Below are 53851 nucleotides of genomic sequence, written 5' to 3'. Positions count from 1 at the left end.
TCGAGGGCTTCGGCTTCGCTGGTCGCGGAGCCACCCTCCGGCTGGGCGATGCCGCGCTGGTCCATCAGGCGGTTGAACCGATCGCGGTCCTCCGCGAGGTCCATGGCGTCGACGCTCGTGCCCAGAATCTCGCAGTCGAGGTCACGGCGCTGCAGCTCCGCTTCGAGCGGGTGCCCGATGTTCACGGAGGTCTGGCCCCCGAACTGGACCATCACGCCGTCGGCGTCGGCGGCCTCGACGACGTCCGCCACCTCCTCGGCGGTGATCGGCTCGAAGAAGAGGCCGTCGGAGGTGTCGTAGTCCGTCGACACCGTCTCGGGGTTGTTGTTGACGACGTGGGCGTCGATGCCCTCCTCGCGGAGCGCCTGAATCGCGTGGACCGAGCAGTAGTCGAACTCGACGCCCTGTCCGATGCGGATGGGGCCGCCGCCGACGACGACGACGCTCTCCACGTCGCGGTCGACCCGCAGTTCGCCCGCCGCCGCGTCGCCCTCGAAGGGTCCGGTGACGAACTCGGGTTTCCGCGAGGAGTAGTAGTACGGCGTCTGCGCGGCGAACTCGCCGGCGCAGGTGTCGACCTGCTTGTACGTGCGGCCGGGCACCGCGGTTTCGACGGTGCCCACGTCGGCACCGGCGGCGGCGGCGATTTCGGCGTTGGTGACGCCCTTGACCGCCGCGTCGGTGAAGTCGCCCTCGGCGGCGTTGGCCACCGCCTCCGAGACGCGCGCGAACCGCTCGACGTACCACTCCTTGATGCCGGTCATCTCGACCACGTCGTCGACGCTGTAGCCGCGGTCGAACGCCTCGAAGATGGCGTAGGGGCGGTCGGGCGTCGGCGTCGCGAGGTACTCGTCTTCGAGCGTCCCGTCGTCCACGTCGACCCAGTCGACGGCGGGGTCGTACTCCGTCGACCGGAGCGCCTTCAACAGGGACTCCTCGAAGGTCCGGCCGATGGACATCGCCTCGCCCGTCGACTTCATCGCCGTGCCGAGCGTGAAGTCCACGTCGCCGAACTTGTCTTTCGGCCACCGCGGAATCTTCGTCACGACGTAGTCGATTGCCGGCTCGAAGGCGGCCGTCGTCTCGCCCGTGATCTCGTTTTCGATCTCGTGGAGGCGCTTGCCGAGGGCCACCTTCGCGGTGACGCGAGCGATGGGGTAGCCCGTCGCCTTCGAGGCGAGCGCGGAGGACCGCGAGACGCGAGGGTTCACCTCGACGACCCGGTACTCGCCGCCGGGCGTGCCGTCGTCGTGCCACGCGAACTGGATGTTACAGCCACCCTGGATGCCGAGTTCCCGGATGACCTCCAGCGCGGCGTCGCGCATCTCCTGGTGGCCGTCGTCGGGGATCACCTGCGACGGCGTGACGACCATCGACTCGCCCGTGTGGATGCCCATCGGGTCGAGGTTCTCCATGTTGCAGATGATGATGGTCGAGTCGTCGGCGTCGCGCATCACCTCGTACTCGAGTTCGACCCAGCCCGCGATGGACTCGGTGATCAGGACCTCGCTGTTGCGGGAGAGGCGGAGGCCCTTGCGCACGCGTTCGAGGAGTTCCGGCATGTTGTCGACGACGCCCGATCCCGACCCGCCGAGCGTGTAGGTCGTCCGGGCGATGACGGGCAGACCACCCACCTCCTCGACTGCGGCCTCGACGCGGTCACGGAGCGCGTCCTGATCGATGCTGCTCACTTCCTCGCCCTCGTCGAGCGAGATGGTCGTCGAGCCGGGGACCGGCTGGCCGATGTTCTCCATCCGCTTGCGGAAGAGGTCGCGGTCCTCCGTCGCGTAGATGGTGTCGAGCGGCGTCCCCATGATCTCCACGTCGTGTTCCTCGAGGACGCCCTCTTCGGCGAGTTCGGCGGTGACGTTCAGCCCGGTCTGGCCGCCGAGACCGGCGATCACGCCGTCCGGCTTCTCCTTTCGGATGATCTCGGCGATGGCCTCGGTCGTGATCGGCTCGATGTAGACCCGGTCGGCCATGTCCGGGTCGGTCATGATCGTCGCGGGGTTCGAGTTGACGAGGACGACTCGCGCACCCTCCTCCTGCAGGGCTCGGCAGGCCTGCGCGCCGGAGTAGTCGAACTCGGCGGCCTGGCCGATCTGAATCGGGCCGCTTCCGATCAACAGTATCGTCCGATCTTCGGAGTCGGTGGCGGTCTCTGTCTCCGCCACGGTGGCCTCGTCGGTCATCGTCCGATCCGAGTTCGCACATCGTAATAAGCCCCACGAAACGGTACGAGATGCGAAGCAAGATTACGGATTTCGAAACGAGAGTGAGTAACAAGGGGGCTGTCGTCGCCCTCGGTCTCTCCGGGCGTCGCGACTGCAGCCGCCGGATTGCGGTCGTGTGTCTCATAGGGAGTATGGTCACTGTCCAGCGATTCTCGCCGGACCGTGCCGGCGAGAGTCGCTGCTGACTTCCGATAATCCCTATCAGTTGTTCAGTCGGTAGCGGTAGGGACTCCCCTGCAGGACTTCCACGTCACCCTCCTCGGCCCAGCGGCCGAGGACCGTCGCGACACGGTGGGCGCTCTCGAACTCTTCCTGTTCTTCCAGGAGCGTCAAAATCTCGCGAGCGGTCAACGGCTCGTCGGCGTCGGAGAGCACGCCCCGGAGTCGCTCGTACTGCCGTCGTTGGGGGCGCATACGTCACACAACGCCCGGGATCGACTTAGTGTTCAGTGAGACGACCGTCCGACGACTGTCAGACGAGTCGTGGCGATGTCGGGAGCGTCCGCGTCTCAGGCGTAGACGTCGTCGGCGTCGAGATCGCGCTCGGCGCGGTACTGGTCGACGAACGCCGACACGTCGAACTCCAGCATCTGCTGCTCGAACTCCTGGATCGCGGCGTCGTCGTCGGCGTGGCTGACGGCGTGTTCCATCAGTTCGATCACGAGTTCGACGACGACCTCGTGGAGGCGCCGCGAGTCGAAGTCGCTCACCCACAGGAGCGCGTAGCCCACGTCGCCCTCGTCGCTCAGGTCCGCGACGGCCACCTGGTCGGGAAACTCCTCCAGGACGACGCCCAGGAGGTGCGGCGTGTCGAACTCAGGCATCTCCTCGCTGCTGGTCTCGACCGTCTCCCGGAGCAGGTCGACCAGGAATTCGGGCAGGAATCGCTCGGGTGGATGGACGTCCATCACGACGGCGTGGACGTCGCCGCAGACACAGTCGAACTCCCGCATCCCCAGATCGAGGTCGGTCGCGCGGACGGTCTCGCCGCAGGGTAGCTCGACCGTCCGCGCGTCGTCGCCGGGGACGCCCGGTTTCGTCATACTCCGACTTGCACCCTCGTCGGGTTAAACGTCGCGTTCTCGATTATCGCTCGGCCGTCACCCACAGCACCGGCCCCACGACCAGCAGGACGATACCGAGAAACAGGTAGTGCACCGGAGCGAGCGACTGCGGCGTCATGATGAACACGAGACCGAACACCGTCGCGTTGATGGCGATGATCCGCCGGGATTTCAGCGGCAGCGCTCCGACCGTCGCGAGGATGAAAACCAACAACAGCGCCTGCCCGACGTTGTAGTTGAGCAGGAAACTGTCGATGATCTGTAGCGGGAGCATTCGTGTTCACATCTCGCCCGGAATCGGGCATTAAAGTTCCGTTTACCGACGACGCTCTACTCCCGGCGGTGCGCCGCCCCCGATGGCGCCCTACCGCTCGCTCGGGCCGGTGATGTCGAGCGGCCGAAGCCACCCCCACCACAGCAGAAACACCATCGTTCCGTAGCCCGTCACGAACACGGCCGAGCCGAGGGCGTCGTATCCCTGTTCCGCCAGGAAGCCACGGGCCAGCCCCGACCCGCCGATGCCGAGGACCAGGAGGACGATGATCAACAGGGTATCGCGGGTCAGAAACGCGTCGGCGTCCATACGTGGCAGTACGGGCGCGTCGCTACTGAGGGTGACGGTTCGCGCCGGAAAAAATGGGCCGTCGCGTTACTGCGGTGCCGTCGCGCGAGCGATGGTGTTGGTGCTCCCGCCGTTGGGGTTGGTCCAGATGACACGGATGGTCTCGCCGGAGTTGACGTCGCTGTGGGAGATGCGGTCACCGGCGGAGACGACGCCGTCGTCGCCCCAGTTCGAGTCGCTGGGGACGTAGGTCAGCCCGCTATCGTCGCCGCTCACGCTGAGCGTCGAGTTCTCTATTGTCTCGCCACCCTCGTGGGTGATGTTGACGATGTCGTCGCTGGTTCCGTCGAACCCGTCGCCGCCGTCGTTGAAGTCGAAGCTGAAGCTAGCCTGCGGTGCGTTGTCGCTCACCTGGTCGCCCAGGCCGAGGACGAACGTGCCGATCACGGCGGCGAGGATGACGGTGATGGCCACCATCAGGATGACGCCGATGACCGGGCTCACTGCGCGGTCCTCCGTCAGTAGTTGTTTCAGTTGCATGGGTGTGTGACACGCCGGGCCGGAGCCGGGGGGATCGGTTCGGTGCTCCCGCGCGGACACGCGTCGACGTGTTGGATCGACGAATGGGGTAGCGATGCATAAATCTGCGTCATCAATTCTCGAAAGAGATAATTTGATTGCCACGACCTCGGAAGCGGATGTGGTCGTCACTTGTCGACTTGGGGTTCAAAAAACGGTATGGCGGTGTCGCAGTTCGGTTACTGCGGTGCGGTCGCGCGGGCGATAGTGTTCGTGCTCCCGCCGGCCGGGTTGGTCCAGACGACGCGGATGGTCTCGCCTTCGGCGACACTACCGTACTCGGCTGTGTCACCGGCCGCGATCGTGGACGGGAAGGCCGTGGTTTCGGTCACGCCGCCCTCGTCACCGCTGACGTTGATGTTGCTCTCCTCCAGCGTCTCACCACCCTCGTGAGTGATGTTCACGCCATTACTGCCGTTGAAGTCGAAGCTGAAGCTGGCTTGCGGTGCGCTCTCGCTGACTTGGTCGCCCAGGCCGAGGACGAACGTGCCGATCACGGCGGCCAGAATGACGGTGATAGCCACCATCAGAATGACGCCGATGACCGGGCTGACCGCACGATCCTCGGTTAGGAGTTGTTTCAGTTGCATGTTATGTGGCACGCCGGGCCGGAGCCGGGGGGATACGTGCTCCCGCACGGACACGCGTCGACGTGTTAGCCCGACGAACGTGGCGACGAGTGATAAATTTGCGCGGCTAATTATCAAAATAGATAATTATACGCCGCTTATCGACGAACGCCGAGTGAACGTCCGCCGAACGTGGCTCGAAAAAACGGTATGGCGGTGTCGCAGTTCGGTTACTGCGGTGCGGTCGCGCGGGCGATGGTGTTGGTCGCTCCGCCGGCTGGGTTGGTCCAGATGACGCGAACCGTCTCGCCGGGGTCGACGCCCGAATAAGGAGCCGTATCGCCGGCCGAGATGGTATTACCCGCCCAGTTGTTGCCGCTCGGATCGGCGCCATTGTCGCCGCTCACGTTGATGTTGTCCGCCTCCAGCGTCTCGCCACCCTCGTGGGTGATGTTCACGCCGGTATCGTTGAAGTCGAAGCTGAAGCTGGCTTGCGGTGCACTCTCGCTGACCTGGTCGCCCAGGCCGAGGACGAACGTGCCGATCACGGCGGCGAGGATGACGGTGATGGCCACCATCAGGATGACGCCGATGACCGGGCTCACTGCGCGGTCCTCTGTCAGTAGTTGTTTCAGTTGCATGGATTGATCGACACGCCGGGCCGGAGCCGGGGGGATCGGTTCGGTGCTCCCGCACGGACACGCGTCGGCGTGTTGGTGGCACGAATGTGGCGGTGAGTGATAAATTCGGGCGTTCGAATATCACGAGAGATAATTGGAACCGACTCGTCGACTCAGGGCGTCGTTGAACGTCGGCGTCCCCGAAGAAGGGGGACCCTTCAGCCCGTTGCAGTCGGGTGATTTGGCGTCTCGGTGTGCGACCGTCGCTCAGTAGCTCCGCTCTTTCGGTTCGTACGTCTTCTTCTCGCCTTCGAGGACCACCGGCTTGTACCAGAGTTCGGGCGACCCGTCCGACCACGACACCATCGTGTGTTTGAGCCACTCGTCGTCCTTGCGTTCCTGGTGTTCCTTGCGCCAGTGGGCGCCGCGGAACTCGTCGCGTGCGAGCGCGCCCACGGTGATCATCTCCGCGATGTCCAGCAGGTTCCGCGTCTCGATGGTCTGGATCAGGTCCGTGTTGTACGTGCTCGACGGGTCGGCGACGTAGACGTCGCGGTACCGCTCGCGCGCGGCGTGGATGTCGACCAGCGCCTCCTTCAGCGCCGCCTCCTCGCGGAAGACGTTGACGTTCTCCGTCATCGTGTGCTGGACCGCCGCCCGAATCTCGGCGTGTTGGGTCCCGTCGTCGCGTTCGAGCAGGCGTTCGACCCGCTCGCGCTCCCGTTCGAGCGACCGTTCGACGACGGCCTCGGCCGTCTCGGCGGCCGCACCGCCGTCCGCCACGGCGTCGCCCTCGCTGCCCCACGGTTCGCCCAGTTCGACCGGCGTCTCTACGTCGCCGGCCTCCGAATCGTCGCTCCGGCCGACCGTCACCCGCGGCGCTTCCGTCTCGCCGCCGGCGGCGTGCAGGCCGGCACGCTTGCCGAAGACGATGAGTTCCGGCAGGGCGTTGCCGCCGAGGCGGTTCGCGCCGTGGACGCTCGCGCAAGCACACTCGCCGACGGCGTACAGCCCGTCGACGCAGGTCTGTCCGTACTCGTCCGTCTCGATGCCACCCATCGCGTAGTGTTGGCCGGGCTTGACCGGCATCGGCTCCTCCAACCCGTCGACGCCCTCGAAGTCCTCCGCGAGGTGGAGGATGTTCTCCAGCCTGTCGACGATGCGCTCCTCGCCGAGGTGACGCATGTCGAGGTGGACGTACTCGTCTTCGATGCCCCGGCCCTCGTTCACCTCGGTCAACTCGGCGCGGGACACCACGTCACGGGAGGCGAGTTCGCCGTCGTTGTTCGCGTAGCCGTGTTCGAACATGAACCGCTCGCCCTCGTCGTTGTAGAGGATGCCGCCCTCGCCGCGCACCCCCTCCGAAATCAGGACGCCCGTGGAGGGGAGCGTCGTCGGGTGGAACTGGATCATCTCCATGTCCTCGGCGGGGACGCCGGCGCGGTAGGCCATCGCCACGCCGTCGCCCGTGTTCGCCACCGCGTTGGTGGTGTGATCGTACACCTGGCCCAGCCCGCCCGTGGCGAGGACGACGCCGTCGCGCGCGGTGAAGGCCTCGACGTTCCCAGTCGCCGTCTCGTAGGCGACGACGCCGTGGCAACTCCGCTCTGCTGGGTCGTCCTCGTCGGAAACGGCGAGGTTCAGGACGTACCACTCGTCGAACACCTCGATGCCCCGTTTGACGACCTGCTCGTACAGAGTGTGCAGGAGGTGGTGGCCCGTCTCGGCGCCCGCGTACGTCGTCCGCGGGAAGGAGAGCCCGCCGAACGGCCGCTGGGAGACGGTGCCGTCGTCCTCGCGGGAGAACGCCATCCCCCAGTGTTCGAGCTGGATCACTTCCTCCGGGCTCTCCTGGGTGAGCGCCTCGACGGCCGGGGCGTCGCCCAGGTAGTCCGACCCCTTCATCGTGTCGTAGGCGTGGAGCTCCCAGTCGTCGCCCTCACGGAGAGCGGCGTTGATGCCGCCCTCGGCCGCCCCAGTGTGACTCCTGACGGGGTGGAGTTTCGTGACCATCGCCACGTCCGCCCCCGCTTCCTGTGCCGCGATGGCCGCGCGCAGGCCCGCCCCGCCCGCGCCGACCACGATGACGTCGTATTCGTACATGGTTACCAGAACTTCAGGTTGCTCTTGACTGCCTCGCGTTTCAGCTCCTGGATGTGCTCGGTCAGGGGGATGTCCTTCGGACACACCTCGGTACACGAGAACTGCGTCTGGCACCGCCAGACGCCGTGTTCCTGCTCGATGATCTCCAGACGTCGCTGTTTCATGTCCTCGCCTTCCCGCTCGTCCATCGCGAACCGGTAGGCCTTGTTGATGGCCGCCGGCCCGAGATACTCGTTGTCGCCCGCCGCGATGTTACACGAGGACATGCACGCGCCACACCAGATACACCGGGTCGACTTCTTGATCTTCTCCCTGTTTTCCCGGCTCTGTCGCTGTTCTTCCAGCTCTCCCTCGGGCCGGTTCTCCGTCTGGAAGTACGGCTCGACCGACTCCATCTGGTCGTAGAAGTGTTCCATGTCGACGACCAGGTCCTTCACCACCTCCGAGTGGGGAAGGGGTTCGATCCGTACCGGCTGATCGAGGTCCGAAAGCTGGGTCTGACAGCCGAGCCGCTGGGAGCCGTTGACGAAGAGGGCGTCCGAGCCACAGATGGCCTGTCGACACGAGTGCCGGAAGGTGAGGCTGGCGTCGAACTGGTCGCGCGCGTAGATGAGTGCGTCCAGTACCGTCATCCCCGGTTCGTAGGGGACGTGGAAGTCGTCGAAGCGCGGCTCCTGTTTCCCCTCCACCTCGGGGTCGTAGCGGAACACCTTCAGGTGGTAGCGTTCCGCGTCCGCCGCGGCGCGTTCCTCGGCCTCGACGCGCTTGCGTTCGCGCTCCTCGGCCCGCCGACGTTTCTCGTCGAGGCGGCGCTCCTGGGCCGTCTCACCCTCGCTTTCCGTACTCTCCGTCTCGGTTTCGGTCTCGGGTTGTTGTCGTTGCGTACTCATAGGATTGGGAGGAGGTCGATGCCGGCCCACGCGTTCGCGGTTCTGAACCCCTGCACCAGCAGGAGGAGGCTCGCGACGCCGAGGACGACTTTGACGGCCTGTCGCTTGACACCGGTCAGGCCGGCGTTGATCAGGGCGTTGTAGACGCCGTTGACGCCGTGGAACGTCGCGGTCACCAGAAAGAGGATCATCAGCGAGTAGTAGCTCCACGTCTCCATCCGGCCGGCGCTCATCGCGAACGTCACCTCGTCGGCGTGGTGGACGAAATGGAGGAGGAAAAAGTGGAAGGCGAGCACGACGACGAGGAAGGCGGCGGTGATGCGCTGCCAGAGCCACAGCCGCCCGCCCGCTCGGAACGAGGAGTAGCGCTCGGCCATCAGAGCGACACCCCCGCGAGGAAGGTCGGGATGCTCGCGACGACGATGGCGCCCGTCAGTATCAGTGACGCGTAGAAGCTCCGGTCCTGCGTGCCGAGGCCGATTCCGAGGTCGACCAGCAGGAGGCGCGTCCCGTTCAGGATGTGGAACACGGCGACCGCGAGCAACCCGACTTCGAGGAGGCGGACCACCAGCAGACTCTCCAGCGCCTGGATCGTCTGCGTGTAGAGGTCCTGATTCGCCGCGACCGTCGCGGGATCGGCGCTCGCCGACGTGAGGGCCGTACTCAGCACGGCGATGTGGGTGAACAGATAGCCGATCAACACCCACCCGGTGAACTTATGAAAAATCCAGGCCCACATGCCGGCCGAGAATTCCCGCCACCGGCCGAAATCCTCGATGAGGCCTCGATCGTAGGACTGACTCATGCTCGTCCGGCTCTCGGGACCGTGATCGTATAGAAGTTACGTACCGCTCGCGGGCGCTCGCGGCGTCGCTGGCCGCCGATTCCGTCGATCATCGATCCGTCTGTCGGCGGTCGACGATCCGCGCCGTCTCCGCGTCGAGTTCCGCGAGATGACAGATCGGATTGCCCGGGTACACCACCGGATTCTCGAGGAGACCGATCAGGACGCCGGTGAAGGGTGCCTCGACCGGCACCCCGTCGGCCTTGAACGGATCGGTGATCGTACAGATGCGCTCGCCCTCGTGGACGAGGCTCCCCCGGTCGTAGTGCATGTCGACGATGCCGCCCGCGTCCGCCCGTATCCACGTCTTCTCCGTCACGACCGTTCGCCATCCCGGCCAGCGGACCGGCCCCGGCTGGAGGCCGTACTCCGCGAACACGCTCTCCACGCCGTCGAGGGCGTCGTCGATGAGGCGGCGTTCGAACCGGTGGGCCTGCCCCATCTCGACCGTGATGGTCGGGACGCCCGCGCGGGTCGCCTCCCCACGGAGCGTCCCGTCGCTCCCCGCGCCGTCGACGACGACGCTCGCCCCGAAGGCGAAAGCGAGCCGCGACACCGCGTCGTCTTCCGTGTCCGCGCGCACGTGTAACATGTTCGTCCGCCCTCGCGTCGAGGTGTGGAAGTCGATGCCGAGATCACAGGGCGCGATGAAGTTCCGAAAGATGGCGTGAGCCATCCGCTTCGCGCTCGTCGAGGACGGGTCGCCGGGAAAGGATCGATTGAGGTCGCGGTCGTAGATGGGGAGATACCGCTGCTGGGTGAGAAAGCCCTGGACGTTCAGGACGGGCAGACAGACGATGGTGCCCGCGAGGTCGTCCAGGTCCCACTCGAAGGCCACCTCCCGTACCACCTCGATGCCGTTGAGTTCGTCGCCGTGGGCGGCCGCCGACAGGAACACCGTCGGCCCGTCGCGCTCGCCGTTGACGATGGTCACCGGAATCCGCACCGGATCGCCGAGATACGTCTCGCTGATGCCGTACCGGAGGTTCTGCCGCTCGCCGGGGGCGACCTTCCCGCCGTTGTACGTGAAGGCCGCGTCCGAATCCATGTCGGTCCTTCCGCGAGGCGGCCACTTAAACCATTCAACCTCCGCCGCACGACAGATTTTACCTTCGACCGATCCACGAAGTGATCGATGGTCACGGTTTCGCTCGACCTCGGGCGCTACGTGGAGTACTACCTCGGCAACGCGCCCAGCCTCTCGATGCTCTTGGTCGCCAACGGCGCCGCCTTCCTCGTCGGCATCAGTTTCTACGTCCACGCCGATCCCTCCTTCGCCGACCTGCCGACCTTCCTCTACCCGCTCTTCGGCGACTCGCCTACCGCGCTCGCGCTGGCGACGCTCTCGCTCGCGACGCTTCTTCCCCTCCTCGGGAACGCCCGTCGCGTCCGCGACGCCCCGACCAACACCCCGCTGGCCTACCTCCATACGTTCGCGTTCGTCTGGCTCGTCAAGTACGGCCTCTGGACCGTCGTCGCCCTCAACCTCCACCCCGGTCAGTACGTCGGCGCCCCGGGCGCCCTCTGGAACTACTGGGGGATCATGCTCACTCACCTGTTGTTCGTCGTCGAGGCCTTCGCCATCCCCTACTACGGTCGGACGACCGACCGCGCGCTCAAGCTCGCGCTCGTCGCGCTCCTCGTCAACGACGTCTTCGACTACGCCTTCGGCTACCATCCGCCGCTTCGCTACGATCCCGGCATCCCCCTGATCCTCGCGACGCTACTCCTCTCGGTCGGGGCCGTCTACCTCGCGGACCGCGTCTTCGACCGCCCGGAGCGGTTCGATCCGCTGGCGCCCAGCGGGGAGTAGCGGCACGCGACGGTGAGAATCGTGTTCCCGGTTGCCACCGCACGGCGTCGTGGCGATCAATTCGTCCCGTCACCGGCGTCCATCAGGGACGAGACGACGAGTCGCTTGATGCCACGTCGAAGGAGACCGCTGGCTGCGGGTTGGGAGATGTCGAGCGCAGCGGCGACGTCGCCGAGCGTCGCGTTGCGTGGTTCTTCGAAGTACCCGGCTTCGACTGCGACGAGGAGGGCTTCTCGCTGGCTCTCGGTCAGTCCGGCGTCCGTCTCACCCAAGCCGTCGTATTCGTTCACGCGCAGTAGCTCGATGTCGATGTCGTTCCCCTGTGCGTAGTCCCAGAGCTGCACCAGATCCGTTCGCTCGGGCATCCACACCGTCAGAATCCAGGCGCGCCCGTCGTTTTCCATGTCGAGGATGACGCCGTTCGCGGCCGAAATCACCGGTGAGAGGATCTTCGCGTCGTCGGTGTACTCGATGCTGTAAATCGCCTTCTCCGCCCCGATTTCGATCACCCGTTCGAACTCGCCGACGGTACTATCCGTCCGTAATCCGTCCTCGAACTGACGGAAGTCGGCCGACTCGATGTGATAGAAGAACTTCCCCGACGTCGGGTCGGTTCCCGCCTCCGACACCGACTTGACTTCCGAACTTCGGTCGTGGGTAACCGCTCCCGTGAGCACTATGTCGGGGTGCTCGACTCGGACGACCGCTTTAACGTCGCTCATCTCGCTACCGACCGGTCGCCGCGTGGCGGCTTAATTGATACGGGTCGGTTGGTCGTGCTCGTCGCCGCCGCGAACACCGTTCTCGAACCTACCCCGACGTTTCGACGCCGTGGTTGAACAGCGCCGCCCAGACGGACGTCGCCCGGTCGGCGACGAACGACGTAGCCGGCCCGGCGGGAAGGTAGAATTTCGGTTCGGTTGCGTTGCTTCGACCGTCGGCGTGACTCCGCTGTACCATGACTGAATGGTGGGCGCCTATCGCCATCGGTCTGTAGCTTAATCCTATAACGCCCTTATGAGGGGGTGGAAGAGCACCCGCGTTCCCGGCCGATCCCTTATGCCCGTAGGCCGCTCACGGCCGACATGAACGACGCCGACGCCATCGCCGCGCTGCGGGCCGACCCCGACCTCCGGCCGCTGATCGAGCGCCACGGTCCCCTCGCCATCGAGCCCGCGGACGACTTCTTCGCCCGCTTCGTCGTCTCGGTTCTCCGCCAGCAGGTGTCGATGGCGTCCGCCGCAGCGACCCGTGAGCGACTCTTCGAAGCCGTCGACGTGACGCCTGCCGGCGTCTTGGCCGCGGACGACGCCACCCTCCGCGACGCGGGGCTCTCCCGGCAGAAGACGCGGTACGTCAACAACGTCGCCGAGGCCTTCCGTGACCGCGGCTACACGGTCGACTCGTTCGCGGGGGTGGACGACGACGCCGTGATCGACGAACTCACCTCGATCACCGGGGTCGGGGACTGGACCGCGCGGATGCAACTCCTGTTCTCGCTCGGCCGCCCCGACGTGTTCCCGGTCGGCGACCTCGGGATTCGGAAGGGGATGCGGGCGCTGTACGGCGACATCGACCGGGAGGCGATGGTCGACCGCGCGGAGCAGTGGGCGCCGTACCGGAGTTACGCCAGCCTCTACCTGTGGCGGATCGAGGAGGACGTCGCCGACTCGGTCGACGAGGTGCGGGAGCGTTAGCCGTACGCCCGGTCCAGCGGATCCTCTAGCTCGCCCATCACGGCCTCCAGCGCGTCCGTCGCGGTCAGGAGGCCGACGACGTCGCCGTCCTCGAGCACCAGCGCGAGCTCCTGATCCTGGGCCTGGAACTGGTCGAAGGCGTCGCTGACGTTCGTCTCCGCCGCGAGCGTCATCGGCGCCGCCGCGATGTCCTCGAAGCTCCGCTCGCCCCGCTCCAGCGCCTCCAGATGCGTCAGCACCGACGGCGTGTAGACGACGCCCCGGAAGTCCCCGAGGTCCTCGCCGACGAGCGGGAAGCGGGTGTGCGGGGTCGCCCGCATCGTCGCCAGATTCTCCTCGACCGACGCCCCGACCGACAGCGCCACGATGTCGTCGGGGTCGGTCACGAGCTCCGCGACCGCCATCTCGCCGACGGCGAGGGCGTTGAGCACCTCCTCCTGGCGCTCCTCGGGTACGTCCCCCTCGTCGAGCAGGGAGTCGAGGCGGTTCCGGAGGTCCGCGCGCGACTCGATGACCTGCTCTTCGGTCTCCAGCCACGCGCCGGTCATCTCGATGCCGAACAGTTTCAGCGTCGCCTTCGCGACGGTGTCGCCGACGTGCATGATCGGCGAGATGAGCCACGCGAACCAGTAGAGCGGGCGCGCGCCGTACCGACAGACGAACTTCGAGCGCTCGACGCCGAGATACGTCGGTGTCTGCTCGCCGTGGGTGAGATGCAGGAGGTTGATGATCGCGTACGCGATGAGGGCGCCAGCGCCGACCGACGCCAGCGCACTCCCGGCGAAGTAGGGCTCGAACAGCGCCGCGAGCGCCGGCTCGGCGACGATACCGACCGCGATGCTGGAGGCGGTGATGCCGACCTGACAGCTCGTGAGGTAGATTTCGAGATCCTGTGTCATCTCCCACGCCCGTTCGAGCGCGGGCGTGTCGAACTCGGATTCGGGGTACTGGCGGACGCGCGTCAGCGCGAACTCGATGGCGACGAAGAAGCCGTTCGCGAGGATGAGAAGGACGCCGGCCACCAGTCGGAGACCGATTTCCAGCGGGGTCATCGCCCTCGATTTCAGGAACGAGCCGGAAAAGGTTACTCCTACTCCTCCAGCAGTTCGCCGCTACTCCGCTCGTCGTCGTCGGCGCGTCGCCGCACGTCGACCCGGTAGTGTTCGAGCACGTCCCGCCCGAGCAACAGGGGGTAGTCCATGTGGCCGCGGTCCTCGACGCTCGCGGTGACGGTGTGTTGGGTGCCGCCGATGCCGATGACCAAGTCGACGACCGGTCGCGCCTTCCCCGACTTGACGCTCCCCGACTTCACGCGCGTCATGCTCTTGATCGGCCCGGCGCCGATGTCGGCGGCGAGTCCCGTGTCGATGCTCGTCCGCGTCGCGCCCGTGTCGGATTTGGCCTTCACCTGTTTCGATCCGCTCGTCCCGCTGACGATGACGTCCTCGATGTAGCCGATGACCGGGAGATCCTCCTGTTCGGGCGGCGTGATGCGGGGCTTACACGAGGGGGTCGAGTCGTCGAGCGTGGCCGAGAGCTGTTCCACCCGTTCCTCGTCGACGCTCCCGCCGGCGCGCTCGATGGCGAGTTTCGCCACGTGGGGGGCGGGGCTGGTGCCCGTGGCCTCGTACAGCCCTTTGAACCCCGCCGTCGGGTTGACTTCGAGGACGAACCAGCCGTCCTCGCCCTCGATGAGGTCGACGCCGGCGTAGTCGAGATTCATCACGTCCGCGGTGTACAGCGCCATCTCTGCTGCCACGTCGGGGAGGTCGTCGGTGGCGTCGGCCACGTCGCCGCCGAGGGCGACGTTGGTCCGCCAGTCGCCCTCCGGGGCGTAGCGGTACATCGCGCCCACGATTTCGTCGTCGACGACGTACACCCGGAGGTCGCGGTGTTCGTTCTCGTCGCGTTCGACGAGGTCCTGTAGGAACGCCTGTCGGTTGCCGACCCGCGGGTTGACCGGTTCGGTGAGGTCGACCTTCCACGTCCCGCCGCCGTGCGTGCCGATGGCCGTCTTGTAGACGCCCACGTCGCCGAACCGTCCCCGGCCGCTGTTGAGTCGCTCGTTCGACAGTCCGAGGAAAGCGTCGGGCACGCTGATGTTCCAGTCCGCGAGCGTCGCCGCCGTCGCGAACTTGTGGATCGCCGTCAACACCGGGTCCGGTTCGTTCAGCATCGGGCGGATACGGTTGAACGTCGTCGCCAGTCCCAGCAGTTCCGCGGGATCGCCCGTCGTCGACAGTAGGAGGCGGTTGGCGACCACGTCCACGTCCGGATCGACGGTCACCTCGCTGTCCTCGATGCTGACCGTCGTGTTCTCGCGCCGGAGCCACACCGGTTCGTGGCCGAGGTCCTCGACCGCGTTCAAGATCGCCTTCGTCTCCTTGCTGTTGTGTAGGGAGAGCACCCCGACACGAACGGGTCCCTGCTCGTCGGTGGACATGGATGCGTGTTCCGAAGCGACCTTCAAAGGCGTGCCGATGGCGCCGGCAGGGCGGGGGGACCGTCTCGCACGGACACCCCTCCAGACGCGATGCAACAGGTAGTTAACGCCCGATGGCCTCGCTCGGATATGGACGCCGCGCTGGTCATCCTCGATGGATGGGGACTCGACGGCCCCGGCCGCAACGCCGTCTCGGCCGCCGACACCCCGACGTTCGACCGCTTTCTCGCCACCGGCGCCTCGGGGACACTCGACGCCTCCGGTCGACGCGTCGGCCTCCCCGACGGACAGATGGGCAACAGCGAGGTCGGCCACCTCAACATCGGTGCCGGTCGGGTGGTCGCTCAACCCTTAGCGCGGATCGACGATTCGGTCGCCGACGGCTCGTTTTTCGAGAACGACGCCCTCCGCGGCGCCGTGTCCCACGTCAGCGACACCGGCGGCCGTCTGCACATCATGGGCCTCGCCAGCGCCGGCGGCGTCCACTCCCACCAGCGCCACCTCCACGCCCTGATCGACCTCGCCGACCGCCACGACGTTCCGGCGGTCACGCACGCCTTTACCGACGGCCGTGACACGCCGCCGACCGACGGCGCGGACGCCCTCTCCGAACTGGAGGCCGTCGCCGCCGACCGCGGCACCGGCGGCGTCGCCACCGTAACCGGCCGTTACTACGCGATGGACCGCGACGAGAACTGGGAGCGGACGAGGCGCGCGTACGACGCCATCGTGAACCGCGAGGCCGATCACGCGGCCGCGTCGGCCGTCGAGGCCCTCGACGCCGCCTACGACCGCGGCGAGACCGACGAGTTCGTCGAGCCGACGCTGATCGAGGGTGGCCCCACCCTCGAAGACGGCGACGCCGTCGTCTTCGCCAACTTCCGTGCCGACCGCGCCCGCCAGCTCGTCCGGATGCTGGCCGACGTCGACCCCGTGTGGTCGTTCGAGACCGATCCGCCGGATATCCACCTCGTCACGATGACCGAGTACGACGAGCGGTTCGCGTTCCCCGTCGCCTTCCCGCCGCTCGACCTCCCCGACACCCTCGGCGGGACGCTCGCCCGTGCGGGCAAGACCCAGCTCCGTATCGCGGAATCGGAGAAGTACGCCCACGTCACCTACTTCCTCAACGGCGGCCGCGAAGTCGAGTTCGAGGGGGAGATGCGTCGGATCGTCGAGAGCCCCGACGTCCCAACCTACGACCGCACGCCCGAGATGAGCGCGGTCGCGGTGACCGACGCCGCCATCGACCACATCGAGCGCGAGGACCCCGACGTACTCGTCTTGAACTACGCCAATCCGGACATGGTGGGCCACACCGGTGACTTCGAGGCGGCCGTCGCCGCCGTCGAGGCCGTCGACGCACAGCTCGCCCGCCTCGTCGACGCGGTTCACGCCGCCGGCGGGCACGTCCTCGTCACCGCCGACCACGGCAACGCCGACGACATGGGGACGCCCGACGACCCCCACACCGCCCACACGCCCAACCCGGTTCCGGTCGTCTACCTCGCGCCCGGTGCGGACCCGTCGGGCGGCCGGCGGATCCGGTTCGGCGGGTCGCTGTGTGACGTGGCGCCGACGCTTCTCGAACTCGTCGGCGTCGAGACGCCGGCGGCGATGACCGGCGAGTCGCTGCTGGAGTAGTCGTCGGGCCACCCCGCGGACGCGACACGTCGATCCACCCGCCGGGCTTTAGCGTCGAGCCGGCGTAGCGTGGCGTGTCGAGATGCACCACGACCGAATCCACGCGCGCCGACCGACCCACGACCTCGACCGGTGGTCGACGGGGACCATCGAATCGATCACGGACCGTGACGGTCACTGCGTCGTCACCGTCGCGGCGGCGGACGACACCGTGGTCGAACTCGTGGTCACGTTTGCGATCCGTGACCTCGTCCTGTCGCGACTGGACATCGCCGACGGGGCGTCGCCCGTCGGCGAGCAGGTCTGGTATCGACGGCGCGGCGGGTGACCTCCCGTTCCGTCCGTTCAGCGTCGGTCCGGTTCGGGCAACGGCCGCGTATACCAGGCCGCCCAGAGGATCAGCACGGCCTGCAGCGGCAGCCGTCCCCAGCGAACGAGGGCGGACGGATCGCCGCCGCCCGGCAGTCCCTCGACGACGACGCCGTGGGTCGCCATGTAGACGTTCGCCGGAAAGACGGCGACGAGTACGGCGACCGTCGCCCACGCCGCCAGCCGTCGCGTTCGAGGGAGCAGTACCCCGATGCCGACGGCGATTTCGGCGAGGCCGGAGAGATACACGAGTGCGAGCCGCGCCGGGAATATCGGTGGGACGATCTGGACGTACAGGTCCGGCACGACGAAGTGCAACGCTCCGGCGACGGCGTACATCGGCCCCATCAGATAGAGCAACGGGCGTTTGGCCCGCCGCAGAATCCCGGTCACTGGCCGTCGGTATCGCCCCTGTAGTGAAGTAGCTTCGCCCTCGTCGACACCCCGGATCGAACCGACGCCGCTCTCGACGAACTCACCGACTGGCGTAGAGCCGGTACGCCGGTCTGGCGAAAGCCAGCCCGGCGAGTATCGCGGCCCCGACGACAATCCGCGGGTCCATCGCGGCCGAGAGCGACGCCGTCGAGAGCCTCGCGAACGAGTCGCCGGCGACGACGCCCGCGGCGACCCACGGCACCTCGCCGACGGCGGTTCCCAGCGCGAACGCCCGGAGCGGGACGCCCGCGACGCCCGCGCCCGCCGACACCACGTCGGAGGGGAGCGGCAGGAGACGACTGCCGACGACGCTCCGCACGTCGCCCGTCTCGGCGACGAGTCGCTCCCCCGCCGCGGCGACGGAGCCGTCGCCGGCGCTCAGGCCGGCCACCCAGTACGGGGGGAGACTCGTCACGACGACCAGCGCGAGCGCGAGCGGGAACCCCCCGAGGCCTAGCCCGTAGCCCGCGGCGACGGCGAGCAGCGTCGTCGGCCACGCGAACAGCGGGCGGACGACGGCGACGGCGACGAGCGCGAGGGTCAGACGGAGCGGATCGGCGGCGACCCACGCCAGCCGGCCGAGGACCGCCGCCGGCGAGGTGAGGGCCGCGAGGGCGGCGACGAGGGCGATCAGACCCACGCCGGCGCCGAGGCGAACGCGTCGGTCCATGTCCGTCGCTCGTCGCCACGTGGCAAACGAGTTGCGCTTCGGCGGACGCCCCCGACGCCCGAACGGGACGTTGATGAGCGCCGGTCCCGAACGGCCGGCCGTGACGGACGACACGCACGAGCGAGCGAGCGCGCGGGTCGAACTCGCACTCGACCTGCTCGCGGCCCTCGAACGCGACGACCTGCCGCTGTCGGCCGTGGTCGACCGGATCGAGACGGTGACGACCGATCCGACGCTCGTCCGAACGGTCCTCGACGAGGCCGAACTTCGGGGGATCATCGAGCGCGACGCGGATCGGGTCCGGATGCGTCGCGACGGCGGCTTCGTCCGCTTCGAGCGACAGGTCGTCGAACGGGAGGGCGACTTCGACTGTCGACGCTGTGGCGCGTCGCTCTCGACCGGTCACTTCGTCCAGTTCGAATCCGGCGAACTCGGCCCGTTCGGCTCCTCCTGCGTCAGAAAAGTGCTCGGCCGGGATTAGCGGCCCTGCCGGAGTTCCTCGATCAGCTGCTGGATGGTCCGCTCCTGGCGGTCGAGGCGCTCGTTCTGCTTCTCGACGACCTTTCGCAGCTCGGCCAGTTCCTCGGCGACGGCGTCGTCGGCGACGCCCGCCGACCGGAACCCGGAGTCGCCGAAGCCGTCGTCGTCGCGGTCCGTCGTCTCCGTGGCCTGTCCCGGCTCCGGCGTTCGAACCGTCTCCGTCGCTCCACGGTCCTCACTCCCGCTCTCTGCTCCGTCCTCCGCCGTCACGTCGCCGTCGACGCCGCTCGTATCCAGGGGACCGGGACCGTCGCCGAACGATACCGTCCCCTCCGTGTCGGCGTCGGCGTCCGTGTCCGCCTCGTCGTCGCGTTCCGCTTCCTCCGCTACCTTCGCCCGGAGTTCGTCGACGTCGTCGACGCCGTGGTAGGCACACACCGCCGAGACGAGCCCCTCGCGGACCGCCCGCGCCTGATCGTTCGGCGTCTTGAACCGCTCCTGTCGGCCGCCGACGGTGAGGACAACCGACGTGGCGACGCTCCCCTCCTCGAAGTCGAGGTCGGTCACGTCCTCGAAGGCGTACTCCTCGTACTCCTCGTCCCACACTGCGGCGCCGATGTGACGGATCAGCCGCGCGCTCGTGATGACGATGGTCAGTTCGCTGAACCGGTAGGTCTGCTTGACCGTCTCGCCGGTGTCCGTGATCCCGCGGGCGTTGAACACGCCGGCGAGCACCGGGTGGAGCACCTGATCGAGCTGTTTCGTCGGCACCGAGAACGTCCGCTCGCCGTCGAGCCCGTAATCGAGCGTGATCTTGGCCTTGCGTCGGCCCTCGGAGACGCCGACGTGTTCCGCGTCGTGGGGGTACTCCTCGACCGCTTCGTCCGAGAGGAGTCCCTCGGCCCGGTAGACGAGCGTCCGCGTCGACGTCACGAGGAGCAGGTCGTCACCGCCGAGCCCCACGCGTGCCGCCACGGATTCGCCGTCGAGCGTGGACTGGACGAGCTCCGGCAGACTCATGCGGGGATGGTCCCCGTCGCGAATCATAATACTGCCGGCTGTGCGTCGACGGGGTGGACGGATATGGGAAGCTTCAAGGGCGGCATTTGCCTACGACTTACTGCGCCCGGGTGGCTTAGCTGGACATAGCGCCGCACTCATAGGGTATTCGAGATTCGGTGCGGATACACCTCGGCCTTGGAAGCCTCCGTCTCCCTCGAGGCCCGCCGAGCCTCGTAACCTGGGACATGCGGAGATCGTGGGTTCGGAGCCCACCCCGGGCATTCTCTCGCTGTCACGTTCGCCGAGAGCCCCGGCTCCGGCATTCGATCCCGTAGTATCGGGGAAATATGATTTTCCACCACGATACTGATGAATTATGATTGTTTGAAGCGTCAAACACTATATTCTGGAAGTCTAAGCGTGAATTGCCACACAAGTATGCAACCAAAATTCACAGCCCGAACGGTCTTCCATGCGCTCTCGCCCGTCGGCTGCGCCGTCGAGGCGCTGTCGATCGCGCTGTTGTTCGTCGCGATGCTCGGCTGTGCGGTGGCGGCGCTCCCCTGAGCGGGCTCACTTCGTCCAGATGGCCTTCACGTCGCCGTCGGGGAGCGAAGACTCCCACGTTATTGTGATATCGCGCGCCTGTGTTCCCGCGGGCACGGAGTAAACCAAGTCGCCGCGCGTGACGGTTCGGCCGGCGAGTTCGCCGCCCTCGTACGGATCGTCCGTGACCTCCTGATGCTGGGGTCGGGGCTCGCCGTCGACGGTCAACACGAACTCGTCGGCGGCGGGCGTGGTCTGGGGCTCTTCCAATCGATTTCGCACGTCGACTCGCATGATCGCCCACGTCTCGCCGTCGGGCGCCGTCGTCGGCGTCAGCGTCTCGTTGGCCGTCGTGTCCGTCTCGTTGCTCGGCGCTGGGTACTCGGATTCGAACGAGCCACCGAGGACGTTGAGGTAGAGTCCCGTCGGCGCGGCGTAGTAGAGTCCGAAATCCAGCCGTTTCGGGGCGATCTCCATCGACCACGTCTCGTCGAACGCCGCGAGTCGGAAGTGAAGCGTCGCCAGATACCGCGGTGCGAATCGGGGGCTGTGCCACTCCCCCGTCTCGCCCGCTTCGAGGGGCATCTCGATGTTGGCCGCCGTCTCCCACTCCCCGTCGTCGACGCGTCGTTCGAGCGTCGAGGTGAACGTTCCCGCACCGGTCCCCGTGTTCTGGACGGCGACGGCGATGGCGGTGGGGACGTTCAACGCCCGTGCCTCGGGAATTTCGGCGCCGCGGAGTTCGAAGTTCGGCGTCCCGGTGCCCGTCGATGTTGCCGTCGGCGTCGCGGTTCCGTCCGACCCGTCTCCATCGTCGTTACCGCTGGAGCAGCCGGCGAGGGCGGCGATTCCGGCCGAAGCGAGGAAGGCGCGGCGTCGCATGCCCGTCCCTCCGCGCGGGCGACGTAAATGGCGTCCGGTTTCCGGCAACCGCGGCCGGCCTCGCTTCTCGGGGTTGTCTGACACACACACGACAATACCACAAAACATATACCATACTTGGGTAAAGAAATGCCCGTACCCCTACCAGTGGTGGCGCTGTCCCTTCGGGACGGCGGAGCCACAAATCGGCAGGAAAGAGGAAGGACCTCTGGAATGTCACTGCGGTCCAACAACAACGTAAAAAATGACAGACTATAATCAGAAGGTCCGCGCAGTCATCCTGGCCGCGCTCATGGTGTTCAGCGTCTTCGCTGGCACCGTGGCGCTGTCAGGCTCGGCTGCTGCGGCAAATGTTGGTACGCAACCGTCGGATGCGGGTACGCCTCCGACGAACGTTGCGAACACGACAGTAACGCATAGTGTGGTATTCAACGTGACCGAAGACCCGAACTTCGGCAATTCTAGTGAGGAGATCATCCTCACGCTAAACGACGGTGCCGTTACCGGTTCCGCTTCGATTACGGACGTTAGTGATGTTTCCATCATTAACAATTCCCGAGAAGAGGTCCCGGTATCCACTCAGCAAGCTAGCGCGCCGCAGATTGTCTACGACTCCACAACTACCAGTGGCACTGGTAATGAGTACCGAGTTGAAGCTCAAGTGGAGATAGACTACTCTGATATCACTACCAGCGGTGACGTGGACGTGGATCTGAGGAGCACCAGTGGTGGTGACACCACCCTTGACACCGTCACCGTCAGCACCGACGAGACCCGCGCGGGTCCGAACGGTGAGGTCGGTGAGTTCAACACCCAGGACGGTACGGGTACCATCTACAGTGGTGCGACCGTCTTCCAGGGTGAATCCGACGTCTTCCTCGCCGGCGCCATCTCCGGCGGCGTCGAGAAGACGGCCGGTGACGCCGAGGGCGTCCCCCTCGAAACGCCGAACGTCCCCCAGGACCAGCCGACTGGTTCCTACACGACGTCCGGTAACGCCGGCAGTCCGGGCGTGACCGTCCAGACGCCGCGTGTGACCACGCTGGACGTCCTCAACAGCAACCTCGAGGACATCGCGGGCGGATCCGTCGCTGAGGGCACGAGCCCGACCAGCGGCGAGGACGGCACGAACGCCGGTAACCTGACCGTCGTCGGTGCCTGGAACTACCAGGACGCCGAGAACCTCGAACTGACCGTCGAGGACGACTCCGGTCTCGACGTGACCGGTGACGTCATCGACGACAACGTGCAGCAATCCAACGACGCCGTGCGCACCGGTAGCGAGACGGGCCAGAGCTTCACGAACCCTGAAGGCGCCAGCCGCGGTGGCGACGCAGCGGTCAACGAAGTCCTCTACCCGATCGACCTCGCGAACACGGGTACGGGCACGTACACGATCACCCTGGCCGGGACCGACGACCTCGGCTTCGGTCAGGCCAGCCAGTCCACGACCATCACCGTCACCGGTGATGACGACGCGAACATCGAACTCGACTCGGACAACGTCGTCCGCGGTGAGGACGTCCGCTTCGAGATTGGCGGTTCGGACGCTGGTGACACGCACGTGGTCATCATCGAGGCTGACGACTTCCGTGACGGCGTCTCCCCCGAGAACGCCGCGCGGATCTTCCGGCAGGTCGGCGACACCAGCGAAGTCGGTGTCGTGACCGACTCGCCCGGCGATGCCGCCAAGTACAACCGGTCGACGGTTGACGACACTGGCATCAACGGCGACATGCAGTACGCCTACGCCAACATCACGATCGACGACGACACGGGTGTCGGCGTCGGTCAGATCGAGACGCAGTACCTCGACGAGACGGACGTCGAGATGACGCTCTACAACGGGACGACTGAAGTGCCGTTCGAGCTCGGTAGCACGACCGACACCGAAGGCGAGGACGACGAGCAGACGCTGGAAGTCGAGGAAGGCGACCTCTCGATCGAATCGCCCGGTAACGCGTACGTCGTCGGCAGCGAAGTCGAGGTCAACGGCACGGCCTCGGAAGGCATCGACGACGTTGCCTTCTTCGCCCGCCGTAACGACGACTACGAGATCGTCGAAATCGACGGCTCCAACACGATCACCGTCGACGCCGACGGCACGTTCGAAGAGGAAGACGTCGTCCTCAGCGAAGGGGAAGGCACCGGGAACGACATCCTGTCGCTCCCCGGCACCTACCGCTTCGGTGTGGTTGACGTCGGCGGCCTCTCGGGCTCGCCCGACACCAACGACGACTACGACCTGTCGCCCTCGGAGTTCAACACGAACACGAGCACCCAGCAGTCGCTGCGGGTGACCGACACGGAACTGTCGGCGACGGTCAAGACCGTCGGCGGTCAGGTCTCGACCACCGACTCGACCGTGAACATCTCGGGTAGTGCGTTCGGCGCCTCGAACGTCGACGTCCTGTTCGTCGGCGACCGTGGTGGCACGCACACCGCGGACATCTCGGTCGACGACGACAACACGTTCGACGAGGACGACGTGTCCATCAGCGGTCTCGAGGATGGCCAGCGCGTCAGCGTCCACATCCTGATCCCCGGTCGTGACGGCGAATACGGCACGACCGGCGAGTCCGACATCGACGGCTACCTCGATACGAAGAACTTCGGCAGCTCGACGGGTGCGCAGATCCGCGCGAACGTCGTTGCCGACACGATCGAGGAGACTGGAAGTGACGACCGCATGGTCACGGCGAACTTCCGCTACGCCGACGCGCAGACGCAGATTCAGACGGTCTACCCCGAAGGCATGGAAGCCTCCGGTGTCAACCCGGTTGGTGTCGACGACACGATGGTCGTTGAAGGTGCGACCAACCTGCGTCCGGACGACAACTCGATCACCGTCGAACTGCTGACGAGCGAGGGTGACTCGGTCGCCCTCGCGACCACCGACGAGTGGTCCTACGACGGCACGTGGTCGACGAGCCTCGAGCTGGAAGACGTCCAGACGGGCACGTACGACCTCGAAGCCGACGACGGTGAGAACACGGACCTCGTTCAGGTAGAGATCGTCCAGAGCGTCCAGACGGCAACGCCGGAACCGACGGAGACGCCGGAACCGACGCCGACTGACACGCCGGAACCGACGCCGGAACCGACGCCGGAACCGACGCCGGAACCGACGCCGGAACCGACGGACACGGCAACGGCCACGCCGACGCCCACTGAGGGTGGCGGTCCTGGCTTCGGTGCCCTCGTCGCCGTCATCGCGCTCATCGCGGCTGCGCTGCTGGCCGTCCGGCGCGACAACTAAACGACTGAATCACGACTGACCGCCGGAAGCGGTCACCCGATGCGGATTCTTTTATCGGCGCTGACCCGGTAGCGACAGGTACGATGTCTCTTCGCTCGCAACGATAACTGCAGTCGCGGCGGCGACGTACGTCGAGGAGCACGGGTTCACGACGTTCGACGCCCTCTATCTCGTCGAATCCGGTGGCGACACCATCGTCTCCAGCGACGAGACGGACGACGGATTCGCCACCCAGTTCGATCGTCGAAACACCGGCGGGTAGGCGAGCGCAACCACTAAACGCGCTTCGCGCCTTCGTCCGGTAATGACCGATTGGACGGAGAAGTACCGCCCATCGACGCTGTCGGCGGTCCGGGGGAACGACAAGGCCCGCGACGCGCTGGCGGAGTGGGCGAAGACGTGGGACGACCACCGCGAGGCAGTCGTCGTCCACGGGAGTCCGGGCGTCGGCAAGACGTCGGCGGCTCACGCGCTGGCGACCGACATGGGGTGGGAGACGGTCGAACTCAACGCCTCCGACCAGCGGACGGCCGACGTGATCGAACGCTTCGCGGGGCGAGCGGCGCAGAACGCGACGCTCGTCGGATCGGTCGGCGGCGGTGACGACGACGGTCGACAGCTCGTGATCCTCGACGAGGCCGACAACATCCACGGCAACTACGACCGCGGCGGGGCGAGCGCAGTCACGCGCGTGGTGAAAGACGCCGGCCAGCCCATCGTTCTGATCGCCAACGACTACTACGACATGGGTCGGGGGCTGCGCAACGCCTGCCGTGAAATCGAATTCCGCGACGTGTCGGCGCGCTCCATCGTCCCCGTCCTCCGGGACATCTGCCGGCGCGAGGACGTCGAGTTCGAGGCCGACGCCCTGGATCGCATCGCCGAAATCAACGACGGCGACCTGCGTTCGGCGGTAAACGACCTGCAGGCGGCCGCGGAGGATGACCGTCGCCTGACGGTCGACGACGTGGTGACGAGCGACCGCGATCGGAGTCTCGGGGTCTTTCCCTTCCTCGATGCGGTGTTGAAAGAGGAGTCCCCCGAGGAGGCCATCGGCTCCGCGTACCGCGTCGACGAGACGCCGGACGACCTGACGAAGTGGATCGCCGAGAACGTCACCAAAGTGTACGACGGGGCGGAACTCGCGCGGGCGTACGACCACCTCGCGAACGCCGACCGGTGGCTGGGGCGGGTACGCGCCAGCCAGGAGTACGGCTACTGGCGGTACGCGACCGACGCCCTCGCTGGCGGCGTGGCGGCGTCCCGCGACGGATCGAAGGGTGGATGGACGCGGTTCAACCGGCCGCAGTTCTGGCCGTCCTCCGATTCGACGGCCGACGAGGTGGTCCGCAAGGTGGCCGAGAACGGCGGATTCAGCATGGCGACCGCTCGCCGCGAGGTCATTCCCTTCCTCGCGGCGATGACCCACCACTGCAAGCCCCGTGAACTGACGGTAGCGATGGCCGCCTACTACGGCCTCGACGAGGCGGCGGTGTCTTTCGTCACCGGGAGTGGCGAGACGACGAACAAAGTGGAGTCCATCGTCGCGGACGCCGAGGAGCTTCGCGAGGCCGAGATGGAGGAACACTCGGGGGCGTTCGGGGGCGCGGTGACGACAGACGGGACCGTGGATACCGAAGCGGACGCCGACGCGGCGGACGACGGCAGTGTCGTGGACGAGGCCGACGGCGAGACTGCCACTGCCGATTCCGATACCGAAGCGGACGCCGACGACGGCCAGTCCGGTCTCTCGGATTTCATGTGAGCAATCCTTTTTGACCCGTGGTGGCGTGGCGTCGAGTATGCGAGCCGCAGTCCTCCGGGAACACGGCGAACCGCTGGAGATCACCGACGTCGAAGCACCCGATCCCGATCCGCACGGCGTCGTCGTCGACGTCGAGGCCTGCGGCGTCTGCCGGAGCGACTGGCACGCGTGGCAGGGACACGGCGAGTGGGTCGGCGACGCGGTCGCCGACGGGCAGATCCTCGGCCACGAACCGGCGGGTCGCGTCGTCGCCGTCGGCGACCGGGTCGAACGCGTCGCCGAGGGTGACCGCGTCGCCGTCCCGTTCAACCTCGGCGACGGCTCGTGTCCGCAGTGTCTGAGCGGCCACGGCAACGTCTGTGAGGACGGTCTCGCTCTCGGGTTCCAGCGGGAGGCACAGGGCGCGTTCGCCGAACAGGTCCACGTTCCGTACGCCGACTACAACGCCATGCACCTCCCCGACGGCGTCTCGGCGCGGGACATGGCTGCGCTCGGCTGCCGGTTCATGACCGCCTTCCACGCCCTGACGGCGCGCGGTGACGTCGGCGCGGGCGATTGGATCGCCGTCCACGGCTGTGGTGGCGTGGGTCTCTCGACGGTCCACATCGCCGACGCATTGGGCGCACGGGTGGTCGCGGTCGACATCCGTGATGCGGCGCTCGACCTGGCGACCGAGTTGGGCGCCGACGCCGTCGTGAACGCCGATGGGAAGGACGGTCGAGCGGTGACGGGTGCGGTTCGGGGCGCGACCGACGGCGGCGCGCACGTCTCCGTCGACGCCCTCGGGGTGGCCGAGACGTGTCGCAACTCGGTGTTCTCGTTGCGGCGTCGGGGCACGCACGTCCAGGTCGGGTTGACGACGGACGAGGAGCGTGGCGAGGTGTCCCTACCCGTCGAGCGGATGGCGATGATGGAGGCCGACTTCAAGGGCGCGCGCGGGATGCCGCCGACGCGATACGACGAACTGCTTCGCTTGCTGGAGTCGGGAGAGATCGAACCCGGCCGGCTCGTTCGCCGCGAAGTGTCGTTGGCGGAGGTGCCGGAGCGGCTGGCGGCGATGACGGAGTACGAGACGACGGGCGTGGAAGTCGTCACCGAGTTCTAGTCCGAACTCACCACGCTGCCGGCCCGTCCGTCGGGACGTGCCCGGCTGACGAGGACCGCCGTGGCGGCGACGAGGGCGCCGGCGAGCAGGAAGACGGCCGCGTTGACGAGGCGGACGGTCGGGGTGTAGAACACGAGATCACGGCCGAGCAGGCTGCCGACGAAGAGCAGCCCAAGCGCCGTTCCGGTCGCGAACCGGAGCCGCGGAACGGAGGAGGCGGCGAGCCATCGGGTCGCGGCGATGAGCGCGGCGACGGCGAGCAGCGAGGTGCCGTAGAAGAGGGCCTGTCCGGCCGGGCCGTACGGCGTCGGCGTGAAGACACGGCTGGCGAGGATGCTCGCGACGAGGGCGCCGAAGGCGACGAGGAGCGCCCGACGGACGCGGGGGAGCGGCGGGTCGCCGTTCGTCCGTGCGGACAGCGCCGTCCACACGAGCAGCGAGAAGATGGTGAGCGCGACGACGAGGTGGGCGCCCTGCGTCGGCGGGGAGTACCCCGTCGGGAGCATACCGTTGAGCGTGACGGTGACGGCGCCGATGCTGATCTGGAGCGGCAGGAGGAGGGTCGCGAGCGTCGCGGTGAGGCGGGTCCCCGTCTCGGGGCGACGCCACGACCATATCGCGGTGCCGACGATGAACCAGCCGGTGATCATGGCGACGAGGCGGTGGAACCACTCGATGAAACTCGGGATGGTCTGGGGAAGTAGCCCGTTGTCACAGAGGGGCCACTGGGCCGAGCAGGCCAGTCCCGATCCCGTCGCGGCGGTGTAGACGCCGAGCATGACGAGCGTGAGGGTCAGCCCCGTGGTGAACGCGGCGAAACGAGGGAACGTAACCCGGTCGCGGAGGCTCATACGCGCGCTTCGGGGCTATGCGTACTTAGACCTGTCCGACCGTCCCCACGAACTGGGAGAGCGTCGGTTCACGGTCGAGTGCCGTCGACGCCCGTGACGGCCCGCCGCCAGCGGACTATCCGGGGCGTCCGATCGCCGGATTGAACGACAATCGACGAATGTAATGATCGACGTGCCACGGATAGCTTTTTATCTACCCCACTTGTGGTCGCGGTTATGGGACTCGACGACGACGCCAGGGAGTATCATCGACAGGATCCTCCCGGCAAGATAGAGATTTCGACGACGAAGCCGACGAACACACAGCGGGATCTGAGTCTGGCGTACTCCCCCGGCGTGGCCGCGCCGTGTTCGGACATCCACGAGGACCCCGACCTCGCCTACGACTACACGGCGAAAGGGAACCTCGTCGGCGTCATCTCCAACGGGTCGGCCGTCCTCGGCCTCGGCGACATCGGCGCGCAGGCCTCCAAACCCGTCATGGAGGGGAAGGGCGTCCTGTTCAAGCGCTTCGCCGACATCGACGTCTTCGACATCGAACTCGACTTCGACGATCCGGCGGACGTGATCACGGCGACGAAGGCGATGCAACCGACGTTCGGCGGGATCAACCTCGAAGACATCAAGGCGCCCGACTGTTTCGAAATCGAGGAGCGCCTCCGCGAGGAGATGTCGATCCCCGTCTTCCACGACGACCAGCACGGCACGGCCATCATCATCGGCGCCGGCCTCGTCAACGCCGCCGACATCGTGGGGAAAACCCTCGAAGACCTCACGGTGACCATCTCCGGCGCGGGTGCGAGCGCCATCGCCACCGCCGAGTTCCTCGTCTCCCTCGGCGTCGCCCGCGACAACGTCACCATGTGTGACTCCTCGGGGATCATCACGACCGACCGGGTCGACGCCGGCGAACTCAACGAGTACAAGGCCCGCTTCGCGCAGGACCGCGCCGAGGGAGGACTGGCCGACGCCATGGAGGCGACCGACGTGTTCGTCGGTCTCTCCGTCGGCGGCATCGTGAGCCCGGAGATGGTGCGATCGATGGCCGAGAACCCGATCATCTTCGCGATGGCCAACCCCGAACCCGAAATCGGGTACCACGAGGCCAAGGAGGCCCGCGACGACACCGTCGTCGTCGGCACGGGACGCTCCGACTACCCCAATCAGGTGAACAACGTCCTCGGATTCCCCTTCATCTTCCGGGGGGCACTCGACGTGCGGGCGACGGAGATCAACGAGGAGATGAAAGTCGCCGCGGCCCGCGCGCTCGCGGACCTCGCGCGCAAGGACGTCCCGGACGCCGTCGTGAAGGCGTACGGCGACCAGCCGCTTCAGTTCGGCCCCGAGTACATCCTCCCCAAACCCGTCGACCCGCGGGTGATGTTCGAGGTGGCGCCCGCCGTCGCGCAGGCGGCCATCGAGAGCGACGCCGCCCGCAAGTCCATCGACCTCAGCACCTACCGCGAGGAGCTGGAGGCGCGACTCGGCAAGTCCCGCGAGATGATGCGGGTCGTCCTCAACAAGGCCAAGACCGACCCCAAGCGGGTCGTCCTCGCCGAGGGTACCGACGAGAAGATGATCCGCGCCGCCTACCAGATCACGGATCAGGGTATCGCCCAGCCCGTCCTGCTGGGCGACCGCGAGGCCATCTGGGAGACGATGGACGACCTCGGCCTCGATTTCGACCCCGAAATCGTCGACCCCGCCACCGACGAACTCGACTCCTACGCGGAGCGCCTGTACGAACTCCGGAAACGGAAGGGCGTCACCCGCCGCGAGGCGAACGAACTCGTCCGCGACGGCAACTACCTCGGGAGCGTAATGGTGGAGATGGGCGACGCCGACGCGATGCTGACCGGCCTGATGCATCACTACCCGTCCGCGCTGCGGCCGCCGCTCCAGATCATCGGCACCGCCGAGGACGCGGAGTACGCCGCCGGCGTCTACATGCTCACGTTCAAGAACCGCGTGATCTTCGTCGCCGACGCGACGGTCAACCAGGACCCCGGTGCGGCCGAGTTGGCCGAAATCGGGCGCCACACGGGCGAACTCGCCCGCCGGTTCAACGTCGAACCGCGGGCCGCGATGCTCTCGTACTCCAACTTCGGGAGCGTCGACAACCCGGGGACGCGCAAGCCCCGACGGGCCGCCGAGATGCTCCGCGAGGACCCCGAGGTGGACTTCCCGGTCGACGGCGAGATGCAGGCCGACACCGCGGTGGTCGAGGACATTCTGGAGGGCACCTACGACTTCGCGGACTTGGAGGAGCCGGCGAACGTGTTGATCTTCCCGAATCTGGAGGCGGGGAACATCGGGTACAAGTTGTTACAACGGCTCGGCGGCGCGGACGCCATCGGGCCGATGCTGGTGGGCATGGACAAGCCGGTCCACGTCCTCCAGCGGGGCGACGAGGTGAAAGACATCGTCAACCTCGCGGGCGTCGCCGTCGTCGACGCCCAGGAACGGGACGAGTAGGTCAGTCGCTCGCGCGGCGCTCCGCCCGCGACGGCGGCGGGATCTCGGTCGTCGCGTCCTCCGGCGTCGGCGCGTGCCCCCGGTTCCGGTCCGGAAGGACGCATCGATCCTCGCGGCCGTTGACGTGAGCGTACCGTTCGGGTGCGTTCGCGAGCGGATGCGCCGGGTTGACGCGGCTGTCGATGCGTGCCGCCCGCAGTTCCTCGAAGTCGCCGATGCGGGCGCGGATGCCGCGCCAGTGGTACTCGCTTCGCGCCGGCACGTCGATGGGTCCCGTCGGCTCCCAGTCCGGATGGTCCGCGGTGAGCACGGTGTGGTTGACGTTCGCTGCCAGGTCGTCGTGGTCGACGAGGACGCCGACCCGGGTGTCCGGCGGTGCCCGCGCGGCGAGTACGTCGAGTCCGAGATGGAGCGCCCGATACTCCGCGACGTTGTTGTCCGGCGGTGTGTCGGGGAGGGCGAGTCGGGCGACCCGCGTCCCGTCGCGTGCCTCGATGACTGCCCCGAGTCCCCCACCCTCGGCTCGGTAGGAGCCGTCGGTGGCGACGTAGAAGTGTCGATGGTGGGTGCGCGGCGGGTGCGCGATGTGGGGCGTGGGCGAGTCGTCGAACAGGTCCCGGAGCGTCGAACGGCCGTGAACGGCCATACTCCGTTTTTGCGGTCGGGTTACTTAAACGTACGGCGCGGCGCACCCGCAAAACCTACGCCGCTCACCGTCCTCCCTCATCGCATGGCTCTGACCGCCCGTGATCTGATGGAGACGGACGTCGAGACGGTCGCCCCCGACGACGAGGTGAGCGAGGTGCTTGGCCGCCTGGCCCGCGCCGACTTCAACGGCTTCCCCGTGGTAGACGATGCCGGCGCCGTCGTGGGCATCGTCACCCAACACGACCTCGTCCACCTGTTCCAGACCGAGGAGCGAACCCTGTGGCTTCCCATCGGGCTGCCACCGTTCACCCAGACGCTCACGTACGCCATCGACGTGTCGTGGGACGACCTCGACCTCGGCATCGACCTCGCGAAGAACGCGAACCGGCCCATCAGCGAGGTGATGACCGCCGACGTGGTGACGATCACGCCCGACACCGACCTCGATACGATTCTGGATCTGCTCGCCGACGACGAACGCGACATCAACCGGCTCCCCGTCGTCGGGAGCGAGGAGACCGACGACGGCCGACTCGTCGGTATCGTCGCCCGACAGGACGTGTTGCGAGCGATCCGCGACGGGCGCCGCGAATCGAAACGTTGAGTGCCGCATCGGGCCGACTCACTCCGTGTCCCGCTACCGCAACCTCGCCCTCTTTCTCGTCCTCGCCGCCGTCTGGGGGTCGGCGTTCATGGCGATCAAAGCCGGGCTCGCGTACTTCCCGCCGGTCCTCTTCGCGGCGATCCGATACGACGTGGCCGGCGTCCTGATGCTCGCGTACGCCGTGTGGGCCGTCGACGACCCCGTCCCTTCGGGACGAGGCCAGTGGACGCTCGTCGTCGTCGGCGCGACGCTCCTGATCGCCGGCTATCACGTCCTGCTCTTTCTCGGCGAGTCCGACCCCGCCGTCACCAGCGCGGCCGCCGCCGTCATCGTCAGCCTCAGCCCCGTGTTGACGACGGGCTTTGCCCGCGTGTTCCTTCCCGACGAGCGTCTGACCACCGCCGGCGTCGTCGGCCTCTGTCTCGGCCTGCTGGGCGTCGTCGTCCTCGCGCGCCCCGCCCCTGACGCGCTCCTCGCAGGCGGCGTCGTCGCGAAGCTGCTCGTCTTCGGCGCCGCGACGTCCTTTGCCCTCGGCTCCGTGTTGACTCGCCGGATCGAGGCCACGCTCCCCATCGAGACCATGGAGGCGTGGTCGATGCTCGGGGGCGCACTCTTGATGCACGCCATCTCGCTCGCGCTCGGCGAGTCGTTCGCGGACGTGACCCTCTCCGTCGAGGGGGTTCTCGCGCTCGCCTATCTCGCCCTCGCGGCCAGCGCGCTCGGCTTTCTCATCTACTTCGACCTGCTGGACCGGCTGGGGGCGGTCGAGATCAACCTCGTCTCCTACGTCGCGCCGGTGTTCGCGGCGCTCGCGGGCTGGCTCTTCCTGCAGGAACGCCTCTCCCTTGCCACCGTCGGCGGCTTCGCGCTGATCTTCGCCGGCTTCCTCCTGGTCAAGCGGCGGGCCATCCGAGCCGAACTCCCACGGCTTCGGCGAGCGATGGAGGATTAAAGCGTCACGTCGCGCGTGGTGAAGGCCCCCTCGTCCGTCTCGGGGTCGTAGCCTTCGATGGCCGTGAGCACCATCTCGAGCACCGTCTCGGCGTCCCACCGAGCGGTGTTGATCGAGAGATCGTAGAAGGACTGATCCTCCACGTCGATACCGTAGTAGCTCTCGTACCGACCGGCCTCGCTCACCTCGCGGACGCGGAGCAGCGGGCCGATTTCCTCCTCGTCGTCGAGATGCCGGAGGCTGACGTCCTCGCGCTCGGCGGGGCGCTCGATTTCGTAACTCACCTCGTAGTCGCTGAGGCGCTCGATGCGGATCTCTTCGGGGGCGTCGAGCCAGATGCGCAGGTCGGCCCGGTTGCCCGCGAGCCATCCCGCCAGCCGCGATTCGAGGATGAACGCCTTGTTCGCCGCGCCCCACTGCTCGGCGATACGGCGGAGCCGCTGATCGAGCGCCCGGTCTATCGTGTCGTCCTCTTCGGCCTTGGCGATGAGCTGTTGCAGCGAGAGGTCGCGCTCCTCGGCGAGGTCACGGAAGATGTCGCCCCCGATGACGTAGCCGCAGTTCAGCGCCTCCGCGAGTCCCTCGGTGAGCGTCGTCGCCCCACAGCCCGGTGGTCCGGAGACGGTAATGAACAGATTGCTGTCGATTTGCCGCTCCGTGGTGGCGCTCGGATTCGACATGAACGTTCGTCATCACCTACGCGACACCGGCGTTAAGAGAACACCGGTTCGCGGTCGGTAATGGACCCGTACCTCCGCCGATATAAATTCTTCATATTATATTTGAATAAAAGAGTGAACGAGCCGTATGAAAAGTTAGCGCCAAACAGAGGCTGTGGATTGTTGGCCGATACTGAGCGTGTCGTGGATGAAAATCCCCGAAACGACGGCAACGCTCGGCGGGGTATATGGGTCCGCCCGTCCATTCGGGAAGTGAGGTGTCCCCGATGTCGAACTCGTCCCCCACCGCCCCAATCGACCGACTGCCCCGCCCACAGGAACTCGTCGACTCACGGCTCGTTCGCCTGAGCCTCGCCGTGGTCGTCGCCCCCCTCCGCTTTCTGGCCTTCTGGACCGCCGTCGCGTTGCCCTTCCTCTATCTCCCCTTGCTCGTCGGTGGCCTCGACGGCCAGCAGGCCACGGTGTTCGTCGGACTCCTCCTGATGAACGTCGTCGCCCTCGTCGTCGGCCACGAACACGGACAGTGACTCGACGGTCCCGCCCTCCGGGCCAGTCGAAAGCTAATCAGTTATGTGACTGCGGTACGAGCAATGTCGTATGCTCGGCCTCACGCAGCGTGGCCTGATCGGAATCGTCCTGATGATCGTGGGAACGGCAGCGTTCTACCCGACCCTCTTTCCCGGGACGACACTGTCCGTCGATCTGACTGCCGTCGCCGCCGCAGCGCTTCTGACGCTCGGTACCTACCTCGTCGGGACGGACATGGACGGGCGTCCGGTCTGATCGCGGCGCCGCGCGGAGCAGCCGCCGTCGACCGACGCTACTCCGACTTCCGTCGCCCCCAGACGACCTTCTCGGCGAGCCGGACTCGGGCGTCCCCGTCCAGCCGGACCTGACACGAGAGCCGCGGATACCCCCACCGTTCGGCGAGGGCGTCGTGCCAGTGCTCGGCGCTCGGACCCTCCTCGATCCGGACGCCACAGGTTCCACACAGTCCCCGGCCCCCGCAGTTCAGCCGCTCGGTGAGTCGGGTGTACGGCGACAGCCCGGCCGCGACGAGGACGTCCCGGAGCGTCGCCCCGGCCGGGGCCGTCAGGAGGCGTCCCTCGCCGTCCACGGGCTTCGACCGACTGCCGGAGGGACTGCGTCTCTCACTGTCCTCCACCCAGACGTACACTACGTCGCAGTGCTCGCCGTCTTCCATCGTCAGTCCCCGTACTGCGTCTCCGGATCGATCATCGGCGCCGGGTAGTCGAGCCGCGCCCGTCTCTCGTCGGGGAGCGTCCACGGTTCGTGGGCCGCCTCCGGCGACAGCCCGTCGAGTTCGGGCACCCACCGCTGCACGTACTCGGCGTCCGGGTCGTACCGGTGGGCCTGCCACACCACGTCGAACGAGCGGTTCCGCGAGTCGTTGCCCACGCCCGCGACGTACGCCCAGTTGCCGTAGTTCGACGCGGGGTCGTAGTCGATCAGGCGCGTCTCGAAGTACGCCGCACCCGTCCGCCAGTCGATCCGCAGGTCGTTCGCCAGGAAGGACGCGACGTTCTGTCGGGCGCGGTTCGACAGGTAGCCCGTCGCGTTCAACTCGCGCATACCGGCGTCGACGAACGGAATCCCCGTCTCGCCGCGTCTCCAGCGCTCGAACGCTTCGGGGTCGTCCCGCCACGCGATTTCGCGGTGACGGATGCCGCCCGGCGTGAAGAACGTCGCGCCGTGTTTGGCGAACTGGAACTGGAAGAAGTCACGCCAGACGAGTTCGAACCGGAGCCAGTACGTCGAGTCGTTCGCGACGCGCCGGTCCTCGTACTCGTCTATTTCGGCGTACACCCGCCGCGGCGAGAGACACCCCTCGTTCAGCCACGGCGAGAACTTCGAGGAGTAGTCGCGGCCGAGCAACCCGTTCCGGGTCTCCTTGTACTCGCGGAGCGCGTCGGTCTCCCAGAGGTACTCGTCGAGGCGGCCGAGCGCGGCTGTTTCGCCGCCCTCGAAGACGAGTGCCGCCCGGTCGTCGACGGGGGAGGTGTCGACGCCGAGGGCGGCGGCGTCGGGAAGCACGCCCGGATCGACGCCGGACGGCCGCGGGGGAAGTTCGGGGATCGGTTCCGGGTCCCGCACCGACGCCGACGACTCCACCGACTTCCGGAACGGGGTGTAGGTGTCGTCGACCCCCGAGACGCCGTTCGGGAGGTCCGCCGGGTGGTACAGGGTGTGCCCCCAGTGGCGGACGAGCGGGGCGTCGAGTGCCGCCTCGACCCGTTCCTCCACTGCCCGTTCCTCCGGTGTCGGGCGCGTGTGGACGTGGACGGCGTCGGCGTCGACACGGTCCGCGAGCGTCGAGAGGACCGAGGCGGGGTCGCCCGTCCGCACGACGAGGTCGCTCCCGCGGTCGCGGAGTCGCGAGCGAAGGTCGGCGACGGAGTCGATTCGGAATCGCGTCCGTCGGCCCCCCGTCTTCTCGTAGGTGAAGGAGTTCGTGCCGCCGTACTCGGCCGTGCCGTAGTGGGCCGGGTCGAAGACTGACACCGGGAGCAGGCGGTCGGCGTCGGCCGCGGCGACGAGCGCCGGGTTGTCGTGGAGGCGACGGTCACGTCGGAGCCACCAGAGTGTGGTGTCGGGGTCGGCGTCGGAGGCCATCGCACGGCGTAGTGGCCGGAGTCACATGAAAGCGTGGCGGCGACGGGTCGACCTATCGCTCCGCCCAGAACCGCCCTCCGAGCGTGAACGCCCCGAGGAAGACGACGAGCAACTGGAACCCCGAGCGGACCACCGGGAAGATCCGTTCGACGTTCTCGGGCTCTCTCCCGCGCGTCGGATCGACCCCCGTCCAGTAGTGGGTGTTCTCGGTCGTCCGCTCGGGATCGGCCGACAGGTCGACGAACGTCTGGACGACGCCCCGCTGATTGGAGAGGAGAAGCTCGCCGTCGACGGTGAGAAACCGGTCGTAGAAGGGGTAGAAGGCGTTGACGCCGTTGGTCATGAGGTCGGGGAGGATGCCACCGATCAGAAGCGCCGCGAGCGCGACCCACGCCACCCGAACGCCGCGTGGACCGAAGCGGCCGTGGAGCCACGATCCGGGCCGTATCCGCGTGTCGTAAGCGAGGACGGCGCCGGCCCCGGCGGGGAGGACGAGCGTGTGCAACAGCGCCCGGTGAGCACCCTGCATGTAGAGCCCGACGAAGGTGTCGACGTCCGGAACGGCGGTGGCGGCGAGGACGACGGCGACGGATCGTCGGTCGAACTCGTCGCCCAGGAGCGCGGCGGCGACGACGGCGCCGACGGCGAGGTGGACGACCGTCGAGGGCATAGCGGACCGTCGGCGGTCAGCGGCTTGAATGTCTCGGCTCCCGCGACAGACAGTGTTCAAATAAGCCGGTGAAACTGGGAGCACCTCGAAAGCCCCGACTCGCTGGAGTCGGGGGCCTCGCTGCGCGCGCTCGCTCCGCTCGCGTGCTTGCGTCGGCCGCCTTCCTCCAGCGAGTCGCCCCTTTCAGTCCCACCCGCATCGGCTGGCCGACCGGCCGCCGCTGGGTGGGACTGAAAGGGGCCGGCGTCTCGGCGAACCCGGACGAAGCAAGCACCGCAACGTAGTGAGGAGCGCAGCGAGTCCCGGGAGCCGAGACGCCGGGGGCTTTCGAGGTGTCCTCAACCAAAGTGCGCTAATCTGAACAGTATCCCCGCGACACCGTCACCGACCCGAGCGTGGCGAAGCGCGCCTCGACGGTGTCGCCGGGGTCGAGCGACACGAGTTCGGTGAGCGATCCGGTCGAGACGAGGTCGCCGGCGGCCAGTCGCTCGCCACGGTCGGCGAGCGCCTCGGCCAGCCACGCGACGACGCGGGCGGGCGACCCGAGTACGTCGGCGCCGACGCCCGTGGCCACCCGCTCGCCGTTCCGGCGGACGACGACGCCTTCGAGCGGGAGGTCGACGGCCGCGGGGTCGGCGATTCGGTCGCCGTGGACCACCCGCGCCGCGAGGGCGTTGTCCGCGACGGCGCTCCCGGCCGTCAGCTCCCAGTCCGCGACCCGGGAGTCGACCACCTCGATCACGGGGACCACGGCGTCGATGGCTGCCAGCGCGTCGACCGGCGTCGCCGGCGGGTCGAGCGGCGTGGCCAGTCGGACGGCTATCTCCGGTTCGATCTTCGGATCGATCAAGTCGTCGCCGTCGTCGAGTCGTCCCTCCTCGCGGACGGTGTCGGCGAGCACGCGCCCGTAGGCGGGTTCGTCGACGCCCAACTCCTCCCGGATCGCTGCCGAGGTGAACCCGACCTTGTAGCCGACGCTCGGTCCCTCGTCGACCTCGCGGCGGTCGGCCACGGCCCGCTGGACCGCGTAGCCGTCGGCGACGTCGAGATCCGGGAGCGTCGCCGCGTCGAGGGGGTCGCCACGTCGGTAGGCGTCGTACAGTCGCTCCGCGAGGCCGTCGACCGTCTCGTCGTCGATGGATTCGGTCATCGGTTCCCTCTGGGACGCGGCACCTAAAGGCCGTTCCCCGAGTCGGTAGCCTTTTGCGCTCACCGGCCACCCATTCGGTATGGTGTGGTCCCAGAGCCGGTGGGGTGACCGATGAGCGACGACCCCCGCGACGAACTCGCCCGACGCATCGCCGGCGAGATCACGCTGAGTTCGAATCCCGGCGCGACGCTCCGGAAGTGGCGCACCGACTTCGACGTCTCACAGACGGAGCTCGCGGAGCGGCTCGACGTGTCCTCCTCCGTCATCTCCGACTACGAGAGCGGCCGCCGGGAGAGTCCCGGAATCGGCGTCGTCAGTCGGATCGTCCGCGCGCTGCTCGACATCGACGAGTCCCGTGGCGGCGGCCGCATCCGTCAGTACGCCCGCGTTATCTCCGCCGGCTTCGAGAGCGACATCGTCCAGGACCTCCGGGAGTATCCGACCTCCATCCCCCTCGAACGCTTCTACGAGGCGATGGACGCGACGGAGGTGGTCGCCGGCGACCGCGATCACGTCAGCGGGCACACCGTCATCAACAGCATCGAGGCGATCAAGCGCCTGCCGAGCGAGGAGTTCTACCGACTCTACGGGCAGAGCACGAACCGCGCGCTCGTCTTCACCGACGTGACCCGCGGGGAGTCGCCGCTGGTCGCGCTTCGAGTGGTGAATCCGACGCCGAACGCCGTCGTCCTGCACGGGCTGGAAAAAGGGGATCTGTGGGAACACGCGGCGGCGCTCGCGCGGGTCGACGGCTTCGCCCTCGCCGTCTCGACCTGTGATCTGGACGCGGCGCTCGCGAAACTCCGCGAACTGCCCTAGTCGACGTACTCGTACTTGCGCTCGTTCATCCGGCCCCAGCCGGTGAAGACGAACTCGCCGCTCGGCACCGTGAACTCCTCTAGTTCACGCTCTTTCTCGTGGTTGTGGGCGTCGTGGACGCGGCCGTACTCCTCGAAGCTCAGGTCGTAGCGCCGGGCGAGTTGTTCGTCGATGTCGAACGCCTCGACTTCCTCGCGCCAGCCGTCCATGATGGTCTCGGAGTGGATCTCGGCCTGTGCGCCGGAGCCGTAGGACCCGACGAGGAGTTTCTCGCCCGAGAGCGCTCGCCCCGTCTCGGCCGCGGTTTTGAGCGCGCTCGCGCGGGCGACGTGGACGGAGCCGGTGTACCAGTTGCCGACCCGGCGTGCGAGCGTGAGCGTCGGGTCGATGGCCCGTGCGTACCAGTCGTTGTACGTGTCGGTCTCCTTCAGGGCGTCCATGTAGCTGCGGATCGCGTCCTCGTAGGCCTCCCAGTCCTCGTACTCCTCCTCGCGGGGCTGGCGGCCGATTTCGGTCGCGAGTTCGTCCTCGATTTCCGTATCCCGCGTCATGTGTCGGAAGCCCAGCAGGGCGGCTTTCCGGACCATCCCCGGGAACGGCGTGTGGAAGGGGAAGTAGGCGTAGTCGTCGGAGTGGATGCGGCCGGCGACCGATTCGAAGTCCGTCAGCGCCTCGCGCATCCGTGCGAGATACACCTGGACGGAGCGCTTGCCGTCGACGCTCGGGAACTGCTGGTTGGGCTTGAGGAAGTCCGTCTCGTCGGCGCTGCCGTAGCCCTGGTGGGTCGAGAGTTCGACGACGCTCGGATCCTCGGAGACGAGCATCGCGACGGCGCCCGCGCCCTGTGTGGCCTCGCCGGGATCGCCGCGGGCGTAGAGCGCGGTGTCGGTGGCGATCACCAGCGCCGACCGGCCACGATGCCGGCCGGCCTTGATCCAGTTGTAGGCGTCGTCGATGCTCTGGGTGCCGGCGACGCAGGCGAACTTGCGTTCGCCCTTGTTGGCGTGGTGGAAGTCGCCGTCGTACACTTCTTCCAGACAGCCGGCGATGTAGGTGGAGACGGGCTTGGAGTTGTCGAAGGCGCTCTCGGTGGCCACGTCGATGCGGCCGATGTCGTCGGGGGAGAGGCCCTTGCGGTCCATCAGCCGCTTGGCCGCGTTCGCCCCCATCGTCACGATGTCTTCGTAGGTGTCGGGGAACGACGAGGCTTCCAACCCCAGCCCCTTCGTGTACTTCTCCGGGGCCTCGCCCTTGGCCGGCGCGAACGTCTCGGCCAGGTCGAGTTTGAGCTTGCCCGTCCAGATTTCGATTGCGTCGATGCCGACGGCGGTCATACCCTCGGATTGCAGGAGACACCATATGGGTTTGTCGATGCTCGATACGTCAGGTGTCGAAGGTGGTTTCGGCGGGGGCGAGGCTGACCTCGTTTCGAGGCCACGGTCGCTTCGTCGCCGACTGTAACCGGTCGTGGGCCGGTTGCCCGAGAGAACCTCGATCTCTCGCTGCCCGAGGGACCTCCGATCCCTCGCTGCTCCCTGCGGCCTCGCTCACAACCCGCCCTGCCCACCCCGGAACCCGACCGAGAGGTCCACGTCGGACGGCAGGAGCGTGCCCGCGGCCCGCTTGCGGACGACGGCGCCAGTCAGGCCGAGACCGATGGCGAGTCCGAACGCGACCATCACGGCCATCACGCGGGTGGCGGTCGGGCCGGCCCAGAGCGTCCAGCCGACGAGGGCGACGCCCCAGAGGGTGGCGAGGGCGCTGGCGGCGAGGAGGAGGGTGCCGATGAGGGCGGCGAGACGCGTCGTCAAGCTCACGCCAGTCCTTCGTCCCGTCGCATCATGTCGTTTTTGTCTGGTACGACGGCTGCGGGCGGCGCCGGCGTCGCCGTCGGCGTCGGCGTGGCGGCGACCCGTCGCCCCCGGAAGAGGACGGTGTTCGAGGGATCGTGGATCAAGCGGACTTCGACCCGGTCGCCGACGGCGTACGGGACAGCCCCGTCGAGTCGCCACTCGTCGCCGGGATCGAAGGTGGCGTCCGCGCCGTAGCTCCCGTCGGTTGCGAAGTCGTAGCGCTCCTCGCTCCCGCCGTACCGGACGACGACGGTCAGGTCGTCGCCCGGGAGGCTGTCGCCGCTCCAGTGTGTGAGCGCCAGCGTGCTGTCGGTTACCGTCGACTTGACGTCGACTGCGGGGCTGTCGTCGGGTTCGATCGCCCCCAACGCGACGTAGCCGACGACGCTCACGCCGATCACCACCATCGCGAGAAGCAGGACGGTGCCGACCGCCTCCGACTGGGCACGGTTCACGGTTCGAGGGCGACGCCCGAACCCGTTAACCGTTCCCACTATTCCGCCTGAGATTTTGGCGACAAGGCTTTTTTACCCGCTCGACCGCTCTTCGGCACGATGGGCTTTCGCGACGCGAACCGAGCACAGGCCATTCAGGTCGGTGCAATCCTGTTGTTCGCCCTCCTCATTCTCGGCATCTCCATCTATCAGGCGACGGTCGTTCCCCAGCAGAACGCCCGCGTCGAGTTCAACGCGTACCAGGAGGCGACCGACGACATGGTGTCGGTCCGGGACGACGTGGTGACCGCGGGAACGGAAGGGACGGCCGCGAGCACGACGGTCGAGACCGGCGCGACGTACCCGGCCCGCTCGATTTTCATCAACCCCGGCGCCCCGTCCGGGACGGTCTCGACGGCGTCGGCGTCGAACGTCACCGTCAGCGGCATTCGCCCCGTCGACAGCGAGGCCAGCAACACCCGGGCGTTCTGGAATCAAACGTCCGGCACCTACGAGACCAACCGCGTGACGTTCACGCCGTCGTACAACGAGTTCGACGGCTCGCCGGTCGCCATCGCCGGGCAAGGCGTCTATCGGCTCCCGGAGGGTCGCGTCCTCCCGATATCGGCGGGATCGACGATCAGCGGGAACCGCATCACGCTCGTGACAGTTCGCGGTGACCTCGGCGCCTCCGGTCGCTCCGTCTCCGTGACGGCCGATCCGGTCTCGACGGCGACGAGGACCGTCGTCGTCACCGGCACCGGCGGGACGTTCAACGTGACCGTCCCCACGCCCGTCCCGGCGTCGGCGTGGAACGACACCGTCGCGCCGGACGTGGTGGCGAACCCGAACGTCCGGACGACGGACCCGGTCGGCGACGACAGCGTCCGCATCGAGTTCAACGGGAGCCGGCGGTACGAACTCCGCCTCGCCGCGGTGGAACTTCGAGCGCAGTCGGATTCGAGTACCGTCCAGCAGCCCGATGGGTCGTATCTGATCGGGCTCACGGGGAACGAGACGATCAGCACGAACGGGACCAGCCCGATTGCGGTCGAGGTTCGGGACCGCTACAACAATCCGGTCAGCGGGGCCGACGTGACGTTCAACGTCACCGATGGCGACGCGACCTTCGCCGGCGGCGGCACGGAACGAATCGTCACCACCGACGGTAGCGGCCGCGCGCCGGTCGCCCTCCGTCCCGGTGGCTCCGGAACGATCACCGTCGAGGCGAAAAGTGATCTGAACGGGAACGGAACCATCGAGTCGTACGAGCGCACGCGGTTCGCGGTTACCGCGACGGACGGATCGGACGACCAGGGGGGTGCCGAAGAGATCAATCCCGCAGAAGAGGGGGATGTCGTCCTGGAATCCGGCGAGACGCAACAATCCTCGAATAAAGATGAAATAACAATACGCTTCAACAACACCGCCGACGGCGATCGGACGATCACTGAGGCCCGACTCAGTTTCTACTATGCGTCGGGATCGAATGACAACCCCCCCGAGTCGATCACTATCGGAGGAACCGATCTTTCGGTTCCCAGCAGGCTAACCCAACTCGATTCAACTCTGACGCTCGCACCGGGGACGGGACAGACGATAACGCTGACCGCTAATATGGGAAGTGGAGTCCCCGTTCCCGGCGACTTCTTGGTCCTCTCGCTCGTCTTCGAAGAGACTGGAGATGTTAATACGTACTTTGTAACGCTGGAGAAGGCTTGAGGCGGTAGTCGACGAGCTCGGACCCGCGTCAGCCCTCGTCCTCTTCGACCACTTCGGGGTCGCTCATCGCTTTGCAAACTATCGAGCCCGTTGACCCACTCCGAGACCAGGCCATACTCTAGATCCTCCACCAGCGCGATGTCGAGTTCGTCGCCGTCGACGACGTGCGTGCCCGACGTGGCCACCGGCTACGGCGCCGCCGCACCGACGTTCCGATCCGAATCGACGAACGGGATGTCGATTTCGAGGCCGTCGTAGGCCAGGATCGGTTTCTTCGCCCGCCCGGGACCGCCCCCCTCGAACTCGACGACGCCGATGTCGTGGAGTTCCGAGAGATTCCTGTGGACCTGTTTGTAGTCCCGACCGACCAACTCGGCCGTCTGGCTGATGCTTTCCGGATCGTGTTCGGCGACCGTCTGCAGTAGTTCCAGGTTCTTCGGGCTGAGGAGCCGACTGAGTTCGGCGTACGAGCCGAAGTTCAGCGTCGGTTGGTCGTCCTCGATGTCCGCTCCCTCCCGTGCGGCCTCGATGCGGCGGCGCGTTCGCTCGTCGAGACGGTCGCGTTCGCCGACGGTGACTTTGAGCGTGGGCATGGTGTGGCTCCCGGTGGCGTCCTACTCCGGCCAGTTCCACGAGACGGGGCATAGTTCCGTGGCCTCTCGCGTGAACCGGTCGTAAAGCGAGAGCATCCCCGGAAAATCGATGGATTCGACATCGTCTCCGACGTGGCGTTCGTGGCCTTTCGTTCGCTCGTGGGCGTTGTCGTAGCGGAGGACAGTGTCGCCCCCGACTTCTCCGAGGTGGAGGCTGTAGTCCCAGCCGCTCGGGTACGACTCGGCTTCAGTCCGGCGGATGGTGATGGCGACGACGTAGCCGGCTTCGACGTCCCGCCAGTCGGCGACGGTCGTGTAGGACGCCATCCGTACTCCGATACTCGCCCCACGATCATAATCCTATGGACTGAAGTCCATAGCTAACTGGAGGAGGTCGATCGTCGGGAGAATCGGAGACAGCGGGGAGAGCGGCCTACCGCGTAACCCGGACGGGTATTCAGTCCTCGTCTTCCTCGACGACTTCGGGGTCGCTCATCGCGCTCTGCAGACTGTCCAGCCCGTTGACCCACTCCGAGACCAGGCCGTACTCCAGATCCTCGACCAGCGCGATGTCGAGTTCGTCGCCGTCGATGATTCGCGTGCCGGCCTGGACGAGATAGCCCAGCGCGGCGTCCAAGTCCTCGTTGGCCTCGGCGTCGGCGGCGGCGTGGACGTACTCCTCGACGGTGCCGTCCTCGGCCGGGCCGGCGGCGATGAACTCCTCGGCGGCGTAGAAGACACAGACGAGGCTGGTCTGGACGCCGTCGACGAGCATCCGCTTTTCCTCGTCCTCTAGCTCCACGTCGTCGAGGACGATCTCGCGGATGCCGGCCAGTTCGTCGATGGCGGCCTCCTCGTCGAGGCGGTCGTCCTCGTAGGCACTGATGATCTTCGCGACGGCGATGGCGGCGTCGTCCTGCAGGTTGAGCAGGAGGCGGGCCGAATCCTCGTTCTCGGGGTCGAGCTCCTCCTCGGCTACCCGCCCGATCCAGTTCTGCCAGCGGTCTTCCGTGTAGAACGTGTCCTCCACGTCGGTCATACCTCGTTGGAACGTTCGTGGACTCAAAGACCTTTCCTATGCGTTCGTCCGGGCCGAGAGCGTCGCCTCGGTGTCGACTCCGTACACGTCGGCGGGCGTCTCGACGTGCGCCCGCCGGATGGCGTCGTCGTATCCCTCGTCCAACAGGGCCCGGACGCGACGGGGCACGGTCTTCGGTCCCATCACCGCCCCCGGCCGGTCGGGGTCGTCGACGAAGTCCGTCTCCATCAGGAACGGCGCCCCGCTCTCGGCGGCCTCGCGGAGCCACTCTTTCCGACACATCACGCTCGGCGTCGGTCCCGCGAGCGTCGGCCCCGCGTAATGTTTGACCACCTTCCGCGCCGGCAGGCCGCGCGCTTCGGCCCACTCGGCGATGTCGGTCAGGTCCTCGCTGGCCTCCGTATGCAACTGGACCGCACAGTCCGCGTCGGCGCCGAGCGCGAGCGCGTGTTTCAGGACCGCGTTCGAGGCGTCCCACACCGCGTCGGTCGTGTCGTAGTGGGGTCGCCCGGATTTGAGCGCGAGTGCGCGCCCGTCGCGGACGTACTCGGCGGCGGCGTCGAGGCCGGCCCGCATCAGGTCGCGGGCCTCGTCGGGCGCGAAGCCACGCTCGTCGACGAGCCGCGAGATCAGGCCGGGGTGGACGCCGAGGACGGGCCACGCCCGGCCGGGAAGCAGGTCGTCGGCGTCGGCGACGATGTCGAGTGTCCGGTCGAAGACCGCGCGGAAGTCGTCGCCAGTCTCGGCTTCGACGCCGAGATGCCACGACGGCTTGTTGACGACGAGCAGGTGCGTCCCGCCGAGGCGACGGAAGTCGCGCACGGCGTCCAGCCCTCGCCCGTTGTCGGGGTCGAGGTGGAGGTGGTCGTCGAGAACCGGCGTGTCGAGGTCTGGCTCGGTCACGGGCGAGCGTGGGGGCGCACGGCGCGAAAAGGTTACGCGTCGGCGTCGCCGTCGAGCGTGACGCTCTCGCCGGCGGCGTTGCGGAGGGCGTCCGAGCGGCCGTGTTCGCCGGGTGCGATGGCGAGCGTCCGGAGGCCGCAGGCGTTGGCCGCCTCGATGGCGGGTTTGAAGTCCGTATCCCGGGAGGCGACGGCGACGACGTCCGCCCGCCCCTCGACGGCGAAGCGGGTGAGGTCGACGGCGAGTTTCACGTCGACGTCGCCGCTGGTGACGACCACCTCGAACCCGCGGGCCTCCGCGGCCTGGACGAGTTCGGGGGTGGCGTGTTCGTCGAGGTAGAGGCGGGTCGTCGCCGGGCGTCCGGCGGCCGCGGCGGCCTCGCGGACGTCGTCCAGGTCGACGTCGAACTCCCCGCGGAGCACGTTGGGGCCGTCGACGAAGAGCGCGACGCGGGGCTCGCCGTCGTCGCCGTCGTCGCCCCGACCGAACAGGTCCATACGGTGTCGTACCGCGCTCGCGGGCATATACGTCCCGGTATCGGCGGCGGCCACGTTTCGATCCTGATAATTTGGAGGGTGGGGTTATTACCCGAGCCGGCCACCTCCCCGTATGAACTCCGTCGTCTCGGTTTCGCTGGACGAAACGCCCTTCGATCCCACCGAGTTCTCACGGCTCTGGTTCCTCGCGACGCTCACCTACGGCGTCGGCGACATCGTCACGACGCTCGCACTCGTGGGCTACAGCGCCTCGGTGAACGAGGGGAACGTCCTGCTCCGGACGGTAATCGAGAGCTTCGGACTGTGGGGGCTGATCGGCATGAAGCTGCTTGCCTTTCTCTTCTGTCTGGTGATCAGTCTCTACGGCGCCCGTGACGACGACTCCGCGCTCTACTACGGGCCACCGGCGATGCTGGCGCTCGTCGGCGCCTTCACCACCGTCTACAACCTGCGGCTGCTGATCGGGTAGTCCGCTCCGGCCTTACCGTCGCCGCACCCGGACCGTGATCCCGTTCGGGCCGTCGACGTCGATTCCGTCCGGGCGGTCCGTGACGGCGTCCGGATCCAGTCGCTCCCGAATCGTCTCCGTGTCGTCGACGACGAGTTCGATCCACGCCAGCCCCCGTCCTTCGGCTGGCTTCGACCGTCCGTTCCAGACGTTACAGCCGACGTGGTGGTGATACTCGCCGATGGCGAGAAAGAGCGCCGCGGGCATCGCCTGCCGGACGCGGAGGCCGAGGCCGTCGACGTAGAACGCCCGCGCCGCGTCGAGGTCGGCGACTTCGAGGTGGACGTGGCCGATATCCGTCCCCGACGGGGCGCGATCGGCGCCGGCCGCGGCGTCGCGCAGGGGGTCGAGTGCGAGCGGGAGGGTGTCCATCCCGACCCGGCCCTCGTCGTCGACCGGCCAGTCGTCGCGTGGCCGGTCGCGGTACACCTCGACCCCGTTGTCCTCGGGGTCGGAGAGGTAGAGCGCCTCGCTGACGTGGTGATCGGAGGCGCCATCGAGGCGCCACCCCGTCTCGATTCGGTCGAGGGCGTCGCCGAGCGCCGCCCGTGAGGGGACGCGAAACGCCGTATGGAAGAGTCCCGTCTCGTCCGGCCCGCGAGCCGGCCGGTCGGGGGCCGCGAGGAGGACCAAGAGCGGGTCGTCGACGCCGAGGACAGCGCGGCCGTCCGCCCGGTCGAGGATCTCCAGGCCGATCACGTCCTCGTAGAACGCGACCGTGCGGTCGAGGTCGGTCACCCGAAGCGCGACCCGACCGACGTGTCCGGTCATGATCGTCGGTACGGGAGCCGGCCACTTCGCTCTGCCGCCCCGTCCGTGCCGCGACGATGACGAAACTAAAAAACATTAATAGAGAAATTGAATTCAGTTCTCTGAACTGGACGTAACTGGAAATAGCTTCGTTTCACTCCGTGCTAGACCGAATCGCTAGCGCAACGTAACCATATATACCAACTTTATTCCTCAAAAGGCTTATTAGGTTGCTTAATATGGTTACTGTCACGGTAGATTGCCGATGATGGTACAAACACTTAACACAGCCGTACCGTCCGGGGTGACCCGATAATGGAGTTCGACGGCACGTTCGGCCTCGAAGACGTGACCACCGAGGAGGTCTGGCTCGCCCTCTCGGACCCGATCATGGTCAAGAACGCGCTGCCGGGTTGTCAGTTCCTCGTCGAGGTCGACGACCCCGACGACGTGGATTTCGACGCCCTCGCCGACGAGGCGGCGGAGCGGGAGGACCCGCCGACGCTCCCGGAGGCCGACCCCGAGGACGTGGCCGAACGCGGCCTGACGGAGGGTGGGCACTACGCCGCGCTCGTACAGGTCGGCGTCGGGAGCGTCAAACCCCGATTCGAGACGGTCGTCACCATCGACCGACGGGAGTTCCCCGAGATGGACGCCTCCGGACAGGGGAGCGCGAGCGACTCCTCGTTCGAGATGGACTCGGGGATGACGCTCGTCGAGACGGACGACGGCGTCGACGTGGAGTGGTGGACCGAGGCGGACGTGTTCGGCCGCGTCGCCCAGATGGGCCAGCGCGTCATCAACCCGGTCGCCAACCGCGTCGTCGGCCGCTTTTTCAAACAGATTCAGACGGAGCTCAGCGACGTCGGCGGCGGCTCGTCCGGGCTCCGTGACCGCATCAGCAACTTCATCTGACCATGGCAGCGGAAATTTCACTCACGGTAAACGGCACCGACCACGAACTGAACGTCGAACCCCGATCCCTGCTGATCCACGTCCTCCGGGACGAACTCGGATACACCGGTCCGAACGTCGGCTGCGAGAGCAGCATGTGTGGGGCCTGTACGATCCACCTCGACGGCGAGGCCGTCAAGTCCTGTACCGTCCTCGCGGTTCAGGCCGACGGCCGCGAGGTGACGACCGTCGAGGGCCTCGCCGACGACGGCGAGTTCCACCCCATCCAGGAGGGGTTCCAGGAGGAACACGGCCTGCAGTGTGGCTACTGCACGCCCGGCATGATGATGACCGCCACGCAGCTGCTGGAGGACAATCCCGACCCGACTCGGGAGGAGATCCGGGAGGCGTTGGAGGGCAACCTCTGTCGCTGTACGGGCTATCAGAACATCGTCCGTGCGGTAGAGACCGCCGCCGAGAAGATGCAGGAGCAACCGGCCGTGGCGGACGGAGGAGGTGACTGACGATGGTCGCCCCCGACGAGGGCGTCCAGTCCATCGACCCCGACGACGTCGACGCCGCGGACATCCTCGGGTCCGCCATCGAGCGCCGTGAGGACCCCGCGCTCCTGACCGGCGACGCGGAGTACACCGACGACATCGAACTGCCGAACATGGTCCACGTGGCCATCAAGCGGAGCCAGCACGCCCACGCCCGCATCGACGGGATCGACACGAGCGACGCCGAGGCGTTGGAGGGCGTCCTCGACGTGATCACCGCCGACGACCTCGACGTGCCGGGCAACCTCCCGACCGGCTGGTTGCTCGACTCGCTCGAACAGGTCGAGCACCCGATCCTCGCCGGTGACCGCGTCCGCTATCAGGGCGACGCCCTCGCCGTCGTCGTCGCGGAGGAGCGCTACGTCGCCCACGACGCGCTCACGCGGATCGAGGTGGACTACGACCGCCTCGACGCGGTGACCGACCCCGCCGAGGCGCTCGACGACGACGCCCCCGTCGTCCACGACGACGCCGGCGACAACACTGCCTTCGACTGGGAGATCGGCGACGCCGAGAAGACCGACGCGGCATTCGCGGACGCCGACCACGTCGTCGACCTGGACGTGGAGAACCAGTTGCTGATCCCGAACGCGATGGAGCCCCGCGCCGCCGTGGCGGACTACAACCCCTCGAACGACGAACTGGAGGTTCACATGACCTCCCAGAACCCGCATCTCCACCGCCTGCTCATGTCGGGCGTCATCGACCACCCCGAACACAAGCTTCGAGTGCGCGCGCCGGACGTGGGCGGCGGCTTCGGGAGCAAGATCCACCACTACGCCGACGAGGCGCTGGTGGCGCTCGCGGCCAAGCGCCACGAGCGGCCGGTGAAGTGGACGGCCCGGCGGACCGAGACGTACCTCACGGACGCCCCAGGCCGGGGTCACGACACCCACGCCGAGATGGCGCTCTCCGACGACGGCGACATCCTCGGCTTCCGCGTCGACACCAAGGCGAACCTCGGCGCCTACCTCTCGACGTTCGCGCCCGCGGTACCGACGTATCTCTACGGCACCCTGCTGTCGGGCCAGTACGACATGCCCGCGATCCACTGCTCGGTCGAGGGGGCGTTCACGAACGTGCCGCCGGTCGACGCCTACCGCGGCGCCGGCCGTCCCGAGGCCTCCTTCCTCGTCGAGCGGATGATCCACCGCGCGGCCAAAGCGTTGGGGATGGACCCCGCCGCGTTCCGGCGGCGAAACTTCGTCCAGGAGTTCCCCTACCAGACCCAGGTCGCCGTCGAGTACGACAGCGGCGACTACGAGAAGACCCTCGACCTGGCGCTCGATCACCTCGACTACGACGCGTTCCGCGAGCGACAGGCCGAGGCGCGCGAGGACGGACGGTATCTCGGCGTCGGCCTCTCGGCGTACATCGAGGCCTGTGGGCTCGCGCCCTCGGAACTCGCCGGCCAACTCGGCGCACAGGCCGGCCTGTGGGAGAGTGGTCTCGTCCGCTTCCACCCCTCCGGCACGGTGACCGCGTACTGTGGCACCTCCGGACACGGGCAGGGACACGACACCACCTACGCCCAGATCGTCGCCAACGAACTCGGCGTCGACTACGACGACGTGGAGGTCGTCGAGGGCGACACCGACGAGATTCCACAGGGGATGGGGACGTACGGCAGCCGCTCCGCCGCCGTCGGCGGGAGCGCCCTCGTCAAGAGCTCACAGAAGCTGGTCGAGAAAGCGAAACGGATCGCCGCCCACCAGCTGGAGGCCGCGCCCGAGGACGTCGAGTTCGAGAACGGTGACTTCCGGGTCGCCGGCGCCCCCGACCGCTCCATGACGATCACCGAGGTGGCCACGCAGGCCTATCTCGCCCACGACATGCCCGACGACATGGAGCCCGGCCTCGAAGCGACCTCCTTCTACGATCCGGACAACTTCGTGTTCCCGTTCGGCGTCCACGCCGCCATCGTGGAGGTCGACCCCGACACCGGCGAGATAGACATCGAGCAGTACGTCGCCGTCGACGACGTGGGCAACCAGATCAACCCCAAGATCGTCGAGGGACAGATCCACGGCGGCGTCGCACAGGGTATCGGTCAGGCGCTCTACGAGGGCGCCGAGTTCGACGACAACGGCCAACTGGTGACGGGGTCGATGCAGGACTACACCGTCCCGAAGGCCGAGCACATCCCGGAGATGGAAACCGACTCCACGTGCACGCCCAGCCCGGTCAACCCACTCGGAGTCAAGGGCGTCGGCGAGGCCGGCACCATCGCCGCGCCGCAGGCGGTCGTCAACGCCGTCTGTGACGCGTTAGAGCCGCTCGGCGTCGAGCACATCGACATGCCGCTGAAGGCCGAACGGGTGTGGCAGGCGGCCAACGCGACGGCCGCGACCGACGGAGGTGAGGAGTGATGTACCCCGACGAGTTCGACTACGAGCGACCCGAGACGGTCGACGAAGCGCTCGACCTGCTGACCGAGTACCCCGAAGCCGAGGTGCTCGCCGGAGGGCACAGCCTCCTGCCGACGATGAAGTCGGGGCTCGCTAGCCCGGATCTCCTCGTCGACATCAGCCGCATCGACGAGATGCGGGGCATCGACCACGCGGACGGGACGGTGTCCATCGGCGGCCTCACGAACTACGCGACCATCGACGAGTCCGAGGTCGTTCGGGAGAACGTCACGGTGTTCGCGGAGGCGGCGCACGCCGTCGGCGACGTGCAGGTCCGGAACCGGGGGACCGTCGGCGGCAACCTCGCGCACGCCGACCCCGCCTCCGACCTGCCGGCGGCCGCGCTCGCGGCCGATGCGACGATGGTCGTGCGGGGGCCCGACGGCGAGCGCCGCGTCGACGCCGACGACTTCTTCTTCGGCATGTACGCGACCGACGTGGCCGAAGACGAACTCCTCACACACGTCGAGTTCCCGGCGCGGCCGGCGGCGACGGGCGCGTACGCGAAGAAGCCGAGTCCCTCCTCGGGGTACGCGATGGTCGGCGTCGCCGTCTCGCTGACGGTCGACGCGGGTATCGTCGAGGACGTCGGCGTCGCCGCCAACGGCATCATGGATCACGGCGTCCGCCTCGATCCCGTCGAGGAGGCACTTCGGGGGACGACGCCGGACGACGAGTTGGTCCGGCGGGCGGCCGAGAGCGCCGCGGACGAGTTGGACGAGATGATGATGATGGACGACCTCCAGGCCTCGGCGGCGTTCCGAGCGCAGTTGCTCGAGAGCTACGCCGAGCGCGCGCTTCGGGAGGCCGGCGACGGCACTGGCGTCATCGCCGGGTCGGCGTAACCTTCGCCCGCTTCATGACGGACGACACGCACGCCGACTTCGAGACGCCGACGCGGGAGCAGCTGCAGTCGGTCTTCGACGCGACGGACTACGTCGCCGGGGACGAACTCACGACGACGGTGTTGCTCGCGCTGAAGCTCGGGCGACCCCTCCTCGTCGAGGGCGAACCCGGCGCGGGCAAGACCGAACTCGCGAAGGTGCTCGCCGAGGGGTTCGGGACCGACCTCGTTCGCCTCCAGTGTTACGAGGGCTTGGCGGCCGAGAGCGCCCTCTACGAGTGGAACTACACCAAGCAGCTGCTGGCCGTCCAGTCCGGCGACGGCGAGGACTCGGTGTTCACCGAGGAGTACCTGCTGGAGCGCCCGCTCCTCCGCGCGCTCCGCCACGAGGGTGACCGCCCGCCCGTCCTCCTGATCGACGAGGTCGACCGCGCCGACGAGGAGTTCGAGGCCCTCCTGCTCGAGGTGCTGTCGGACTTCCAGGTGACGATTCCGGAGCTCGGCACCGTGAGCGCCGAGCGACCGCCAATCGTGATCATCACCTCGAACCGCACCCGCTCGCTGAGCGACGCGCTCAAGCGGCGCTGTCTGTACCTCCACGTCGAGCCCCCGAGTGTCGAGAAGGAGCGGAGCATCGTCCGGCGGAAGGTGCCGGAACTCGACGCGGCGGTGGCGGCCGCCGTCTGTAACGTGACCGGCCGGCTCCGCGAGGAACCGCTGCTCAAGCCCCCGGGCGTCGCCGAGACGCTCGACTGGGCGCGGGCGCTGGCCGTCCTCGACGGCCCGAACGGCGACGGCGACGACCCGCTGACCGAGTCCGACATCCGAACGACCGTCGGCTGCCTGCTGAAGGAGGTCGAGGACGTCGACCGCCTCGACGACGAGACCATGTCCGCCCTCCTCGCGGCGGCCGAGGACGCCCCGTCCTGACCATCGATGGCCTCCGACTCCGACCCCGACTCGTTCGGCGAGGGCGGGGGAGACACCCCGCTGACCCCGGTCCGACGCGTCCGCACCGCGCTGGTTCGGTTCGTCGACCACCTCCGCACCGCCGGCGTCGAGGTTCCGGCCGACGGCTCGCTCGTCGCCGCCGAGGCGCTCGGCGCCGTCGGCGTCGAGGACGAAGCGACGGTCCGGACGGCCCTCCGATCCGCCCTCGTCTCCCGCCCCGAGGACCTCGACACCTTCGACCGCCTGTTCGGGCGGTTCTGGACGGTGGTGAACGACGCCTTGACCGAGGACGACCCGGGCGGCGTCGACGCCTCGTCGCTCGACGGTGGCTTCGCCCCGGTGACCGCTCCCGACGCCGACGACTCGGACGTGGCCGAGACGGACGAGACCGACGACGGCGACGGTGACGGATTCCAGTTCGACCACGTCGGCGCCGAGTCGGGGGCGCGGACGCCCGACGCCGAGGGGTCGGTCGCCCGGTTCAGTCCCGTCGGCGAATCGACGCGGGTGCGAGCGGAGGCGCTCGGCGTCGGCACCGACCCGACGCCGGCGGTCCGTGAACTCACCGCCGCGCTGGCGACCCGTCCCGGTCGGCGCCACGCCCCCGCGGCCGACGGCCGACCGGACGTTCGCCGCGCGATGCGCCGGAGTCACGGCACCGGCGGCGCCGTGGTCGAGGTGCCCGAGCGGGCGCCCCAGCCGAACTCGGTCCGCGGCCTCGTCCTCGTCGACGTGAGTCGGTCGGTGCTCGATACGGTAGATCGGGACTTTCTCGTCCGCGTCCTCCGGGCGCTGTCCGCCGAGTGGCGCGACAGCCGAACCTTCCTCTTCGACACC

The 53851-nt window shown here is 67.5% G+C and carries 60 protein-coding genes, 1 tRNA gene and 1 pseudogene (2 of these 62 running past the window's edge); 24 read left to right on the top strand and 38 right to left on the bottom strand.

What is annotated here, in order from left to right; translation table 11 throughout:
- The 13 genes from carB to DU484_RS16360 form a co-directional block, all read right to left on the bottom strand.
- Window positions 1-2192, bottom strand: partial view of a carbamoyl-phosphate synthase large subunit gene (carB, locus tag DU484_RS16420; protein WP_114606467.1) — the 5' portion only. Its footprint begins 1042 nt before the window's first position; the window shows 2192 of its 3234 coding nt (coding positions 1-2192); the start codon lies at window positions 2190-2192; its stop codon lies off the left edge, out of view.
- A 243-nt stretch (window positions 2193-2435) separates the two neighbouring features.
- Window positions 2436-2648: a hypothetical protein gene (locus DU484_RS16415; RefSeq protein ID WP_114587013.1), complete on the bottom strand. Its 213-nt coding sequence runs from the start codon at window positions 2646-2648 to the stop codon at window positions 2436-2438.
- Window positions 2649-2743: 95 nt separating this feature from the next.
- Window positions 2744-3277 carry a DUF5815 family protein gene (locus DU484_RS16410; protein WP_114587012.1) on the bottom strand — a complete coding sequence of 178 codons (534 nt, stop codon included), beginning with the start codon at window positions 3275-3277 and terminating at the stop codon, window positions 2744-2746.
- Window positions 3278-3320: 43 nt separating this feature from the next.
- Window positions 3321-3572 (bottom strand): hypothetical protein, encoded by a 252-nt coding sequence (locus tag DU484_RS16405; RefSeq protein WP_114587011.1) that lies wholly within the window; start codon window positions 3570-3572, stop codon window positions 3321-3323.
- Window positions 3573-3662: 90 nt separating this feature from the next.
- Window positions 3663-3881: a hypothetical protein gene (locus tag DU484_RS16400; RefSeq protein WP_114587010.1), complete on the bottom strand. Its 219-nt coding sequence runs from the start codon at window positions 3879-3881 to the stop codon at window positions 3663-3665.
- 66 nt (window positions 3882-3947) lie between these two features.
- Window positions 3948-4400 (bottom strand): type IV pilin, encoded by a 453-nt coding sequence (locus DU484_RS16395; RefSeq protein ID WP_114606466.1) that lies wholly within the window; start codon window positions 4398-4400, stop codon window positions 3948-3950.
- 218 nt (window positions 4401-4618) lie between these two features.
- Window positions 4619-5029 carry a type IV pilin gene (locus DU484_RS16390; RefSeq protein ID WP_114587008.1) on the bottom strand — a complete coding sequence of 137 codons (411 nt, stop codon included), beginning with the start codon at window positions 5027-5029 and terminating at the stop codon, window positions 4619-4621.
- A gap of 209 nt (window positions 5030-5238) precedes the next feature.
- Window positions 5239-5649 carry a type IV pilin gene (locus tag DU484_RS16385; RefSeq protein ID WP_114606465.1) on the bottom strand — a complete coding sequence of 137 codons (411 nt, stop codon included), beginning with the start codon at window positions 5647-5649 and terminating at the stop codon, window positions 5239-5241.
- A gap of 246 nt (window positions 5650-5895) precedes the next feature.
- Window positions 5896-7731 carry an FAD-binding protein gene (locus DU484_RS16380; protein ID WP_114606464.1) on the bottom strand — a complete coding sequence of 612 codons (1836 nt, stop codon included), beginning with the start codon at window positions 7729-7731 and terminating at the stop codon, window positions 5896-5898.
- Between the two features lie 2 nt (window positions 7732-7733).
- Window positions 7734-8621 (bottom strand): succinate dehydrogenase/fumarate reductase iron-sulfur subunit, encoded by an 888-nt coding sequence (locus DU484_RS16375; RefSeq protein ID WP_114587005.1) that lies wholly within the window; start codon window positions 8619-8621, stop codon window positions 7734-7736.
- Window positions 8618-8998: a succinate dehydrogenase gene (locus tag DU484_RS16370; protein WP_114587004.1), complete on the bottom strand. Its 381-nt coding sequence runs from the start codon at window positions 8996-8998 to the stop codon at window positions 8618-8620. The genes DU484_RS16375 and DU484_RS16370 overlap by 4 nt, the downstream gene beginning before the upstream one ends.
- Window positions 8998-9426 (bottom strand): succinate dehydrogenase, cytochrome b556 subunit, encoded by a 429-nt coding sequence (gene sdhC / locus DU484_RS16365; RefSeq protein WP_114587003.1) that lies wholly within the window; start codon window positions 9424-9426, stop codon window positions 8998-9000. Before sdhC ends, DU484_RS16370 begins: the two co-directional genes overlap by 1 nt.
- Before the next feature lie 88 nt (window positions 9427-9514).
- Complete coding sequence (locus tag DU484_RS16360) at window positions 9515-10513, bottom strand: succinylglutamate desuccinylase/aspartoacylase family protein (protein WP_114587002.1); 999 nt, start codon at window positions 10511-10513, stop codon at window positions 9515-9517.
- Between the two features lie 87 nt (window positions 10514-10600).
- Here DU484_RS16360 and DU484_RS16355 point away from each other — a divergent pair, with 87 nt between their 5' ends.
- Window positions 10601-11278, top strand: a complete 678-nt coding sequence (locus DU484_RS16355) for a DUF1405 domain-containing protein (protein ID WP_114606463.1) — start codon at window positions 10601-10603, stop codon at window positions 11276-11278.
- A gap of 56 nt (window positions 11279-11334) precedes the next feature.
- Here the strand turns inward: DU484_RS16355 and DU484_RS16350 are convergent, their stop codons facing one another.
- Window positions 11335-12000: a helix-turn-helix domain-containing protein gene (locus DU484_RS16350; protein WP_114606462.1), complete on the bottom strand. Its 666-nt coding sequence runs from the start codon at window positions 11998-12000 to the stop codon at window positions 11335-11337.
- Window positions 12001-12088: 88 nt separating this feature from the next.
- Entirely contained in the window at window positions 12089-12238 is a 150-nt protein-coding gene (locus DU484_RS19650; RefSeq protein WP_157969583.1) for a hypothetical protein, read from the bottom strand.
- 125 nt (window positions 12239-12363) lie between these two features.
- Between DU484_RS19650 and DU484_RS16345 the strand changes: the two genes are divergently transcribed.
- On the top strand, window positions 12364-12975 hold the full coding sequence (locus tag DU484_RS16345) for a DNA-3-methyladenine glycosylase family protein (protein WP_114586999.1): 612 nt from the start codon (window positions 12364-12366) through the stop codon (window positions 12973-12975).
- Here DU484_RS16345 and DU484_RS16340 read toward each other — a convergent pair.
- Both DU484_RS16340 and DU484_RS16335 read right to left on the bottom strand, forming a co-directional pair.
- Window positions 12972-14027 (bottom strand): CNNM domain-containing protein, encoded by a 1056-nt coding sequence (locus tag DU484_RS16340; RefSeq protein ID WP_114606461.1) that lies wholly within the window; start codon window positions 14025-14027, stop codon window positions 12972-12974. The genes DU484_RS16345 and DU484_RS16340 overlap by 4 nt on opposite strands.
- A 38-nt stretch (window positions 14028-14065) precedes the next feature.
- Entirely contained in the window at window positions 14066-15418 is a 1353-nt protein-coding gene (locus tag DU484_RS16335; protein WP_114586998.1) for a putative ATP-dependent zinc protease, read from the bottom strand.
- A gap of 129 nt (window positions 15419-15547) precedes the next feature.
- Here DU484_RS16335 and gpmI point away from each other — a divergent pair, with 129 nt between their 5' ends.
- Together gpmI and DU484_RS16325 are read left to right on the top strand one after the other, a co-directional pair.
- Window positions 15548-17062, top strand: coding sequence for a 2,3-bisphosphoglycerate-independent phosphoglycerate mutase (gpmI, locus tag DU484_RS16330; protein WP_114606460.1), 1515 nt, complete (start codon window positions 15548-15550; stop codon window positions 17060-17062).
- 82 nt (window positions 17063-17144) lie between these two features.
- Entirely contained in the window at window positions 17145-17390 is a 246-nt protein-coding gene (locus DU484_RS16325; RefSeq protein WP_114586996.1) for a DUF7861 family protein, read from the top strand.
- A gap of 17 nt (window positions 17391-17407) precedes the next feature.
- On the opposite strand, the gene DU484_RS16320 is transcribed toward DU484_RS16325, so the two are convergent.
- On the bottom strand, window positions 17408-17779 hold the full coding sequence (locus DU484_RS16320) for a DoxX family protein (RefSeq protein ID WP_114587307.1): 372 nt from the start codon (window positions 17777-17779) through the stop codon (window positions 17408-17410).
- A gap of 127 nt (window positions 17780-17906) precedes the next feature.
- Entirely contained in the window at window positions 17907-18536 is a 630-nt protein-coding gene (locus tag DU484_RS16315) for a VTT domain-containing protein (RefSeq protein ID WP_114606459.1), read from the bottom strand.
- Between the two features lie 73 nt (window positions 18537-18609).
- Here DU484_RS16315 and DU484_RS16310 point away from each other — a divergent pair, with 73 nt between their 5' ends.
- A complete protein-coding gene (locus DU484_RS16310; RefSeq protein WP_114586994.1) occupies window positions 18610-19017 on the top strand; it encodes a DUF5830 family protein in 408 nt (135 codons plus the stop codon).
- On the opposite strand, the gene DU484_RS16305 is transcribed toward DU484_RS16310, so the two are convergent.
- Complete coding sequence (locus DU484_RS16305; RefSeq protein WP_114606458.1) at window positions 19014-20036, bottom strand: DUF7115 domain-containing protein; 1023 nt, start codon at window positions 20034-20036, stop codon at window positions 19014-19016. The genes DU484_RS16310 and DU484_RS16305 overlap by 4 nt on opposite strands.
- 104 nt (window positions 20037-20140) lie before the next feature.
- On the opposite strand from DU484_RS16305, the gene DU484_RS19645 reads away from it, so the two are divergent.
- Window positions 20141-20299 (top strand) — tRNA-Met (locus DU484_RS19645).
- Between the two features lie 157 nt (window positions 20300-20456).
- Window positions 20457-20585 (top strand): hypothetical protein, encoded by a 129-nt coding sequence (locus DU484_RS20520; protein WP_262342805.1) that lies wholly within the window; start codon window positions 20457-20459, stop codon window positions 20583-20585.
- A 6-nt stretch (window positions 20586-20591) separates the two neighbouring features.
- Here DU484_RS20520 and DU484_RS16300 read toward each other — a convergent pair whose 3' ends face one another.
- A complete protein-coding gene (locus tag DU484_RS16300; RefSeq protein WP_114606457.1) occupies window positions 20592-21446 on the bottom strand; it encodes a hypothetical protein in 855 nt (284 codons plus the stop codon).
- Window positions 21447-21690: 244 nt separating this feature from the next.
- On the opposite strand from DU484_RS16300, the gene csg reads away from it, so the two are divergent.
- The 3 genes from csg to DU484_RS16285 all read left to right on the top strand — a co-directional run bounded on the left by csg (window position 21691) and on the right by DU484_RS16285 (window position 27575).
- Window positions 21691-24705, top strand: coding sequence for an HVO_2072 family ArtA-dependent S-layer glycoprotein (gene csg, locus DU484_RS16295; RefSeq protein ID WP_114606456.1), 3015 nt, complete (start codon window positions 21691-21693; stop codon window positions 24703-24705).
- Between the two features lie 304 nt (window positions 24706-25009).
- Window positions 25010-26470: a replication factor C large subunit gene (locus DU484_RS16290; protein ID WP_114586990.1), complete on the top strand. Its 1461-nt coding sequence runs from the start codon at window positions 25010-25012 to the stop codon at window positions 26468-26470.
- Between the two features lie 37 nt (window positions 26471-26507).
- A complete protein-coding gene (locus DU484_RS16285; RefSeq protein WP_114586989.1) occupies window positions 26508-27575 on the top strand; it encodes a zinc-dependent alcohol dehydrogenase family protein in 1068 nt (355 codons plus the stop codon).
- Here the strand turns inward: DU484_RS16285 and DU484_RS16280 are convergent.
- Window positions 27572-28426, bottom strand: a complete 855-nt coding sequence (locus DU484_RS16280) for a COX15/CtaA family protein (RefSeq protein WP_114586988.1) — start codon at window positions 28424-28426, stop codon at window positions 27572-27574. The genes DU484_RS16285 and DU484_RS16280 overlap by 4 nt on opposite strands.
- 216 nt (window positions 28427-28642) lie before the next feature.
- Between DU484_RS16280 and DU484_RS16275 the strand changes: the two genes are divergently transcribed.
- Window positions 28643-30901, top strand: coding sequence for an NADP-dependent malic enzyme (locus DU484_RS16275; protein ID WP_114606455.1), 2259 nt, complete (start codon window positions 28643-28645; stop codon window positions 30899-30901).
- Window position 30902: 1 nt separating this feature from the next.
- Here the strand turns inward: DU484_RS16275 and DU484_RS16270 are convergent, their stop codons facing one another.
- The gene (locus DU484_RS16270; RefSeq protein WP_114586986.1) at window positions 30903-31547 is read right to left on the bottom strand and encodes a ribonuclease H family protein; all 645 of its coding nucleotides are present in this window, start codon (window positions 31545-31547) and stop codon (window positions 30903-30905) included.
- An 84-nt stretch (window positions 31548-31631) separates the two neighbouring features.
- Between DU484_RS16270 and DU484_RS16265 the strand changes: the two genes are divergently transcribed.
- Together DU484_RS16265 and DU484_RS16260 are read left to right on the top strand one after the other, a co-directional pair.
- Window positions 31632-32153, top strand: a complete 522-nt coding sequence (locus DU484_RS16265; RefSeq protein ID WP_114606454.1) for a CBS domain-containing protein — start codon at window positions 31632-31634, stop codon at window positions 32151-32153.
- Between the two features lie 25 nt (window positions 32154-32178).
- The gene (locus DU484_RS16260) at window positions 32179-33105 is read left to right on the top strand and encodes a DMT family transporter (RefSeq protein ID WP_114586983.1); all 927 of its coding nucleotides are present in this window, start codon (window positions 32179-32181) and stop codon (window positions 33103-33105) included.
- Here DU484_RS16260 and cmk read toward each other — a convergent pair.
- Window positions 33102-33785, bottom strand: coding sequence for a (d)CMP kinase (cmk, locus tag DU484_RS16255; RefSeq protein WP_114586982.1), 684 nt, complete (start codon window positions 33783-33785; stop codon window positions 33102-33104). The two genes, DU484_RS16260 and cmk, sit on opposite strands and share 4 nt — an antisense overlap.
- A 266-nt stretch (window positions 33786-34051) precedes the next feature.
- On the opposite strand from cmk, the gene DU484_RS16250 reads away from it, so the two are divergent.
- Together DU484_RS16250 and DU484_RS16245 are read left to right on the top strand one after the other, a co-directional pair.
- Window positions 34052-34312, top strand: a complete 261-nt coding sequence (locus DU484_RS16250) for a hypothetical protein (RefSeq protein WP_114606819.1) — start codon at window positions 34052-34054, stop codon at window positions 34310-34312.
- A 70-nt stretch (window positions 34313-34382) separates the two neighbouring features.
- The gene (locus DU484_RS16245) at window positions 34383-34568 is read left to right on the top strand and encodes a hypothetical protein (protein WP_114586981.1); all 186 of its coding nucleotides are present in this window, start codon (window positions 34383-34385) and stop codon (window positions 34566-34568) included.
- Between the two features lie 37 nt (window positions 34569-34605).
- On the opposite strand, the gene DU484_RS16240 is transcribed toward DU484_RS16245, so the two are convergent.
- The 4 genes from DU484_RS16240 to DU484_RS16225 form a co-directional block, all read right to left on the bottom strand.
- Window positions 34606-34989 (bottom strand): 2Fe-2S iron-sulfur cluster-binding protein, encoded by a 384-nt coding sequence (locus tag DU484_RS16240; RefSeq protein WP_114586980.1) that lies wholly within the window; start codon window positions 34987-34989, stop codon window positions 34606-34608.
- Window positions 34990-34991: 2 nt separating this feature from the next.
- On the bottom strand, window positions 34992-36419 hold the full coding sequence (locus DU484_RS16235; protein WP_114606453.1) for a DASH family cryptochrome: 1428 nt from the start codon (window positions 36417-36419) through the stop codon (window positions 34992-34994).
- A gap of 52 nt (window positions 36420-36471) precedes the next feature.
- A complete protein-coding gene (locus DU484_RS16230; protein WP_114586978.1) occupies window positions 36472-37089 on the bottom strand; it encodes a metal-dependent hydrolase in 618 nt (205 codons plus the stop codon).
- Window positions 37090-37441: 352 nt separating this feature from the next.
- A complete protein-coding gene (locus tag DU484_RS16225) occupies window positions 37442-38239 on the bottom strand; it encodes a 2-keto-4-pentenoate hydratase (protein ID WP_114606452.1) in 798 nt (265 codons plus the stop codon).
- 111 nt (window positions 38240-38350) lie between these two features.
- Here DU484_RS16225 and DU484_RS16220 point away from each other — a divergent pair, with 111 nt between their 5' ends.
- Complete coding sequence (locus DU484_RS16220; protein WP_114606451.1) at window positions 38351-39058, top strand: helix-turn-helix domain-containing protein; 708 nt, start codon at window positions 38351-38353, stop codon at window positions 39056-39058.
- Here the strand turns inward: DU484_RS16220 and hmgB are convergent.
- The 3 genes from hmgB to DU484_RS16205 form a co-directional block, all read right to left on the bottom strand.
- The gene (gene hmgB, locus DU484_RS16215) at window positions 39055-40392 is read right to left on the bottom strand and encodes a hydroxymethylglutaryl-CoA synthase (RefSeq protein ID WP_114586975.1); all 1338 of its coding nucleotides are present in this window, start codon (window positions 40390-40392) and stop codon (window positions 39055-39057) included. The genes DU484_RS16220 and hmgB overlap by 4 nt on opposite strands.
- A gap of 213 nt (window positions 40393-40605) precedes the next feature.
- A complete protein-coding gene (locus tag DU484_RS19640) occupies window positions 40606-40875 on the bottom strand; it encodes a hypothetical protein (RefSeq protein ID WP_157969384.1) in 270 nt (89 codons plus the stop codon).
- The gene (locus tag DU484_RS16205; RefSeq protein ID WP_114606450.1) at window positions 40872-41366 is read right to left on the bottom strand and encodes a type IV pilin N-terminal domain-containing protein; all 495 of its coding nucleotides are present in this window, start codon (window positions 41364-41366) and stop codon (window positions 40872-40874) included. Before DU484_RS16205 ends, DU484_RS19640 begins: the two co-directional genes overlap by 4 nt.
- Window positions 41367-41465: 99 nt before the next feature.
- Between DU484_RS16205 and DU484_RS16200 the strand changes: the two genes are divergently transcribed.
- The gene (locus tag DU484_RS16200) at window positions 41466-43067 is read left to right on the top strand and encodes an Ig-like domain-containing protein (protein ID WP_114606449.1); all 1602 of its coding nucleotides are present in this window, start codon (window positions 41466-41468) and stop codon (window positions 43065-43067) included.
- A 28-nt stretch (window positions 43068-43095) separates the two neighbouring features.
- Here DU484_RS16200 and DU484_RS16195 read toward each other — a convergent pair.
- The 6 genes and pseudogenes from DU484_RS16195 to DU484_RS16170 form a co-directional block, all read right to left on the bottom strand.
- Window positions 43096-43252: pseudogene (locus DU484_RS16195) on the bottom strand (DUF2150 family protein); the annotation flags it as partial.
- Between the two features lie 3 nt (window positions 43253-43255).
- On the bottom strand, window positions 43256-43660 hold the full coding sequence (locus DU484_RS16190; protein ID WP_114586971.1) for an HVO_A0114 family putative DNA-binding protein: 405 nt from the start codon (window positions 43658-43660) through the stop codon (window positions 43256-43258).
- A gap of 21 nt (window positions 43661-43681) precedes the next feature.
- Window positions 43682-43987 carry a toxin-antitoxin system TumE family protein gene (locus DU484_RS16185; protein ID WP_114606448.1) on the bottom strand — a complete coding sequence of 102 codons (306 nt, stop codon included), beginning with the start codon at window positions 43985-43987 and terminating at the stop codon, window positions 43682-43684.
- 130 nt (window positions 43988-44117) lie between these two features.
- Window positions 44118-44699, bottom strand: a complete 582-nt coding sequence (locus DU484_RS16180) for a DUF2150 family protein (protein ID WP_114586969.1) — start codon at window positions 44697-44699, stop codon at window positions 44118-44120.
- A 36-nt stretch (window positions 44700-44735) separates the two neighbouring features.
- On the bottom strand, window positions 44736-45602 hold the full coding sequence (locus DU484_RS16175) for a TatD family hydrolase (protein WP_114606447.1): 867 nt from the start codon (window positions 45600-45602) through the stop codon (window positions 44736-44738).
- A 32-nt stretch (window positions 45603-45634) separates the two neighbouring features.
- Window positions 45635-46099 (bottom strand): NYN domain-containing protein, encoded by a 465-nt coding sequence (locus DU484_RS16170; protein ID WP_114586967.1) that lies wholly within the window; start codon window positions 46097-46099, stop codon window positions 45635-45637.
- Between the two features lie 112 nt (window positions 46100-46211).
- On the opposite strand from DU484_RS16170, the gene DU484_RS16165 reads away from it, so the two are divergent.
- Window positions 46212-46568, top strand: a complete 357-nt coding sequence (locus DU484_RS16165; protein WP_114586966.1) for a hypothetical protein — start codon at window positions 46212-46214, stop codon at window positions 46566-46568.
- A gap of 12 nt (window positions 46569-46580) precedes the next feature.
- On the opposite strand, the gene DU484_RS16160 is transcribed toward DU484_RS16165, so the two are convergent.
- Window positions 46581-47378 (bottom strand): VOC family protein, encoded by a 798-nt coding sequence (locus DU484_RS16160; RefSeq protein ID WP_114606446.1) that lies wholly within the window; start codon window positions 47376-47378, stop codon window positions 46581-46583.
- A 294-nt stretch (window positions 47379-47672) separates the two neighbouring features.
- Here DU484_RS16160 and DU484_RS16155 point away from each other — a divergent pair, with 294 nt between their 5' ends.
- The 6 genes in view from DU484_RS16155 to DU484_RS16130 are tightly spaced (at most 14 nt apart) and all read left to right on the top strand, a layout consistent with a single transcriptional unit that may run on beyond the window.
- On the top strand, window positions 47673-48272 hold the full coding sequence (locus DU484_RS16155; RefSeq protein WP_114606445.1) for a CoxG family protein: 600 nt from the start codon (window positions 47673-47675) through the stop codon (window positions 48270-48272).
- Window positions 48273-48274: 2 nt separating this feature from the next.
- Window positions 48275-48775 carry a (2Fe-2S)-binding protein gene (locus DU484_RS16150; RefSeq protein WP_114606444.1) on the top strand — a complete coding sequence of 167 codons (501 nt, stop codon included), beginning with the start codon at window positions 48275-48277 and terminating at the stop codon, window positions 48773-48775.
- 2 nt (window positions 48776-48777) lie between these two features.
- On the top strand, window positions 48778-51180 hold the full coding sequence (locus DU484_RS16145; RefSeq protein ID WP_114606443.1) for a xanthine dehydrogenase family protein molybdopterin-binding subunit: 2403 nt from the start codon (window positions 48778-48780) through the stop codon (window positions 51178-51180).
- Window positions 51180-52064: an FAD binding domain-containing protein gene (locus tag DU484_RS16140; RefSeq protein ID WP_114606442.1), complete on the top strand. Its 885-nt coding sequence runs from the start codon at window positions 51180-51182 to the stop codon at window positions 52062-52064. Before DU484_RS16145 ends, DU484_RS16140 begins: the two co-directional genes overlap by 1 nt.
- Window positions 52065-52078: 14 nt before the next feature.
- Window positions 52079-52993: an AAA family ATPase gene (locus tag DU484_RS16135; RefSeq protein ID WP_114606441.1), complete on the top strand. Its 915-nt coding sequence runs from the start codon at window positions 52079-52081 to the stop codon at window positions 52991-52993.
- A gap of 6 nt (window positions 52994-52999) precedes the next feature.
- On the top strand, window positions 53000-53851 hold the 5' portion of the coding sequence (locus DU484_RS16130) for a VWA domain-containing protein (RefSeq protein WP_114606440.1). It continues 447 nt past the right edge of the window; the window shows 852 of its 1299 coding nt (coding positions 1-852); its start codon is at window positions 53000-53002; its stop codon lies beyond the right edge, outside the window.

The organism is Haloplanus rubicundus, assembly GCF_003342675.1.
In the GTDB taxonomy this organism is placed as follows: domain Archaea; phylum Halobacteriota; class Halobacteria; order Halobacteriales; family Haloferacaceae; genus Haloplanus; species Haloplanus rubicundus.
Note: the sequence above shows the minus strand (reverse complement) of the source record. Positions and strands in the feature narration are given on the sequence as shown.

What these genes read in the sequence shown, in the direction of transcription:
- DU484_RS16415 (WP_114587013.1), bottom strand. Translation starts at nt 2,648, where the DNA reads ATGCGCCCCCAACGACGGCAGTACGAGCGACTCCGGGGCGTGCTCTCC.
- DU484_RS16410 (WP_114587012.1), bottom strand. Translation starts at nt 3,277, where the DNA reads ATGACGAAACCGGGCGTCCCCGGCGACGACGCGCGGACGGTCGAGCTA.
- DU484_RS16405 (WP_114587011.1), bottom strand. Translation starts at nt 3,572, where the DNA reads ATGCTCCCGCTACAGATCATCGACAGTTTCCTGCTCAACTACAACGTC.
- DU484_RS16400 (WP_114587010.1), bottom strand. Translation starts at nt 3,881, where the DNA reads ATGGACGCCGACGCGTTTCTGACCCGCGATACCCTGTTGATCATCGTC.
- DU484_RS16395 (WP_114606466.1), bottom strand. Translation starts at nt 4,400, where the DNA reads ATGCAACTGAAACAACTACTGACGGAGGACCGCGCAGTGAGCCCGGTC.
- DU484_RS16390 (WP_114587008.1), bottom strand. Translation starts at nt 5,029, where the DNA reads ATGCAACTGAAACAACTCCTAACCGAGGATCGTGCGGTCAGCCCGGTC.
- DU484_RS16385 (WP_114606465.1), bottom strand. Translation starts at nt 5,649, where the DNA reads ATGCAACTGAAACAACTACTGACAGAGGACCGCGCAGTGAGCCCGGTC.
- DU484_RS16380 (WP_114606464.1), bottom strand. Translation starts at nt 7,731, where the DNA reads ATGTACGAATACGACGTCATCGTGGTCGGCGCGGGCGGGGCGGGCCTG.
- DU484_RS16375 (WP_114587005.1), bottom strand. Translation starts at nt 8,621, where the DNA reads ATGAGTACGCAACGACAACAACCCGAGACCGAAACCGAGACGGAGAGT.
- DU484_RS16370 (WP_114587004.1), bottom strand. Translation starts at nt 8,998, where the DNA reads ATGGCCGAGCGCTACTCCTCGTTCCGAGCGGGCGGGCGGCTGTGGCTC.
- sdhC (WP_114587003.1), bottom strand. Translation starts at nt 9,426, where the DNA reads ATGAGTCAGTCCTACGATCGAGGCCTCATCGAGGATTTCGGCCGGTGG.
- DU484_RS16360 (WP_114587002.1), bottom strand. Translation starts at nt 10,513, where the DNA reads ATGGATTCGGACGCGGCCTTCACGTACAACGGCGGGAAGGTCGCCCCC.
- DU484_RS16355 (WP_114606463.1), top strand. Translation starts at nt 10,601, where the DNA reads ATGGTCACGGTTTCGCTCGACCTCGGGCGCTACGTGGAGTACTACCTC.
- DU484_RS16350 (WP_114606462.1), bottom strand. Translation starts at nt 12,000, where the DNA reads ATGAGCGACGTTAAAGCGGTCGTCCGAGTCGAGCACCCCGACATAGTG.
- DU484_RS19650 (WP_157969583.1), bottom strand. Translation starts at nt 12,238, where the DNA reads ATGGTACAGCGGAGTCACGCCGACGGTCGAAGCAACGCAACCGAACCG.
- DU484_RS16345 (WP_114586999.1), top strand. Translation starts at nt 12,364, where the DNA reads ATGAACGACGCCGACGCCATCGCCGCGCTGCGGGCCGACCCCGACCTC.
- DU484_RS16340 (WP_114606461.1), bottom strand. Translation starts at nt 14,027, where the DNA reads ATGACCCCGCTGGAAATCGGTCTCCGACTGGTGGCCGGCGTCCTTCTC.
- DU484_RS16335 (WP_114586998.1), bottom strand. Translation starts at nt 15,418, where the DNA reads ATGTCCACCGACGAGCAGGGACCCGTTCGTGTCGGGGTGCTCTCCCTA.
- gpmI (WP_114606460.1), top strand. Translation starts at nt 15,548, where the DNA reads ATGGACGCCGCGCTGGTCATCCTCGATGGATGGGGACTCGACGGCCCC.
- DU484_RS16325 (WP_114586996.1), top strand. Translation starts at nt 17,145, where the DNA reads ATGCACCACGACCGAATCCACGCGCGCCGACCGACCCACGACCTCGAC.
- DU484_RS16320 (WP_114587307.1), bottom strand. Translation starts at nt 17,779, where the DNA reads ATGGGGCCGATGTACGCCGTCGCCGGAGCGTTGCACTTCGTCGTGCCG.
- DU484_RS16315 (WP_114606459.1), bottom strand. Translation starts at nt 18,536, where the DNA reads ATGGACCGACGCGTTCGCCTCGGCGCCGGCGTGGGTCTGATCGCCCTC.
- DU484_RS16310 (WP_114586994.1), top strand. Translation starts at nt 18,610, where the DNA reads ATGAGCGCCGGTCCCGAACGGCCGGCCGTGACGGACGACACGCACGAG.
- DU484_RS16305 (WP_114606458.1), bottom strand. Translation starts at nt 20,036, where the DNA reads ATGAGTCTGCCGGAGCTCGTCCAGTCCACGCTCGACGGCGAATCCGTG.
- DU484_RS20520 (WP_262342805.1), top strand. Translation starts at nt 20,457, where the DNA reads ATGCAACCAAAATTCACAGCCCGAACGGTCTTCCATGCGCTCTCGCCC.
- DU484_RS16300 (WP_114606457.1), bottom strand. Translation starts at nt 21,446, where the DNA reads ATGCGACGCCGCGCCTTCCTCGCTTCGGCCGGAATCGCCGCCCTCGCC.
- csg (WP_114606456.1), top strand. Translation starts at nt 21,691, where the DNA reads ATGACAGACTATAATCAGAAGGTCCGCGCAGTCATCCTGGCCGCGCTC.
- DU484_RS16290 (WP_114586990.1), top strand. Translation starts at nt 25,010, where the DNA reads ATGACCGATTGGACGGAGAAGTACCGCCCATCGACGCTGTCGGCGGTC.
- DU484_RS16285 (WP_114586989.1), top strand. Translation starts at nt 26,508, where the DNA reads ATGCGAGCCGCAGTCCTCCGGGAACACGGCGAACCGCTGGAGATCACC.
- DU484_RS16280 (WP_114586988.1), bottom strand. Translation starts at nt 28,426, where the DNA reads ATGAGCCTCCGCGACCGGGTTACGTTCCCTCGTTTCGCCGCGTTCACC.
- DU484_RS16275 (WP_114606455.1), top strand. Translation starts at nt 28,643, where the DNA reads ATGGGACTCGACGACGACGCCAGGGAGTATCATCGACAGGATCCTCCC.
- DU484_RS16270 (WP_114586986.1), bottom strand. Translation starts at nt 31,547, where the DNA reads ATGGCCGTTCACGGCCGTTCGACGCTCCGGGACCTGTTCGACGACTCG.
- DU484_RS16265 (WP_114606454.1), top strand. Translation starts at nt 31,632, where the DNA reads ATGGCTCTGACCGCCCGTGATCTGATGGAGACGGACGTCGAGACGGTC.
- cmk (WP_114586982.1), bottom strand. Translation starts at nt 33,785, where the DNA reads ATGTCGAATCCGAGCGCCACCACGGAGCGGCAAATCGACAGCAATCTG.
- DU484_RS16250 (WP_114606819.1), top strand. Translation starts at nt 34,052, where the DNA reads ATGTCGAACTCGTCCCCCACCGCCCCAATCGACCGACTGCCCCGCCCA.
- DU484_RS16245 (WP_114586981.1), top strand. Translation starts at nt 34,383, where the DNA reads ATGCTCGGCCTCACGCAGCGTGGCCTGATCGGAATCGTCCTGATGATC.
- DU484_RS16240 (WP_114586980.1), bottom strand. Translation starts at nt 34,989, where the DNA reads ATGGAAGACGGCGAGCACTGCGACGTAGTGTACGTCTGGGTGGAGGAC.
- DU484_RS16235 (WP_114606453.1), bottom strand. Translation starts at nt 36,419, where the DNA reads ATGGCCTCCGACGCCGACCCCGACACCACACTCTGGTGGCTCCGACGT.
- DU484_RS16230 (WP_114586978.1), bottom strand. Translation starts at nt 37,089, where the DNA reads ATGCCCTCGACGGTCGTCCACCTCGCCGTCGGCGCCGTCGTCGCCGCC.
- DU484_RS16225 (WP_114606452.1), bottom strand. Translation starts at nt 38,239, where the DNA reads ATGACCGAATCCATCGACGACGAGACGGTCGACGGCCTCGCGGAGCGA.
- DU484_RS16220 (WP_114606451.1), top strand. Translation starts at nt 38,351, where the DNA reads ATGAGCGACGACCCCCGCGACGAACTCGCCCGACGCATCGCCGGCGAG.
- hmgB (WP_114586975.1), bottom strand. Translation starts at nt 40,392, where the DNA reads ATGACCGCCGTCGGCATCGACGCAATCGAAATCTGGACGGGCAAGCTC.
- DU484_RS16200 (WP_114606449.1), top strand. Translation starts at nt 41,466, where the DNA reads ATGGGCTTTCGCGACGCGAACCGAGCACAGGCCATTCAGGTCGGTGCA.
- DU484_RS16190 (WP_114586971.1), bottom strand. Translation starts at nt 43,660, where the DNA reads ATGCCCACGCTCAAAGTCACCGTCGGCGAACGCGACCGTCTCGACGAG.
- DU484_RS16185 (WP_114606448.1), bottom strand. Translation starts at nt 43,987, where the DNA reads ATGGCGTCCTACACGACCGTCGCCGACTGGCGGGACGTCGAAGCCGGC.
- DU484_RS16180 (WP_114586969.1), bottom strand. Translation starts at nt 44,699, where the DNA reads ATGACCGACGTGGAGGACACGTTCTACACGGAAGACCGCTGGCAGAAC.
- DU484_RS16170 (WP_114586967.1), bottom strand. Translation starts at nt 46,099, where the DNA reads ATGGACCTGTTCGGTCGGGGCGACGACGGCGACGACGGCGAGCCCCGC.
- DU484_RS16165 (WP_114586966.1), top strand. Translation starts at nt 46,212, where the DNA reads ATGAACTCCGTCGTCTCGGTTTCGCTGGACGAAACGCCCTTCGATCCC.
- DU484_RS16160 (WP_114606446.1), bottom strand. Translation starts at nt 47,378, where the DNA reads ATGACCGGACACGTCGGTCGGGTCGCGCTTCGGGTGACCGACCTCGAC.
- DU484_RS16155 (WP_114606445.1), top strand. Translation starts at nt 47,673, where the DNA reads ATGGAGTTCGACGGCACGTTCGGCCTCGAAGACGTGACCACCGAGGAG.
- DU484_RS16150 (WP_114606444.1), top strand. Translation starts at nt 48,275, where the DNA reads ATGGCAGCGGAAATTTCACTCACGGTAAACGGCACCGACCACGAACTG.
- DU484_RS16145 (WP_114606443.1), top strand. Translation starts at nt 48,778, where the DNA reads ATGGTCGCCCCCGACGAGGGCGTCCAGTCCATCGACCCCGACGACGTC.
- DU484_RS16140 (WP_114606442.1), top strand. Translation starts at nt 51,180, where the DNA reads ATGTACCCCGACGAGTTCGACTACGAGCGACCCGAGACGGTCGACGAA.
- DU484_RS16135 (WP_114606441.1), top strand. Translation starts at nt 52,079, where the DNA reads ATGACGGACGACACGCACGCCGACTTCGAGACGCCGACGCGGGAGCAG.